Origin of the sequence: Pseudomonas sp. NPDC087626, from assembly GCF_044743405.1 — a bacterium.
Taxonomy (GTDB): domain Bacteria; phylum Pseudomonadota; class Gammaproteobacteria; order Pseudomonadales; family Pseudomonadaceae; genus Aquipseudomonas.
In genome coordinates this window covers 37,937-95,305 of record NZ_JBIUWJ010000009.1, presented here as the reverse complement: position 1 = coordinate 95,305, position 57,369 = coordinate 37,937, and the positions used below count along the sequence as shown (strand labels likewise).

Genomic DNA, 57,369 nt, shown 5'->3' with positions numbered 1-57,369 from the left:
ACAACGACATGACAAACCCCGGCGTGCAGAAGCCGCACTGCGAGCCGTGGCATTCGACCATGGCCTTCTGCACGCTGTGCAGTTGGCCCTGATGCTTGAGGTCTTCGACGCTGATCAACTGTTTGCCATGCAGCGAGGAGACAAACGTCAGGCACGAGTTGAGGCTGCGATAGCGAATATGTTCGCGGCCGGCGTCATCACTTTGCAGTTCACCGACCACCACAGTGCACGCGCCACAGTCACCGCTGGCGCAACCTTCTTTGGTGCCGGACTTGCCCAAGTGCTCGCGCAGGTAGTTGAGCACAGTCAGGTTGGGGTCCAGGGCGTGCTCGCTACGGAGTTCCTGGTTGAGTAAAAACTGGATCACGGAAGGCCTCGCAGACTCATTATTGTTGTTAACCGTTATGACCTGAATTTATCAGGTCTGACTTTTCGGTCAATGGTTTTCTGACTTAAAGGTCAGGAAATTACCTTTTGTCGATCAGCAACCTCATGCTTTGAGTATTGACCCTCTGGGCCCAGCTCGCTTTTTGCTTGAATCGTGCCAATTTCCACTGGCCGGGCCCTGCATCATCCACTACCAAGTGCGCTACACTGCGCCGCTTGTACAGATCGAAGAGTTTGAAGGAAAACCATGACGTTCAAGGCGCCGGACAGCCTCGCCGAGCAAATTGCTCAACACCTCGCCGAACGCATCATTCGCGGCGAAATGAAGCCAGGAGAGCGCATCCAGGAACAGAAGGTCACGCTGGCGCTCAATGTCAGCCGCGGTTCGGTCCGTGAAGCCTTGCTGATCCTCGAACGACGCCACCTGATCGCGATCCTGCCGCGACGCGGCGCCCATGTCACCGAGCTCACCGCGCACAAGGTGCAGAGCCTGTGCACCCTGATGAGCGAGCTGTACATCCTGCTGGGCAACGCCGTGGCCAATGGCTGGCGCGTCCAGGCCGACATGGCGCCCTTCGTGCAGATCCAGCAGCGCCTGAACGCCAGCTACGAACGCCAGGACATCCGCACCTTCGTCGACGACAGCTTCAATGTGATGCGCGCCGCGTACCCGTTCGCCGATAACCCCTACCTGCAGGAGACTGTCGAGAACCTGCAGCCGGCCATGAGTCGCGCGTATTTCCTGGCCCTGGAACAACGCAAGGCGGAAATGAGCGAGTTCCTCGAACTGTTCGAACGCCTGCTCGCCGCCGTGCTCGCCCGTGACCTGCCACAGATCCGCATCGTGCTCTCGGCCTACGCCCAGCGCAGTTGCGACCTGGTGCTGTCTGCCTTGCCGGCGGCCTGAGCGTGCGGCTCAAGTGCATCAAACTGGCGGGGTTCAAATCCTTCGTCGACCCGACCACGGTGAACTTCCCCAGTAACATGGCGGCGGTGGTTGGGCCCAATGGTTGCGGCAAGTCGAACATCATCGACGCCGTACGTTGGGTGATGGGCGAGAGCTCGGCGAAGAACCTGCGTGGCGAGTCGATGACCGACGTCATCTTCAATGGCTCCACCAGCCGCAAGCCGGTGAGCCAGGCCAGTATCGAACTGGTGTTCGACAACTCCGACGGTACCTTGCTCGGTGAATACGCTGCCTATGCGGAGATTTCGATTCGCCGCAAAGTCACCCGCGACAGCCAGACCACCTATTACCTCAACGGCACCAAGTGCCGGCGCCGCGACATCACCGACATTTTCCTCGGCACTGGCCTGGGTCCGCGCAGTTACTCGATCATCGAACAGGGGATGATCTCCAAGCTGATCGAGTCCAAGCCCGAAGACCTGCGCAACTTCATCGAGGAAGCGGCGGGGATCTCCAAATACAAGGAGCGTCGGCGCGAGACGGAAAACCGGATCCGCCGCACCCACGAAAACCTTGAGCGCCTGACCGACCTGCGCGAAGAGCTGACGCGTCAGCTCGAACGCTTGCACCGCCAGGCCGAGTCCGCCAAGAAGTATCAGGAATACAAAGCCGAGGAGCGTCAGCTCAAGGCCCAGCTGTCGGCGCTGCGTTGGCAGGCCTTGAACGAGCAGGTCGGCCAGCGTGAAGCGATCATCGGTAATCAGGAAGTCAGTTTCGAAGCCCTGGTGGCCGAGCAGCGCAATGCCGATGCGAGCATCGAACGCTTGCGTGACGGGCACCACGATCTCTCCGAACGCTTCAATCTGGTGCAGGGGCGCTTTTATTCGGTTGGCGGCGACATCGCCCGGGTCGAGCAGAGTATCCAGCACGGCCAGCAACGCTTGCGCCAACTGCAGGACGATCTCAAGGAAGCCGAGCGCGCGCGCCTGGAAACCGAATCCCACCTGGGCCATGACCGCACGCTGCTGCTGACCCTGGGCGAAGAGCTGGACATGCTGAACCCGGAGCAGGAAATCACCAGCGCCGCGGCCGAGGAAGCCGCGGCCGCGCTGGAAGAATCCGAAACCACCATGCATGGCTGGCAGGAGCAGTGGGACGCTTTCAACCTCAGTTCGGCCGAGCCCCGGCGCCAGGCCGAGGTGCAGCAGTCGCGCATTCAGCAGCTGGAAACCAGCGTCGAGCGCTTGGCCGAGCGCCAACGCCGCCTGGCCGAGGAGCGCGACCTGCTCGCGGCGGACCCGGAAGACGCGGCAATCATGGAGCTGGGCGAGCAACTCGCCGCCAGCGAAGCAACCCTCGAGGACTTGCAGGCCAGCGAGCAGGCCCAGGTCGAGCGCCTTGAACAGTTGCGCCAGGAGCTACAGCAGGCCTTGCACAATCAGCAGCAGGCCCAGGGCGACCTGCAACGACTCAATGGTCGCCTGGCGTCGCTGGAAGCCTTGCAGCAAGCCGCGCTCGACCCGGGTACCGGCACGGCGCAATGGTTGCGTGAGCAAGAACTGGCCGAGCGCCCGCGCCTGGCCGAGGGCCTGAGCGTGCAGGCGGGCTGGGAGCTGGCGGTGGAAACTGTGCTTGGCGCCGACTTGCAGGCAGTGCTGGTGGATGATTTTGCCGGCCTCGACCTGGCTGGGTTTGCCCAGGGCGATTTGCGCCTGCTCAGCCCGGGCATCGACGGTGTGCGGGTGGCAGGCAGCTTGCTGGACAAGGTCGAGGCGCAGATCGACCTGTCGCCGTGGCTGGGCCAGGTCAAGCCGGTGGAAACCCTTGAGCAGGGCTTGGCCTTGCGCGGCCAGTTGGCGGCCGGCGAAAGCCTGATCAGCCGCGACGGCTACTGGATCGGCCGGCACTTTTTGCGCGTGCGTCGCGCCAGCGAAGCCGAAAGCGGGGTGTTGGCCCGTGGCCAGGAAATCCAGGCCCTGGGCCTGGAGCGCGAGGAGCGTGAAGCCACGGTCGAACAGCTTGAAACCACCCTGCAGAACCTGCGCGCCCAGCAGCGGCAACAGGAAAACGGCCGCGAACACCTGCGCCGCCTGCTGCAGGACGAAGCGCGCCAGCAGGGCGAACTGAAGGCGCAATTGTCCGCGGGCAAGGCCAAGGCCGAGCAGTTGACCTTGCGCCGTACCCGGCTCGACGAAGAGTTGGTGGAGCTGGGCGAGCAGCGCGAGCTCGAACATGAGCAGATCGGCGAGTCGCGCCTGCAATTGCAGGGCGCCCTCGACAGCATGGCCCTGGACACCGAGCAGCGCGAGTTGCTGTTGGCCCAGCGCGACAGCCTGCGCGAGCGCCTCGACCGGGTGCGCCAGGAAGCCCGGCAGCACAAGGATCATGCACACCAGTTGGCGGTGCGCCTGGGTTCACTCAAGGCGCAACACGATTCCACCCGCCAGGCCCTGGAACGCCTGGAGCTGCAGTCCGAGCGCCTGACCGAAAAGCGTGAACAGCTGAGCCTCAACCTGGAGGAGGGTGAGGCGCCGCTGGAAGAGTTGCGGCTCAAGCTCGAAGAGCTGCTCGACAAGCGCATGAGTGTCGATGAAGAACTGCGCACCGCCCAGGTCGCGCTGGAGGAGGCCGACCGTGAGCTGCGCGAGGCCGAGAAGCGGCGCACCCAGGCGGAACAGCAGTCGCAGTTGATCCGCAGCCAGCTCGAGCAGCAGCGCATGGAATGGCAGGCCCTGACCGTGCGCCGCAAAACCCTGCAGGAGCAATTGCTCGAAGACGGCTACGACCTGCACGGCGTGCTCGCGACCCTGGTGGCCGAGGCGAACGAGAACGACGCCGAAGAAGAACTTGAGCGCATCGCCGCACGGATTCAGCGCCTGGGGGCGATCAACCTGGCGGCCATCGACGAATATCAGCAACAGTCCGAGCGTAAACATTATCTCGACGCCCAGGACGCCGACCTGGTGGAAGCCCTCGATACCCTGGAAAACGTCATTCGCAAGATCGACAAGGAAACCCGCAACCGCTTCAAGGACACCTTTGATCAGATCAACGGTGGTTTGCAGGCCTTGTTTCCAAAAGTTTTCGGTGGCGGCAGCGCTTATTTGGAACTGACGGGCGAAGATCTACTCGATACAGGGGTGACAATCATGGCGCGTCCACCCGGGAAGAAGAACAGCACCATCCATTTGCTCTCCGGCGGCGAAAAAGCCCTGACTGCATTGGCCCTGGTATTCGCCATCTTCAAACTCAATCCTGCGCCGTTCTGTATGCTCGATGAAGTTGACGCCCCGCTGGATGACGCTAACGTTGGACGCTACGCAAGACTGGTCAAAGAGATGTCGCAGACGGTGCAGTTCATCTATATCACCCACAACAAGATCGCCATGGAAATGGCCGACCAGTTGATGGGGGTGACGATGCACGAGCCCGGTTGTTCGCGTCTGGTGGCTGTGGATGTCGAGGAGGCGATGGCGATGGTGGACGCCTGACGTCCTGGGTTTAAGCCATATGTTTATGGGAAGTAAGGATTTTTACCGGTACGGATTACTGGCCAATCGACATATTCGCTGAAGCCACTGTGACAGACGGTGTAAAGTTACCTTTGGTCGTGCTAGTTTAATGTCAATTTATCGTGTACGTGGGCAAAACGCCTGTCAGAACATAGAGTTGGCGCCACGTTTTAAAGCGGTTTACAGCTTGTAAACCCCTTATTTTTCAGCATTTTTTATAGAGGCACGGGATTACATGGAAATCGGTCTGCGCGAGTGGCTGATCGTCATCGGCATCATAGTCATTGCCGGTATTCTTTTTGATGGCTGGCGGCGCATGCGCGGCGGCAAGGGCAAACTCAAGTTTCGCCTGGACCGCAGCCTGTCCAATCTGCCGGACGAGGACAGCGGTGCCGAACTGCTGGGCCCGCCGCGGGTGCTCGATAACCACAAAGAGCCGCAACTGGACGAGCACGACCTGCCGTCGGTCAGCATGCCTGCCCGTGAGCCCCGCGAGTCGGGCTCCAAGCGTGGCAAGCGTGGCCACGGCGAGCCGGCGCAAGGCGACTTGAACCTCAATCTGGACCTGGACGGCGGCCCGAGCTTCAGCAGCCGTGACGGCGATTTCCCGGATGAAACCAAGGCCTCGAGCGGGGCGGCGAGCAAGGACCAACCGCAAGCCGAAGAAGTGCTGGTGATCAGCGTGATCTGCCGTGATGCCGGTGGCTTCAAGGGCCCGGCGCTGTTGCAGAACATTCTCGAAAGTGGCCTGCGTTTCGGCGAGATGGATATTTTCCACCGCCACGAAAGCATGGCGGGCAACGGCGAAGTCCTGTTCTCCATGGCTAACGCGGTCAAGCCGGGTATTTTTGACCTGGACGACATCGACCACTTCAGCACCCCGGCGGTCAGCTTCTTCCTTGGTCTGCCGGGGCCGCGTCATCCGAAGCAGGCGTTCGATGTGATGGTCGCCGCTGCACGCAAGTTGTCCCAGGAGCTCAATGGCGAGCTCAAGGACGATCAGCGCAGCGTCCTGACGGCACAGACCATCGAACACTACCGTCAGCGCATCGTCGAATTCGAGCGCCGCGCCCTGACCCAGAAGCGCTGAAATTGGCAATGTGTGGGATACCTCCCGCACCTTGCAGGCGCTGAGCCAGCTCAGCGCCTGCAGTGAATTTGTCCGCATCAACAGATTGAGCAGCCTCGGCTGCTCTTTTGCTTTATGAGAGAACACCCATGAACGCCGCCGAAAAACGCATTCTAGAGCTTCGCGCTGAACTGGATCTGCACAACTACCGCTACCACGTGCTGGACGAGCCGAGCATTCCGGACGCCGAGTACGATCGGTTGTTCCATGAGCTCAAGGCGCTGGAGGCGGCCAACCCGCAACTGATCAGCAGCGACTCGCCGACCCAGCGCGTGGGCAGTGCGGCGCTCTCGGCATTTACCCAGGTGCGTCACGAAGTACCGATGCTGAGCCTGGGCAACGCCTTCGAAGAAACCGATATGCGCGAGTTCGATCGCCGGGTCACCGAAGGCCTGGACTTGCCGGTCGGTGAACTGTTTGGCGGCGGCGCCGAAGTGGAGTACAGCTGCGAGCCCAAGCTCGATGGCCTGGCGGTCAGCCTGCTGTATCAGGATGGCCTGCTGGTACGCGGCGCTACCCGCGGCGACGGCACCACGGGGGAAGACATCAGCGTCAATGTGCGCACGGTGCGCAATATTCCCCTCAAGCTGCAGGGCAGCGGCTGGCCGGCGACCCTGGAAGTGCGCGGCGAAGTCTATATGTCCAAGGCCGGTTTCGAGCGCCTGAATGCCACGCAGTTGGAAGCGGGCGGCAAGACCTTCGCCAACCCGCGCAATGCCGCCGCCGGCAGCTTGCGCCAGTTGGATTCGAAAATCACCGCCAGCCGGCCGCTGGAGTTCTGCTGCTACGGCATCGGCCAGGTGTCGGCGGACATTGCCGACACGCACATCGGCAATCTGCAGCAACTCAAGGCCTGGGGCATGCCGGTCAGTCGTGAACTGAAATTGGCCAAGGGCATCGGCGAATGCCTGGACTACTACCGCGATATCGGTGAGCGGCGCAATGCACTGCCTTACGAGATCGATGGCGTGGTGTTCAAGGTCAACAGTATCGCCGCGCAGCGTGAGCTGGGCTTCCGTGCCCGTGAGCCGCGCTGGGCGATTGCCCATAAATTCCCGGCCATGGAAGAACTCACCGAATTGCTCGATGTGGAATTCCAGGTCGGCCGCACTGGAGCGGTGACGCCGGTGGCGCGCCTCAAGCCGGTGAAAGTGGCGGGTGTGACGGTGTCCAATGCGACGCTGCACAACATGGACGAAGTGGCGCGCCTGGGCCTGATGATCGGCGATACGGTGATCATTCGCCGGGCCGGTGATGTGATCCCGCAGGTGGTCCAGGTGGTCGCCGAGCGGCGTCCGGCCGATGCCCGGCCGGTGCAGATTCCCGAGAGTTGCCCGGTCTGTGGCTCCCACGTCGAGCGCACGCAGTTGATCAAGCGCAGCAAGGGGCGCGAAACCGTCAGCGAGGGCGCGGTGTACCGCTGCGTCGGACGCTTGGCCTGTGGGGCGCAGCTCAAGCAGGCGATCATCCATTTCGTTTCGCGACGGGCCATGGACATTGAAGGCCTGGGCGAAAAAAGCGTCGAGCAGTTGGTCGATGAAGGCCTGGTCAGCTCACCGGCGGACCTGTATGGGCTGACGTTCGAGCAGATCGTCGACCTGGAAGGTTTTGCCGAGCTGTCGAGCAAGAACCTGCTGGCGGCCATTGCCGACAGCAAGCGCCAGAGCCTGGCGCGGTTTATCTATGCGCTGGGCATTCCGGATGTCGGTGAGGAGACCGCCAAGGTCCTGGCGCGCTCGCTGGGCTCGCTGGAGCGCGTGCAGCAGGCATTGCCGCAAGTGCTGACGTACTTGCCGGATGTCGGTCTGGAGGTCGCTCACGAGATCCACAGCTTCTTCACCGACAACCACAACCAGCAGGTGATCAAGCAGCTATTGGCGCATGGCCTGGAGATCCAGGACCAGGGCGAGTTAGGCGCCGAGTTTGCGGCGAGCACCACCCTCGGTGGCCTGCTCGACAAGTTGCACATTCCTTCGGTCGGTCCGGGCGGGGCGCAGAAGCTGGCCGACAAGTTCGGTTCGCTGCAGGCGGTGATCGACGCGGACTGGCTGGACATGCGCCAGGCACTGCCGGAGAAGCAGGCCAACGCGGTGCGCGAGTTTTTTGCGATCGAGGACAATCGCCAACAAGCCCTGGCGGCCGAACAGCAGTTGCGTGAATTCGGCATGCATTGGCAGAGCGAGAAGAAGGTCGTCGAAGGCTTGCCGCTGGCCGGGCAGACCTGGGTGCTCACCGGTTCCCTGGAGCTGATGAGCCGCGACGTCGCCAAGGATAAGCTGGAAAGCCTGGGCGCCAAGGTTGCGGGCTCGGTGTCGGCCAAGACGTTCTGTGTGGTGGCGGGGCCGGGCGCCGGCTCGAAACTGGTCAAGGCCAATGAGCTAGGGCTCAAGGTGTTGGATGAAGAGGCATTCGTCGGGTTCTTGGCTGGGCACGGTATTGCTGTGTGATCCCCTTCGCGGGCCAGTTGCTGTGGGAGCGGGCGCCCGCTTGCGGCTTGCCCGCGATGACGTGCTTGGCGACACCCGAATGCTCGGAGGGAACGATAGTCGCTGCGCCAGGATCTAGACTTGGCCAGCCCCCAGGAAGAGATCGCCATGTACCGTTTCTTCGAGCAGCTCAGTGCGCGGATCGCCGCGCCCTTCATCGGCGACAGTTCACGCAACAGCAAGGTCTGGCCGTGTCGGTGCGGGCAGTCGCTGTTTTTTCGCAACAGCCAGTGCCTGGCCTGTTCCGCAGCCCTGGGCTACCAACCTGAGCAAAGCCGCTTGTCGTCGCTGCAGCCCGGCCCGCAGCCGGATACCTGGCAGTTGGACGCCGACCCTGGGGCTGGGCTGTTCCGTCGCTGCGCCAACCTCGATACCCCGGCAGCCTGCAACTGGCTGCTGCCGGCCGATGATCCGCAGTTGCACTGCATTGCCTGCCGCCTGAACCGGACCATTCCCGACCTGTCCATCGCGCAAAATCACGAACACTGGCGCAAGGTGGAGATCGCCAAGCGCCGGCTGGTTGCGCAATTGCTCGACCTCGGGTTACAGGTTGTCGACCGGTCCATCGACGAAGAGCGCGGACTGGCCTTCGACTTTGTCAGCATCGATCTCGAAGGCAAGTCGCCGATGACCGGGCACGCCAGCGGCCTGGTGACCCTGGATATCCGCGAGGCTGACGACGCGCACCGCGAACGGGTGCGGGTGCAGATGGGCGAGCCCTACCGCACCCTGTTGGGGCACTTGCGGCATGAGGTCGGACATTATTACTGGGATCGCCTGATAGCCAACGGTCCGTGGCTCGAGGGCTTTCGTCAGGTATTCGGCGATGAGCGCACCAGTTATGCCGAGGCGCTGGAGCGGCATTATCAGCAGGGCGCCCCGGCGGATTGGCAGCAAAGCCACGTCAGTGCCTATGCCACCATGCACCCCTGGGAAGACTGGGCGGAAACCTGGGCTCATTACCTGCACATGATGGACGCGGTGGACACGGCGCTGGGTTTGGGCATGAGCGCTCGGCAGATGGACTTCGACTACCCGGCATTTCCTTGCAGCGTGCTCTATGACCCGCAGCACCCTGGCGGCGCGGCGTTCCTGTCGTTCGTCAATGCCTGGATCGAACTGGCAGGCATGCTCAACGAACTGTCGCGCAGCATGGGCCAGCCGGACTTCTACCCCTTCGTCCTGCCGCCAGCGGTCATCGGCAAACTGCACTTCATTCACCTGGTGATCCAGCAAGAGGGCGGCCGCGCCGACCGGGCAGTGCAGAGCCTGTAGCCCGCGTTACAGGGGGGCGCGCAATTTCCGTAGCAGCTGCCGAGCCCGCGAGGCTGCGTTCGGCCGCGCAGCGGCCGCCATGCGCTGAATCAGGTCCGTCAAGTGAGCAGGGGCGACGACGGCTAAGCCGCCGAACGCAGGCTGCGCCAGCGGATACACGTCCTGATCTTGCAGGGCTATCGCATGTCATTGAAGCGGCTCATTTTTTTTAATCCGCGGGAACGGTTGTAACTTCGTCTCAGATAGGTACAATGGCGCGGCTCGCCGACTGGTGAGTGTCGTTATGGTGACCCCATCGGTCCCCCCGCAACGATTACCCGTGAACCTGGTCAGATCCGGAAGGAAGCAGCCACAGCGGGAACATTGTGTGCCGGGGTGTGGCTGGTGGGGTTACCACCTTAACGCCTTGCTACAGCCTTGCTGGCAATCGCCAGTCCATCCGCGCTGTCAGCTTCTTCTCCTGAATCCTGCTGTTTGTTGCCCTCCGAGCGTTTCTCGGTCCAGGGTGTTTTCTGCTGTCTGCCCCCAGCGTCGTCGCTAACAGGTGCCGGGCTTTTTTGCGGGCGCGTGAACGACACAGCAGAGGCCGCGATCACCGCTGCCTCTGCTGTTGGTTGTATGTGGCGCTAAGGCTTGGACAAGGCGTGATCAACCGCTGCGATCAGCTTTCCCAGATCCTTTGGGGGGGCTTTGTGTACGACACCAAACAGATAGGCTCGCTGTTCGTCTTCGTCGCCAAAGTCGGCGAAAAACACTTTGAGCTTCACTCCCAGTGCGCTGGCAAGCATGAACAGGGCTTCAACGCTGGGGGTATAGGTGCCGGTTTCGAAGCGGCTGATGGTTTTAGGGTCAAAACCGGTTCTTTCGCCGAGTTCAGCCTGAGTTAGCCCCGCTACCTTGCGATAACGTTTGATGGCTGGACCCAAACTTGAAATGTGCATCGCTCAATTCCCATTTAGAATCAAGAACTTAACGATAGATTTTGACATTGCACAACTGCATGATTCATCACCTTGCTTTCATATATGTGATGTATTTCGTAGAATTGGCGCTTGATACGAGCATTGGGTGGCTAAAGATCCGCAGTTGGGGCGATGTGAAACAGCCATCATTGCGCAGGTTTCCTCTGTACGGGAAGCGGCAAAAATGAACCAGATGGCTGGTTGAGTGTCGACCGTGCGGATTTTTGTCTGACTGGTTAGAAGCCTTTAAGGCTAGTTGGTCTTCGCCCGTTCGGGGGCCATCACCTGCTGTTCATGGAGTGTTAATGTGCATCTGAATATGCCAGCCCGCACGATTAAAAGGACTTTGCCTGCGCTGCCTCCCCGGCGGCGACCTGCCGAGCCATTCTGCTACGCCCCCCATACCTCTTCCAAGCGTTGCGCGCTGGTCGAGCGGTACTACCGCTAGCCACCACAGGCCGAACTCATGGACGAGAAATACCGCAGGGCGGTGGATGCAGCCGCCCTGTTTTCCGAAACCGACCTCAATGGTCGAATCACTTACGTCAACGACCAGTTCTGCGCGGTCTCCGGATACCGCCGGGAAGAGTTGCTGGGCGTTGATCACCGGCTGCTCAATTCCGGCCTGCACCCCGACGAGTTTTTCGCCACGCTGTGGCGCACTATCGCCCTGGGCAACGTCTGGAAGGGTGAGCTGTGCAATCGAGCCCGGGACGGCAGCCTGTATTGGGTCGAAAGTACCCTGCTGCCGGTGCTGGACAAGGCGACCGGGCGGGTGCACCGCTACGTGTCGATTGGCTTTAATACCAGCGAGCAGCGCCAGTTGCTGCATTCGCTGCAATGGCGGGTCGGGCATGACGTGTTGACCGGCTTGCCCAACCGGGCATTCCTCTCCGACTTGCTGGACCAGGCCCTGGACTGTTCGCGCATCGAGGAGGTACCGCTGGCGGTGTGCATGCTCGACCTGGACGGTTTCAAGGCGGTCAACGACGGCTATGGCCACGCCAGTGGCGACCTGCTGCTGGTGGAAGTGGCCAAGCGCCTGCGCAGTATCGTGCGTGGCGAGGATGTAGTGGCACGCCTGGCCGGGGACGAGTTTGTGCTGATCCTGCGCTATGTGCATGACGTCGCGGAGCTGCGTGCGGCGTTGAACCGGGTGTTGGGGGTGATCTCGGCGGCCTATTCAATCCAGGGCAAGGACATTCACGTCTATGCCAGTATCGGCGTGACCCTGTTCCCTCAGGACAACGAAGATGCCGAGACCTTGTTGCGGCATGCCGACCAGGCCATGTACGTGGCCAAGCAGAGCGGGCGCAACCGTTTTCACCTGTTTGATGTGGTACGCGACCGGGAGGTCAGGGCGACGCACCAGACCGTCGCCCGGGTGCGCCAGGCCTTGCTGGACAACGAGCTGTGCCTGCACTTCCAGCCCAAGGTGAATATGCGTGGCGGTGTCGTGGTCGGTTTCGAAGCCTTGTTGCGCTGGGAACACCCGGAGAAGGGTGTGGTGCCGCCCAGGGAGTTTTTGCCGTTGGTGGAAGAAACCGACCTGATCGTCGACATTGGCGAGTGGGTGATTGATCAGGTGCTGGCGCAGTTGTCACGGTGGCAGGCGGTCGGGCAGCAGTGGCCGGTCAGCGTCAACATCGCGGCCCGGCATTTCCAGCGCACGGACTTCTTCGACCGCCTCAAACAGGTGCTGGAGCGTCACGCCCGGGTCGCCCCCCATCTGCTGGACCTGGAGATTGTCGAGTCGATGGCGATCGAAAACATCCAGCATGTCACCACCTGCCTGCAGGCCTGCCAGGCGCTGGGGGTGAGGTTCTCGCTGGGGGATTTCGGTACCGGGTATTCGTCCCTCAGCTACCTCAAGCGCCTCAACACGCAAACCATCAAGATCGATAAATCCTTTGTCCGCGATATCTTGCATGATCGCGACGACCTGGCCCTGACCACCGCAGTGATCGGCCTGGCCAGGGCGTTTGGTCGAGAGGTGATCGCCGAGGGAGTGCAAAGCCTGGAGCATGGCCAACTATTGCTGAGCCTGGGGTGCGAAGTGGCCCAGGGATATTTCATTGCCCGGCCGATGCCGGCCAGCGAAGTGCCGGGCTGGGTCGCCGATTTTGTCGCGCCCAGCCAGTGGCAGGCGCTGGATGAGGCCATCTGAGCCTAGGGTGACGGTTCTTGAGAGCCGGTATACAGGCGGATGATGTCATCGATCTCGCCGGACATCTTCATGCGCAGCAGGGTCCGCAAAATGCGCTGCACCGGCAGGTCCGGATCGTTGCGCACGTAGCAGCCGACGTGCAGCTCCTGCAGGACCGCGACGGCGCGCAATTGCCGCTCCGGCAATAGACGTTGATTGAACCAGTCCAGGGTCCACTGGTTGCTGACCCCATACTCATTGCGCCCGGCCAGCAGCTTTTGCAGGACCTGGTCCTGGTTGCGGGCGTCGTCGCGCTTGAGTTGCCCGCTATCGAACAGCGGCTGCAGGGTAGGGTAGTGGTAGCTCAACACCGTGCCGATGGTTTGTGGTGCGAGGTCGGCCGGGACTACCCCGGCATGGTGGTGCTGGTTGCTGATCAGCAGGTCGCGCTGGAACCACAGGGGAATGCTCCAGATGTAGTCGCCGGACTGGTTGGGTAGCCAGGATTGCGCGGCGTAGCAGCGGACGTCGATTTCCCCGTGCTCCATGGCGTTTTGCACGCGCGCGCGCGCCAGGACATAGAATTCGGCGGGCAAACCGACCTGGGTCGCCAGGCTCAGCATCACGTCATGCAGAATGCCCTGGGTCGGGCGACCGTGCTCGATTTGCACCATGGGCATGGCCCAGCTGTCGGTGATCGCGAAGCGTAAAGGGCTGGGCGCGGCAAGAGTGCTGGCGCTGACCAATAACAATGCCCCCAAGGCTGACCGCATAAACACTCCAGCAAATACCGCCCGACGCCGATTAAAACGTCCCCCGAACACCAGCTTAGCCAGATTAGCCGAGCACACCGGATGCAATTTTGCCCTTGCTCCGCTAGCATTACCCGCTTCCGCTTCCCAGTCGCGACGGTTTTCGATGAGTTATCAGGTTCTTGCACGTAAATGGCGTCCGCGCTCGTTCCGCGAAATGGTCGGCCAGACCCATGTGCTCAAGGCTCTGATCAATGCCTTGGACAGCCAGCGGCTGCACCACGCCTATTTGTTTACCGGCACTCGCGGGGTGGGCAAGACCACCATCGCGCGGATCATCGCCAAATGCCTGAACTGTGAAACAGGTATTACGTCGACGCCGTGTGGCACCTGTTCGGTGTGCCGCGAGATCGACGAAGGGCGCTTTGTCGACCTGATCGAGATCGACGCCGCGAGCCGGACCAAGGTCGAGGACACCCGCGAACTGCTGGACAACGTGCAGTACGCGCCGAGCCGTGGGCGCTTCAAGGTCTACCTGATCGACGAAGTGCACATGCTCTCCAGTCATTCCTTCAATGCGCTGTTGAAAACCCTCGAAGAGCCGCCGCCCTACGTCAAGTTCATCCTGGCGACCACTGACCCGCAGAAACTTCCAGCAACGATTTTGTCTCGATGCCTGCAGTTCTCCCTGAAAAACATGACGCCGGAGCGCGTGGTCGAGCATTTGACCCACGTCCTGGGTGTGGAGAACGTGCCGTTCGAAGACGACGCCCTGTGGTTGCTCGGGCGCGCCGCCGACGGTTCGATGCGCGATGCCATGAGCCTGACCGACCAGGCCATTGCTTTCGGTGAAGGCAAGGTCATGGCGGCGGACGTGCGGGCTATGCTCGGCACGCTCGACCATGGGCAGGTCTACGATGTCCTGCACGCGCTGATCGAAGGCGACGCCAAGGCGTTGCTCGAAGGTGTCCGGCACCTGGCCGAGCAAGGCCCGGACTGGAATGGCGTGCTCTCGGAAATCCTCAATGTGCTGCACCGCGTGGCGATTGCCCAGGCATTGCCGGACGGTGTCGACAACGGACAGGGCGACCGCGACCGGGTGTTGGCGCTGGCCCAGGCCCTGCCGGCCGAGGATGTGCAGTTCTATTACCAGATGGGGCTGATCGGTCGACGCGATTTGCCGCTGGCCCCCGATCCGCGGGGCGGCTTTGAAATGGTCCTGCTGCGGATGCTGGCTTTCCGCCCGGCAGACACCGCCGATGCGCCGAGGCAGCCGCTAAAGCCAGTGGGGATCAGCCAGGCCACAGTTGATTCCGCTCACTCAGTGGCTGGCGCGGTACCTGTTGCGCCGGTCGTGGCCGCTGCGCCGCCGGTTGCCGCGCCTGCACCAACCCCTGCGCCTGTTGCACCTGTTGCGCCGGTGGTCGAGCCGGAGCCTGTGGTGCATGTGGCGCCTGAGCCGGCGGCCGCTGTCGAGGAGGTCGTCGATCTGCCCTGGAACGACCCGGTAGAGCCGGCGGCTGCGCTGCAACCGGCGGTCGAGCCGGTGCTAGAGACCGTCGCCGAACAGCCAGACCTGACACCGATGCCCGGTCCGGTGCCCGATAGCGTGGTGCTGGATGCGCCGGAATGGGCCGCCGCGCCGATTCCCGAGCCTTCAGTGGCCCAGGTGGATGCCGCCACCCCAGGTATGGACCTGGATGACGAGCCGCCGCTGGACGAGGATTACATTGAGCCGGACATGGACTCGGCGTACAGCTACCTCGATGAGCTCGCCAGCGAGCACACCGCCGAGCCTGCGCCGGCACCGGAACCCGAGCCTGCGGCGATGCCAGCCACCGGCCTGGCGCTACAGTGGCTGGAACTGTTCCCGAAACTGCCGATTTCCGGCATGACCGGCAGCATCGCCGCCAACTGCACGCTGATCGCCGTGGAGGGCGACCAGTGGCTGTTGCACCTGGACCCGGCCCACAGCGCGCTGTTCAACGCCACCCAGCAACGGCGGCTCAACGATGCCCTGAACCAGTTGCTGCAGCGCACCCTGACAATCAGCATCGAGCTGATCAAGCCGGAGCAGGAAACCCCGGCCCAGGCGTCGTCCCGGCGACGCGCCAACCGTCAGCGCGAGGCCGAGGATTCGATCCACGGCGATCCGTTCATCCAGCAGATGATGCAACAGTTCGGCGCAGTGATCCGTAACGATACTATTGAACCTGTCGAGGCTCTGGTCAGCCAGGGCTAACAAACTGAAGGTGCTCGGCCCACTGGTCCGGGCGCCGTTTTGATCCACGTACTTTTGAGGTGATTCCCATGATGAAAGGTGGCATGGCCGGCCTGATGAAGCAGGCGCAGCAGATGCAGGAAAAAATGGCCAAGATGCAGGAAGAACTGGCCAACGCCGAAGTCACCGGTAAAGCCGGTGGCGATATGGTCACCGTGGTCATGACCGGTCGTCACGACGTCAAGCGCGTGACCATCGACCCAAGCCTGGTAGAAGGCCTGAGCGAAGATGACAAAGAGATGCTCGAGGCGGTGTTCGCGGCTGCGGTGAACGACGCCGTGCGCAAGATCGAGGCCAACAGCCAGGACAAGATGTCCGGCATGACCGCCGGCATGCAACTGCCACCGGGCATGAAACTGCCATTCTGATTCGCCTTCAGGCGGCAGATGAGTTACAAAAATGCCAGGCATAGCGCTTGGCATTTTTGTTTCTGGCTGACAGATATGTGTGGCTGACATGCCGCCATCGCGGGCAAGCCCGCTCCCACAGGATTCGCGGCGCTCGCAAAACCTGTGGGAGCGAGCTTGCTCGCGATGAAGTCACCCCGATGCAACTGAATAAACATCGAACGCCATACCGCCACAAAGGTCTGCTCCCTATATCACTGAACCTCAACGATCACAGGAGACGCTGCCATGTCCGACGCCATGACCCTCAACCAACGCATTGTCCTGGCTTCTCGCCCGGCGGGTGCGCCAACGCCGGAAAACTTCCGCATGGAACGGGTGGCGCTGCCCGATCTGGCCGAAGGCCAGGTGCTGCTCAAGACGCTGTACCTGTCGCTTGATCCCTACATGCGCGGGCGCATGAGCGACGCACCGTCCTACGCCGCCCCAGTGGCCATCGGCGAGGTCATGACCGGTGGCGCTGTCAGCCGGGTCGAGCGCTCGCTGAACCCGAAATTCCACGAAGGTGACCTGGTCGTCGGTGCCACCGGCTGGCAGAGCCACAGCATCAGCGACGGTCGGGCCCTGATCCCGGTGCCGTCCGGCTTGCCCAGTCCGTCCATGGCCCTGGGCGTGCTCGGCATGCCGGGCATGACCGCCTACATGGGGCTGATGAACATCGGCCAGCCCAAGGAAGGGGAGACCCTGGTCGTGGCGGCTGCGTCCGGGGCCGTGGGCTCGGTGGTGGGCCAGGTGGCGCGGATCAAGGGCCTGAAGGTGGTCGGCGTCGCCGGCGGCGCGGATAAATGCCGCTACGTGGTCGATGAGCTGGGTTTTGACGCGTGCATCGATCACAAGAGCGCGGACTTTGCCGAGCAACTGGCGCAGGCGTGCGGTGCTGGTATCGACATCTACTTCGAAAACGTTGGCGGCAAGGTGTTCGACGCGGTCCTGCCGTTGCTCAATCCCAAGGCGCGGGTCCCGGTGTGCGGCTTGATTGCCCAATACAACGCGCACGAGGCGCCACCGGGCCCGGACCGCATGCCGCTGCTGCAGCGCACGTTGCTGACCAAGCGGGTGCGGATGCAGGGGTTTATCGTGTTCGACGACTATGGTGATCGCCACTCCGAGTTTGCCAAGGCCATGGCGCCCTGGGTACGCGAAGGCAAGGTGAAGTTCCGCGAGGACGTGGTCGAAGGCCTGGAGCAGGCGCCCGAGGCCTTTATTGGCCTGCTGGAGGGGCGCAACTTCGGCAAGCTGGTGGTGCGGGTGGCCAAGGACTGACCGACCGATGAGCATTTGACGCTGGCCAGAGGCGCGGGTATAAACCGCGTCTCGTTGTTTTGTCGGACCTTTGCCCATGAGCTTCAGCCCTTTGATTCGCCAACTGATCGACGCCCTGCGCACCTTGCCTGGGGTCGGCCAGAAAACTGCCCAGCGCATGGCGTTGCAACTGCTCGAACGCGACCGCAGCGGTGGCTCGCGGTTGGCGCTGGCCTTGAGCCAGGCAATGGAAGGGGTCGGTCATTGCCGTCTGTGCCGTACCCTGACCGAAGAAGAACTGTGCCCGCAGTGCTCCGACACCCGCCGCGACGACAGCCTGCTGTGCGTGGTGGAGGGGCCGATGGACGTGTATGCCGTGGAGCAGACCGGCTTTCGCGGTCGCTACTTCGTGCTCAAGGGCCATTTGTCGCCACTCGACGGCCTGGGGCCGGAAGCCATTGGCATTCCGCAATTGCTGGCACGGATCGAAGACGCCGGTACCTTCAGCGAAATCATCCTGGCCACCAACCCGACCGTGGAAGGTGAAGCCACCGCTCACTACATCGCCCAGTTGCTCGCCAACAAGGGCTTGATCACCTCGCGTATCGCCCACGGCGTACCGTTGGGGGGCGAGTTGGAACTGGTGGATGGCGGCACGCTGGCGCATTCGTTTGCCGGGCGTAAGCCGATCGCGTTGTAATCCAGCATCTGGTTTGATGCCTTCGCGGGCAAGCCTTGCTCCTACGGGCATAAATCTGTTGAAAACCAAGCAAGCGCTCGGTTAACTTCGCTGAACCTTCAGTGGAGTTCGCCGATGCCTGCCTTCCAGGAATACTTCGATCCCAGCCATGAATTGGTCCGCGATAGCGTAAGACGTTTCGTCGAACGCGAGATCATCCCGGACATCGACCAGTGGGAGGAGGCCGAGGGCTTTCCTCGCGAGCTCTACCTCAAGGCTGGCGCGGCGGGCATCCTGGGCATCGGTTACCCCGAAGCGCTGGGTGGTAGCCACGAGGGTGACCTGTTCGCCAAGATCGCCGCCAGCGAAGAGCTGATGCGCTGTGGCTCCGGCGGGCTGGTGGCGGGGCTGGGATCGCTGGACATCGGACTGCCGCCGATCGTCAAGTGGGCGCGGCCCGAGGTGCGTGAGCGGGTGGTGCCGCAGGTGCTCAGCGGCGAAAAGATCAGCGCGCTGGCGGTCACCGAGCCTAGCGGCGGCTCCGACGTGGCCAACCTGCAGACCCGTGCTGTGCGCGACGGCGATCACTACCGGGTCAATGGCAGCAAGACCTTCATCACCAGCGGGGTGCGCGCGGACTTTTATACGGTGGCGGTGCGCACCGGCGACACCGGGTTCGGCGGCATCAGCCTGTTGCTGATCGAGCGCGACACCCCAGGGTTCAGCGTTGGGCGTCAATTGAAGAAAATGGGTTGGTGGGCGTCGGACACCGCCGAGTTGTTTTTCGACGATTGCACAGTGCCCGTCGGGAACCTGATCGGCGCCGAGAACATGGGCTTTGCCTGCATCATGGGCAACTTCCAGAGTGAGCGCCTGGCCCTGGCCCTCATGGCCAACATGACCGCGCAACTGGCACTGGAAGAAAGCCTGAAGTGGGCCCGCCAGCGCGAAGCGTTCGGCAAGCCCATTGGCAAGTTCCAGGTGCTCAAGCATCGCCTGGCGGAAATGGCTACGACGCTGGAGGTGTCCCGGGAGTTCACCTATCGCCAGGCGGCAAAAATGGCTGCCGGGCAAAGTGTGATCAAGGAAATCTCCATGGCCAAGAACTTCGCCACCGACACCGCGGATCGCATCACCCACGACGCGGTGCAGATCCTCGGCGGGCTGGGCTACATGCGCGACAGCCTGGTGGAGCGGCTGTACCGCGACAACCGGATCCTGTCCATTGGCGGCGGCACGCGGGAAGTGATGAACGAGATAATCAGCAAGCAGATGGGGCTGTAGATTGCGCTATGGCGGCTTGCCCGCGATGATCTCAGTGCCAACACCGCTTACTGTTCGGACAAGGCAAACTGCGTCAGGCAGAACGTCGGGATGCCCATGTCTTCCAGGCGCTGCGAGCCGCCCAGCTCCGGCAGGTCGATGATCGCTGCCGCTTCGAAAATTTTCGCGCCCATGCGCCGGACCAGATTGGCCGCGGCAATCAGGGTGCCGCCGGTGGCGATCAGGTCATCGAACATCAGTACTGAGTCGCCTTCGCACAGGCTGTCGGCGTGGACTTCGAGGAAGGCTTCGCCGTACTCGGTCTGGTAGCCCTCGGCCAGTACGTCGGCCGGCAGCTTGCCTTGCTTGCGAAACAGCACCAGTGGTTTGTTCAGTTGATAGGCCAGCACCGAGCCGATCAGGAAACCACGGGCATCCATTGCACCGATGTGGGTGAAATCGGCTTCGACATAACGATGGGCAAAGCTGTCCATCACCAGGCGCAGGGCCTTGGGCGACTGGAACAAGGGAGTGATATCGCGAAAGATCACGCCAGGCTTGGGAAAGTCGATCACGGGGCGGATCAGGGATTTGATGTCGAAGGAGTCGATGAGCATCGTCGAGATGTCCTGGCAGGCTGCAAATGCAGCAGTATAACGGCGGCCGAGCAGGTTCGCTCGGCCGCCCGTGCCTCCTCAGCCTTCGACAGAGCCGCCGGCCAGCGCGCACAGTTGGATCGGGTCGAGGATGTGTACTTCCTTGCCCTCGGCGGCGATCAACTGGTTTTGCTGGAAACGGGTGAACACCCGGGACACGGTTTCCACCGCCAGCCCCAGGTAGTTGCCGATTTCGTTGCGCGACATGCTCAGGCGGAACTGGTTGGCCGAGAACCCGCGTGCGCGGAAGCGCGCCGAGAGGTTGACCAGGAAGGTGGCGATTCGCTCGTCAGCGGTCTTCTTCGACAGCAGCAGCATCATTTGCTGGTCGTCGCGAATCTCGCGGCTCATCACCCGCATCAACTGACGGCGCAATTGCGGCAGTTGCAGGGCCAGTTCATCGAGACGCTCGAAAGGGATTTCGCACACTGAAGTGGTTTCCAGCGCCTGGGCGGACACCGGGTGAGACTCGGTGTCCATGCCCGACAGGCCGACCAGTTCGCTCGGCAAGTGGAAGCCGGTGATCTGTTCTTCACCGCCGTCGCTGAGACTGAAAGTCTTCAGGGCGCCGGAGCGCACGGCAAATACCGAATCGAATCGGTCACCCTGACGGAACAGGAACTCGCCCTTTTTCAGCGGACGGCCGCGTTTTACGATGTCGTCCAGCGCATCCATGTCTTCCAGATTCAGCGATAGTGGAAGGCAGAGGGGGGCCAGGCTGCAATCCTTGCAGTGAGCCTGGCTGTGAGCGCGCAGTTTAACTGGCTCGGACATTTCTTAGATCCTTGTGGGAAAAACACACATAAGACGTAAGGGTACCCCACGGGAGGACCCGGAGGCCAGACTGCGGCAACATGGCGCAGTCTATTTGTCCGTAGCCTGGGTCAAATTACTCGCGAAAAACGCTGGCGGTTCTGCTGTTCCAGGTATGCGTCGAACACCATGCACACCGATCGCACCAGCAGGCGCCCGGCCGGCAGGATCAGGATTTTCTCGCTATCGAGTTCAATCAGGCCATCAGTGGCCATGGCCTGCAACTGCGGCCAGAGCTCGCCGAAGTAGCCACGAAAGTCGAGGTTGAACTGCTGTTCGATGGTTGCGAACTGCAGATGGAAATTGCAGATCAACTGCTGGATCACCGCTCGCCGGATCCGGTCGTCCTGGGTGCAGACCAGGCCACGGCTGGTGCCCAGTTGGGAGCTGGCCAGGGCATTCTGGTACTCGTTGAGATCGCTGCTGTTCTGGCAGTACAGGTCGCCGATCTGGCTGATGGCCGAAACCCCCAGGCCAATCAGGTCGCAATGTCCGTGGGTGGTATAGCCCTGGAAGTTGCGCTGCAGGGTGGTCTCTTCCTGGGCAATGGCCAGTTCATCGTCCGGCAGGGCGAAGTGGTCCATGCCGATGTAGCGATAACCGGCGGCGGTCAATTGCTCGATGGTGCGCTGCAGCATCTGCAGTTTTTCCGCCGGAGCGGGCAGGTCGCTGCTGTTGATCCGCCGCTGCGGCATGAAGCGCTCGGGCAAGTGGGCGTAGTTGAACACCGAGAGCCGGTCCGGCTGCAGGCTGATGACTTCCTCGACGGTGCGAGCGAAGTTTTCCGCGGTCTGCTTGGGCAGGCCGTAGATCAGGTCGATATTGATCGAGCGAAATTGCAGAGTGCGCGCCGCATCGATCACCGCACGGGTCTCTTCCAGGCTCTGCAGGCGATTGACCGCCCGCTGCACTGCCGGATCGAGGTCTTGCAGGCCGATGCTGACCCGGTTGAAGCCCAGTTCGCGCAGCAGGCCCATGGTCGACCAGTCGGCCTCGCGAGGGTCGATCTCGATACCGTAGTCGCCGGAGTCATCGTCCAGCAGGTTGAAGTGCTTGCGCAGTTGCGCCATCAGCTGGCGCAACTCGTCGTGGCTGAGGAAGGTCGGGGTGCCGCCACCAAAATGCAATTGCTCGACTTTCTGCTGCGGGTCCAAGTGGCAGGCCACCAGCTGGATTTCCTGCTCCAGGCGTTGCAGGTACGGCAACGCACGGCCACGGTCCTTGGTGATGACCTTGTTGCAGGCGCAGTAGTAGCAAATGTTCGCGCAGAACGGCACATGCACGTACAGCGACAACGGTCGCTGGGCCTTGCGACTCTCGCGCAGGGCATGGAGCAGGTCGAAGGAGCCGACCTGGCTGTGGAATTGCACCGCGGTCGGGTACGAGGTGTAGCGAGGTCCCGCCAGGTCGTAACGGCGGATCAGATCTGTGTCCCAACGAATGGCGTCGAGCATGCGGGCATTCCCCGGATAGGCTGGCAGTGACAGCGAGTCTAGGGGGTTGCCAACGTGGGCATGTTGACTTGTATCAAGGGGCGCGCGGCAGGCGCCGTGCTCAGTGCCCCATCAACCAATGCTGATGCGGCCCCGGCAGGGTCCAGATGCCGAACAGGATCACCAGCAGGCCACCCGCCATGCGCACGCTACGCTTGCGCAGCAGGGCGGTGACTCGTTCGGCGGCCAGCCCGGTGGCCAGCAGCACCGGCCAGGTGCCGAGGCCAAACGCGAGCATCAGCAGCGCACTGTCCAGCGCATTGCCCTGGCTGGCGGACCACAGCAGGGTGCTGTACACCAGCCCGCAAGGCAGCCACCCCCACAGCGCACCCAGCAGCAAGGCGCGCGGCAGGCTCGAGACTGGCAGCAAACGGTTGGCCACTGGCTGGATATAACGCCACAGGCCACGGCCCAGGCCTTCGATGCGGGTCAGGCCGCTCCACCAGCCCGCCAGGTACAGGCCCATGGCGATCAACAGCAGGCCGGCGAGGATGCGCATGAACATCGCCGCCGGGCTGTTGGCCACTGCCCATCCCGCCAGGCCGATCAGCAGGCCGGCGGTGGCGTAGCTGAGAATCCGCCCGAGGTTGTACGCCAGCAGCAGGCGAAAACGCCGACTGCGTTGTTCCTTGGGGATCGCCAGGGTCAGCGCGCCCATCAGCCCGCCACACATGCCCAGGCAGTGGCCGCCACCGAGCAGCCCGAGGATCAGTGCCGAGACCAGCAGGGGTGCCAGTTCAAGCATGGGGTGGGGTCTTGTCGGTCGGCTTGGCCGGATCCGCCGGGTGGCCGTCGGCTTCGTTGATCGCCGCCTGGTGGTTAGGGTCCTGGTCGTCGAACAGGATGCTGTGGGCCGGTCCGTCGAGGTCGTCGTACTGACCGCTGTCGACCGCCCAGAAGAAAATGTAGATAGCGATGGCGACGATCAGCAGTGCCGCCGGGATCATCACGTAGAGAGCTGGCATCGGGACTCCATGCGCGCGCGGCTCAGGCCGGCAGCGCGGGGGTGTGTGGCGGGGTGCTTGCGGGCGCGCTCGGCAGGCGAGTCAGGCGCAGGGCATTGAGCACCACGGTCAACGAACTGATGGACATGCCGACCGCGGCCCACACCGGAGTGATCCAGCCGAGGGCCGCGAAGGGCAACATGAGGCCATTGTACAGCCCGGCCCACAGCAGGTTCTCGATGATTACCCGACGTGTCCGGCGAGCCAGGCTGAAGGCTTGCACCAGGGCGTCCAGGCGGTTGGACAGCAACACCGCATCGGCGCTGGTTTTCGCCAGGTCAGTGGCCGAACCCATGGCCACGCTGATGTCGGCGGCGGCCAGCACCGGCACATCATTGACCCCATCGCCGAGCATCAACACCTTGCGGCCTTGCTGTTGCAGTTGCTTGAGCACTTGCAGCTTGTCGTCCGGGCGCAAACCGCCCCGGGCTTCATCGATGCCCAGCTCGGCGGCCACGCTGGCGACCATTGGCGAACTGTCGCCGGACAGCAGCAGCGTACGCCAGCCCCGGGCCTTGCAGGCGGCGAGCAGGGCGGGGGCGTCACTGCGCAGGCGGTCGTCGAGGACCAGCCAGGCCAGTGCGCCGCTGCTGTCACCCAGCAGCAGCCACTGCCCGGCTTCCTCAGGCATGGCCGGCACCGCACAGCCGCTGAGCGCGCAGACGAAGGCCGGTTGGCCAATGCGCAGGCGCTGCTCGCCGACTCGCCCTTCGAGGCCCAGGCCTGGGCTGCTGAGGACTTCTTCGGCGGCCAGCGGGGCTCGGCCGAATGCGCGGGCAATCGGGTGTTCGGAACGGTTTTCCAGGGCGGCGGCGAGGGCCAGGCACTGGTCGCTGTCGAGGCTGGCCAGGGGCCGGATCGAGCGTAAGGCCAGGCGTCCTTCGGTGAGGGTGCCGGTCTTGTCGAAAATCACCGTGTCGATCTGGTTCAGGCCTTCGAGCACATGCCCACGGGTCAGCAGCAGGCCGAGTTTGTGCAGGGTGCCGGTGGCGGCAGTCAGGGCGGTGGGCGTGGCCAGTGACAAGGCGCACGGGCAGGTAGCCACCAGCATCGCCAGGACGATCCAGAACGCCCGGGACGCATCCAGTTGCCACCACAGCAGGCCGATCACCGCGGCGGCCACCAGTGACAGCAGGAGGAACCATTGCGCGGCTTTGTCGGCGATCTCCGCCAGCCGCGGTTTTTCCGCCTGGGCCCGCTCCAGCAAGCGGACGATGGCCGACAGGCGCGTGTCCTGGCCGAGGGCCTGGACCTCGACGGTCAGCGCGCCTTCGACATTCAGCGTGCCCGCGGTGACCGCATCGCCACGCGTGCGGGCCTGGGGCAGGTATTCGCCGGTCAGCAGCGACTCATCGACGCTCGACTGGCCGTCGAGAATCCGCCCGTCAGCCGGCAGGATCGCGCCGGGGTGCACCAGTACCTGGTCGCCCAGGCGTAACTCGCTGAGCAGGATCCGTTCGCTTTGGCCATCGGTGCTCAGGCGCAGGCAGGAGGCCGGCAGCAGGTTCACCAGCTGCGCGGTGGCCGCGGCCGTGCGCTCCCGGGCCCGGCGCTCCAGGTAACGCCCGGCCAGCAGGAACAGGGCGAACATGCCGACCGCATCGAAATACAGCTCGCCGGTGCCGGTGATCGAGGTCCAGATGCCCGCCAGGTAGGCGCCGCCAATGGCCAGCGAGACCGATACGTCCATGGTCAGGTGGCGGGTGCGCAGGTCGCGCATCGCCCCTTTGAAGAACGGCGCGCAGCTGTAGAACACAATCGGCGTGGTCAGGAACAGCGCGACCCAACGCAAGATGGTGTGCAGTTCGGGGCTGAGGTCGATGTTGAATTCCGGCCATGTCGCCATGGTTGCCATCATCGCCTGGAACCACAGCAGGCCGGCTACACCCAGTTGGCGCAGGGCCAGGCGGTTTTCGCTGGCCAGTTGTTCGCTGGCGCGGTCGGCCTGGTAGGGGTGGGCGGCATAGCCGATGTGGCGCAATTCGCTGAGCACCTGACTCAACGGCAACTGGCTATCGACCCAGCGCACGTGCAGGCGATGGTTCGACAGGTTCAGCCGCGCCTCGGCCACGGCAGGCAGGCCACGCAGGTGTTTTTCGATCAACCAGCCACAGGCGGCGCAACTGATGCCTTCCATCAGCAGTGTGGTTTCGGCCAGGTCGCCGTCGTGACGGACGAAGGGTTGCTGCACATCGGCGCGGTCGTACAGTGCCAGTTCGTCGACCAGTTGCACTGGCAAGGCTTCGGGGTTGGCCGAGGCTTCGCTACGGTGGCTGTAGTAATGCTCCAGGCCACCGGCGACTATCGCTTCGGCCACCGCCTGGCATCCTGGGCAGCAGAGCTCGCGGGTTTCGCCGAGGATCACGGCAGTAAACCGGCTGCCAGACGGGACGGGCAGGGCGCAGTGGTAGCAGGGGATTGGGCTGGTGGTCATGGGGTAATCACTAGTACCGCTGGATCTCTATCGTCGGATAGGGCCGCTTCGCGGGCAAACCCGCTCCCACAGGGATCGTTGGCGAGCTCACGACCGCTGATCAACTGTGGGAGCGGGCTTGCCCGCGAATGCGCGAAGCGCAGTTTTTAGTTCTTCAGGTCTTCGGCGCCTTGCAGTGGTTCGTCACCCAGCAGCAGGTCCTTGTCGTGGCTGACCTGTTCTTCTTCGAACATGCGCCAGATGTGATCGTCCTGGCTGCCGAGCAATTCGACAAAGCGGCGGCCTTCGACCTTGTCGGTCACCTGGCCGATGTAGCGGCCTGGTTCGGTTTCGCTGCGAGTCAGGGTGATCTTGCGGTCTTTCTCAGGCTGGGTCGGCGAGATCAGGTTCAGCTCCAGGGTCTTGGGCTGGCTGTTGCCGGTCAGGTGCAGGTCGACTTCGCCGGTGACCCCATCCAGGTGCACGCTGGCGCGCAGCAGCAGGGTCTGGGCCAGCAGCTCACGGTCCAGGGAGCGGTTGATGCCTTTGCCAGCCTCGTAGTAATTGTCGTTGACCAGGTTGTCCGGGTTGTTCACCGCGATGGTCACCATCGACAGGGTCAGCGTCACCGAACAGGCCAGGATCGCGATGATGATCCAGGGCCAGAGGTGCTTGTACCAAGGGCTGGTGGCATTTGCTGCAGGCATGATGACTTCTCTCAACGAATTTGTGGGCCGATGAATCGGCTCTTGGCTTCAATGTGGACGCTGTCGTCGTCGGCATCCTTGAGGATGAATTTCACCTCGTTGGTGCTCGACGGCAGTTGCTCCGGTGCACTCGACAACTCGACCGGCATGCTGAAAATTTCCCCGGCGGCGACCTTGATCTCACGCTTGCCTTGCAGCTTGAGGTCCGGCAGGCCAGCGGCTTCCAGCAGGTAGGTATGGTCGCGCTGGTCCTTGTTCATGACTTTGAGGCTGTAGACGTTCTCGATCCGCCCTTCGGCGTTCTCGCGGTACAGCACGCGGTCCTTGCTGACGTCGAAGCCCACCAGTGGGCGCATGAAGAAAGCGGTCACCAGGAGGCTGATCATTGCCAGCAACACCAGCGCATAGCCGATCAGGCGCGGTCGCAGTTTATGGGTTTTCTGGCCGGACAGGTTGTGCTCGGTGGTGTAGCTGATCAGGCCGCGGGGGTAGTCCATCTTGTCCATGATGCTGTCGCAGGCGTCGATGCACGCGGCACAGCCGATGCATTCGATCTGCAGGCCGTCGCGGATGTCGATGCCGGTCGGGCACACCTGTACGCACATGGTGCAATCGATGCAGTCACCCAGGCCCTGGGCCTTGTAGTCCACGCCTTTTTTGCGCGGGCCACGGGCTTCGCCACGGCGCGGATCGTAGGAAACGATCAGGGTGTCCTTGTCGAACATCACGCTCTGGAAACGTGCATACGGGCACATGTAGATGCACACCTGCTCGCGCAACCAGCCGGCGTTGCCGTAGGTGGCGAGGGTGAAGAAGCCGACCCAGAAGTACGACCAGCCATCCGCCTGGCCGGTGAAGAAGTCGATGACCAGCTCACGAATCGGCGAGAAATAGCCGACGAAGGTCATGCCGGTGACGAAACCGATCAACAGCCACAGGCTGTGTTTGCTGAACTTGCGCAGGAACTTGTTGGCGCTCATTGGCGCCTTGTCGAGCTTGATGCGCTGGTTGCGGTCGCCTTCGGTGACCTTCTCGCACCACATGTAAATCCATGTCCAGACGCTCTGCGGGCAGGTATAGCCGCACCAGACGCGTCCGGCGTAGACGGTAATGAAGAACAGCCCGAAGGCGGCAATGATCAGCAGGCCCGAGAGCAGGATGAAGTCCTGCGGCCAGAAGGTGGCGCCGAAAATGAAGAATTTGCGTTCAGGCAGGTTCCACCACACGGCCTGGTGGCCGCCCCAGTTGAGCCACACCGTACCGAAATACAGCAGGAACAGCCCGGCACCGCCCATCATCCGCAGATTGCGGAACAGGCCGGTGAAGGCGCGGGTGTAGATTTTTTCTCTTGAGGCGTAAAGGTCGACGCTGTTGTTCGCGTTCTTGGCAGGTGGTGTAACGTCGTGTACCGGAATCTGATTGCTCATCATTGCATCCCACGGCAGTGGAAAAATGCCTCGGTCAGTACGTGCCGACCGCGGTCAAAAAGGCTGTTGCAGTGGCGCAATGATACGCCTGAAGCTCTAGCGCAAGGGTGCGACCTTTGGTCGCGTTGGGAAAAATGGGAGGATGGTGTAGCAAATGTAACAAATCATGATGCAGGTCAATTGACTTGTTCAGTATGGACGATTTTCCCCCCACCATCCTCACGCCTGGCCAGCATCGCCACCACCGGCGCTGAAACATCGGCACTTGATTAAGTGCGGCCAGGGGTTTGTTTCATTTTCGCAAGGGGCAGTAAGTTGGTGGCGAGCCAGGATCGACCTGGCTCATTCACCTTAAACCCTTTATGAAAATGGAATTTTATGAAGCTCATTAATTGTTACAAGTTAGCCGCCGTGCTGGTGCTCTTCTGCGGGGCGCCCGGCGCATTCAGCGCGCAGGAGACTGTATCACCTGTGCACCTGGTCTTTGCCTCCGACCCGCAGTATCCCTGGACTGAAAGCTCCGATGACGGCTCGCCCGAATCAGACTCAGCGCGCGATGCCCGTTCGAAGTGGCTGATCGATACCCAATACGCCGATATTGCCGATTTCCGCCGCAATTTCGGGGGTGTCCAGCGGGTGCCAGTGATGATCAATGGCGACCTCACGGCGTTTGGCCACGGCTGGCAACGCTCGGTGCTGATGCCGATTCTGGAGTCCCGGCTGGAGGGGGTCTATGACTACGGGTTGGGCAATCACGACTATGAAAACAACGTCGACGATTGTTTTCTCAACAGCTGCGCTGCCGACAGTATCGAGGCGCTCAAGCAGCGTTACTGGGGCAAGGTCGACAGCATGGACTTCGGCGTGCGGGTCTCGGGGGGCACCGATATCTATTACGGCAGCCTGGCGTATTCGCGCAACCAGGGTGATGTGCATCTGGTGCAACTGCACAACGAGCCGACCTATTCGGTGAACTTCAGCTCCGGAGTGCCTCTCATCAGTCCCAAGGCGTTCGAAATCAGCGATGCGCTGGAATGGCTCGAAGGCGACCTGAAAAAGGCCCGGGAGCAGGGCCGAATTATTATTCTCAACCTGCACAAGCCGCGAGACTGGGCCGGCAGTCAGGAGCAGATCGCCCGGTTCAGAAACATGATCGAGACCTACAAAGTCACGGCGGTATTTGCCGGGCATTATCACGGCTACACAGGGCAATACTGGTATGCCACCGAGGAATTTGGCCAGGTGCCGGTGTTTCTCAGCGGTTCGGCTTCCCAGCAGAGCTACCTGATCGCAAGCTTTGCCGCAGACCGGCAATCACTGGCGGTCCATCGCGTCAAAGACAATAACTGGCCCAGCCGTCAACTCGAGTCGGTGATTGAAGTGCGGTATTAGGGGGCACAAACCAAACGGCCCCGTCAGGTGACTGACGGGGCCGTTGGTTGTTGCATCAAGCGTTTGCCTTACTCGGCGTCCGCTGCCTTCTCGCCGTGAGACAGGCTGTAGACGTAAGCGGCCAGCAAGTGAACCTTGTCGTTACCCTGCATTTGCTCTTGCGCAGGCATCTGGCCCTGACGGCCGTAACGGATGGTCTGCTGCAGTTGAGCAAAGCTCGAGCCGTAGATGAACGCGCCCGGGTGAGTCAGGTCAGGTGCACCCATTGCTGGCGTGCCTTTGCCCGCTGGGCCGTGGCAGGCCACGCAGTTGGCGGCGAACAGCTTCTGGCCAGCAACCGGGTCGGCTTTGCTGCCTTCTGGCAGTTTGCGGCCATCGAGGTTGGTCAGGACAAATGCCGCAACGTCGCTGACGCCTTGTTCACCGATCACTTCAGCCCAGGCTGGCATCACGGCGTGACGACCGCCGAGGATGGTGGCCTTGATTTCTGCTGGCGAACCGCCCCAGCGCCAGTCGGCGTCGGTCAGGTTCGGGAAGCCATAAGCACCCTTGGCGTCGGAGCCGTGGCAAACCGAGCAGTTGGAGGCGAACAGGCGGCCACCCATCTTCAGGGCTTGTGGGTCCTTGGCGACCTCTTCGATCGGCATGGCAGCGAACTTGGCGAAGATCGGACCGAACTTGGCGTCCGACTTGGCCATTTCCTTTTCCCACTCGTGAACGCCGGTCCAGCCGGACTGGCCGTTGGCGAACGGGGTCTGCTTCTCGTTATCGAGGTAGCTGTAACCCGGCAGCAGGCCTTTCCAGTTGCCCAGGCCCGGGTACAGCACCAGATAACCCAGGGCGAAGACGATGGTGCCGACGAACAGCATGAACCACCATTTCGGCAGCGGGTTGTCGTACTCCTCGATCCCGTCGAAGGAGTGGCCAACCGTCTCATCTGTCTGCTCGCTGCGCTGGCCCTTGCGGGTCGACAGCAGCAGCCAGGTCAGGGCGAAGATGGTACCCAGACTGAGGACTGTGACGTACAGACTCCAGAACGTAGTCATTCTTTGTTACTCCTAGAAGCTTGCTCGACGTGCTTGATGGCTTCGGGATCATCCGCGAAAGGCAGCAAGGTCGCGTCTTCAAACTCGGACTTGCGCTTGGGGCTGAACACCCACAAGGCCAGACCGATAAAGGCAACCATCACGACAACGGTGCCCAGGCCACGAATCATCCCGATATCCATCTAAATCACCGTTTGCTTTTGATGATGGTGCCCAGGCCTTGCAGATAGGCCACCAGCGCGTCCATTTCGGTTTTGCCCTTCACAGCATCCTTGGCGCCGGCGATGTCTTCGTCGGTGTAAGGGACGCCGAGCGTGCGCAAGACTTCCATTTTCTTCGCGGTGTCCTTGCCGTCGAGCTTGTTTTCCACGAGGAACGGGTAGGCCGGCATTTTCGACTCGGGCACCACGTTGCGCGGGTTGTACAAGTGCGCACGCTGCCAGTCATCGGAGTAACGACCGCCGACGCGGGCCAGGTCCGGACCGGTACGCTTGGAACCCCACAGGAAAGGGTGGTCCCAGACGCTTTCACCGGCTACCGAGTAGTGGCCATAACGTTCGGTTTCAGCGCGAAACGGACGGATCATCTGCGAGTGGCAGCCGACACAACCGTTGGCGATGTAGACGTCGCGGCCTTCCAGTTCAAGGGCGGTACGTGGCTTCATGCCTTCGACCGGCTTGTTGGTGACATCCTGGAAAAACAGCGGGACGATCTGGGTCAGGCCGCCGATGCTGACGGCGATGACCATGAAGAAGGCCAGCAGGCCAATATTCTTCTCGACTGCTTCATGCTTCATCAGTGAGCTCCAACTACAGCAATCTGTTCGGCGGCTTTGGCTTCTGCCGGGTTCGAGGCGCGTACGGTACGGAATACGTTGTAGGCCATGAACAGCATGCCGGAGGCGAAGAATGCACCGCCCAGGGCGCGAACGATAAAGCCCGGGTGGCTGGCTTGCAGCGCTTCAACGAACGAGTAGGTCAGGGTGCCGTCGTCGTTGATTGCACGCCACATCAGGCCCTGGGTGATGCCGTTGACCCACATCGAAGCGATGTAGAGCACGGTACCGATGGTCGCGAGCCAGAAGTGGGTGTTGATCAGGCCAGTGCTGTGCATCTGCGCACGACCGAACAGTTTCGGGATCATGTGGTAGATCGCGCCGATCGAGATCATCGCTACCCAGCCCAAGGCACCGGCGTGTACGTGGCCGATGGTCCAGTCGGTGTAGTGCGACAGCGAGTTGACGGTCTTGATGGCCATCATCGGGCCTTCGAAGGTCGACATGCCGTAGAACGCCAGGGAGACCACCAGGAAGCGCAGGATCGGGTCGGTGCGCAGCTTATGCCAGGCGCCCGACAGGGTCATCATGCCGTTGATCATGCCGCCCCAGCTTGGAGCCAGCAGGATGATCGACATCGCCATGCCCAGGGACTGAGCCCAGTCCGGCAGTGCGGTGTAGTGCAGGTGGTGCGGACCGGCCCAGATGTACAGGGTAATCAGGGCCCAGAAGTGCACGATCGACAGGCGATACGAGTAGATCGGACGCTCGGCCTGCTTCGGCACGAAGTAGTACATCATCCCCAGGAAGCCGGTGGTCAGGAAGAAACCTACCGCGTTGTGGCCGTACCACCACTGGATCATGGCGTCGGTCGCACCGGCGTAGGCCGAGTAGGACTTGAAGAAACTGACCGGCAGGGAGGCGTGGTTGACGATGTGCAGCATCGCCGTCACAACGATGAAGGCACCGTAGAACCAGTTACCGACGTAGATGTGCTTGGTCTTGCGCTTGGTGATGGTGCCGAAGAACACCAGACCGTAGGTGACCCAGACGATAGCCAGCAGGATAGCCAGAGGCCATTCCAGTTCCGCGTATTCCTTGGTGGTGGTGTAACCCAGCGGCAAGGTAACAATCGCGCCGACGATCACCGCTTGCCAACCCCAGAAGGTGAAGGCCGCGAGGCTGTCGGAAATCAGTCGCGTTTGGCAGGTTCGCTGCACGACGTAATAAGAAGTGGCAAACAATGCACAACCACCGAAGGCGAAGATCACCAGGTTGGTGTGCAGTGGGCGCAGGCGTCCAAAGCTCGTCCACGGCAGACCGAAGTTCAACTCCGGCCAGACCAGTTGCGAGGCGATGAAGACACCGAGCCCCATGCCAAGGATCCCCCAGACCACCGTCATGATGGCGAACTGGCGGACTACCTTATAGTTATAAGCAGTCGGACTGATTGCTGTGCTCATTCTAAGGTTCCACGGTTTGGGTGTTTTATTAGGGATAAAAATCGGCCGCAAGTATGGAGAAAGCGGGGGGTCATTGCAACGCGCCATGACCTGCGTCAATGCTTTCAAAAGCTGATTCTGCGGCCTTTCCATGCGCCGCGTAGGGACAAATTTGCCCAGGGGGAAAATGTCCCGGCAGGGGAAAAGGGCGAGGGGGTCGGGTCAGTTGTAACGGGGTGTGTTCAAACGAGGCGTGCAGGTGACAGACGGCAACTTGGACGACAGCCGGTGTCTACCGGCCTTTGCGGCCTGTCATCGAACCGAATCGTCGAACCCATCCTTTACGGTTGACCTGTGACCGGCCTTTGCCAGTCCGCTTGGCAGCAAGCTTAGACGTGAATCTGCCGGACGCAAAGGCAGACCTTTTTGGGGTGCGACAATGCGTCGCAAAGAGGTAGGGAACTGCCGCACCAGGAAGGTGCGACAGTAATGCGGTTGCGAGTTATTCGCTTTTACCCTCTGCCTGCAGCGGCTGAGCGCTGGCACCGTGGGAGAGGCTGTAGACGTACGCTGCCAGCAATTGCACTTTGTCATTGCCGAGCAGTTCGTTCTGCGCCGGCATGTGACCCTGGCGACCATGGCGAATGGTCTGCTGCAACTGGGCCAGGCTAGTGCCGTAGATGAACGCCGCCGGGTGCGTCAGGTTTGGCGCGCCCATCAGTTCCATGCCCTGGCCATTGGCGCCGTGACAGGCTACGCAGGTGGTGCTGTACGCTTGCTGTCCGGCGACCAGGTCGGCACCGCTGTCCTCTGGCAACGGCAGGCCGGCGAGTTCGTGGCGCACATAGGCGGCAACGTTTTTCACCCCGGCATCGCCCAGGACTTCACCCCAGGCCGGCATCGCCGCCATCCGCCCACCCATGATGGTGGTCTTGATCGCCTCCGCGCTACCGCCCCAGCGCCAGTCGCTGTCCGCCAGGTTGGGGAAGCCGAAGGCACCCTTGGCATCCGAGCCGTGGCACACCGAGCAGTTGGAGGCGAACAGGCGTCCGCCCATCTTCAGTGCTTGTGGGTCCTTGGCTACTTCTTCCACGGGCATGGCTGCAAATTTGGCGAAGATCGGCCCGAACTTGGCGTCGGCCTTGGCCATTTCCTTGTCCCATTCCTTGGTCTGGGTCCAGCCGTCCTGATAGCCCGGCAGGATGCCTTTCCAGTTACCCAGGCCCGGGTAGAGGATCAGGTAGCCCACGGCAAACACCAGGGTCCCGGCGAACAGCAGGAACCACCACTGGGGCAGCGGGTTGTCATATTCCTCGATGCCGTCGAAGGCATGGCCCATGGTCTGGTCGACACTGCCCTTGGTCTCACCCTTGCGGGTGCCGACCAGCAGCCAGGTCAGGCCGATCAGGCTGCCGATGGTCAGTACGCAGATCCACGTACTCCAGAAGGTGGTCATGGCCGGGTACTCCTTGTTGCGGGTTCTTGAGTGCTGGCGTCTTCGGCCAGGGGTTCATCGGCAAACGGCAGCAGGCGGGCTTCGGCGAATTGCGCGCTGCGCTTGCTGTTGAACACCCACAGGGTCAGGCCGATAAAGGCCACGAACACCACGACGGTGCCCAGGCCGCGGATCATTCCAGTGCTGATTACGCTCAATATTTCATAGGGCATGGCTCACCTCTTGCTCTTGATCGCAGTGCCGAGCACTTGCAGGTAGGAGACCAGGGCGTCCATCTCGGTCTTGCCCTTGAGCGTGGCGACTGACCCGGCGATGTCCTCGTCGGTGTAGGGCACGCCCAGGGTACGCATCACCTTGAGCTTGGTTTCGGTGCTGCTGCTGTCCACGGCCTGGGTAACCAGCCATGGATAGGCCGGCATTTTCGATTCCGGTACCACGTTGCGCGGGTTGTACAGGTGGGCGCGGTGCCAGTCATCGGAGTAGCGACCGCCGACCCGTGCCAGGTCCGGACCGGTACGCTTGGAACCCCACAGGAACGGGTGGTCCCAGACGCTTTCACCGGCTACCGAGTAGTGGCCATAACGTTCGGTCTCGGCGCGGAACGGACGGATCATCTGCGAGTGGCACTGCACGCAGCCTTCGCGGATGTAGATGTCGCGACCTTCCAGTTGCAGCGCGGTGTAGGGCTTCATGCCTTCGACCGGCTTGTTGGTGACGTCCTGGAAGAACAGCGGGACGATCTGCGTCAGACCGCCGATGCTCACCGCAAAGACCATCAGCAACAGCAGCAGGCCGACGTTTTTTTCAATCGTTTCGTGTTTCATGGTGGACTCCTCAGGCCATCTGCGCCGCGGCGGCGACTTCGGCTGGTTGGGCCTCACGCACGGTGCGCCAGGTGTTGTAGGCCATCAGGAACATGCCGCTCAGGAAGATCGCCCCGCCGACCAGGCGTACGACGAAGCCTGGGTGGCTGGCCACCAGGGTTTCCACGAAGGAGTAGGTCAGGGTCCCGTCTTCGTTGACGGCACGCCACATCAGGCCCTGGGCAATGCCGTTGACCCACATCGAGGCGATGTAGAGCACGGTGCCGATGGTGGCGAGCCAGAAGTGCGCGTTGATCAGGCCGACACTGTGCATCTGCGTACGACCGAAGATTTTCGGGATCATGTGGTACAGCGCGCCGATGGAGATCATCGCTACCCAGCCGAGGGCGCCGGCGTGTACGTGGCCGATGGTCCAGTCGGTGTAGTGGGAGAGGGCGTTGACGGTCTTGATCGCCATCATCGGGCCTTCGAAGGTCGACATGCCGTAGAACGCCAGGGACACCACCAGGAAGCGCAGGATCGGGTCGCTGCGCAGCTTATGCCAGGCGCCCGAGAGGGTCATCATGCCGTTGATCATCCCGCCCCAGCTCGGCGCCAGCAGAATCAGCGACATCACCATGCCCAGCGACTGAGCCCAGTCCGGCAGCGCGGTGTAGTGCAGGTGGTGCGGGCCGGCCCAGATGTACAGGGTGATCAGGGCCCAGAAGTGCACGATCGACAGGCGATAGGAGTACACAGGGCGCTCGGCCTGCTTCGGCACGAAGTAGTACATCATCCCCAGGAAACCGGCAGTGAGGAAGAAGCCTACGGCGTTGTGGCCGTACCACCACTGGACCATGGCATCGGTCGCACCGGCATACACCGAGTAGGACTTGGTCAGGCTGACCGGCAGCTCCAGGTTGTTGACGATGTGCAGGATGGCCACGGTGATGATGAACGCGCCGAAGAACCAGTTGCCGACGTAGATGTGCTTGGTCTTGCGCTTCATCAGCGTGCCGAAGAACACGATGGCGTAGGCGACCCAGACGATGGTGATCAGGATGTCGATCGGCCATTCCAGCTCGGCGTATTCCTTGGAGCTGGTGTAGCCCAGCGGCAGGGTGATGGCTGCCAGCAGGATCACCAGTTGCCAGCCCCAGAAGGTGAACGCGGCGATTTTTGGCGCGAACAATTGCGTCTGGCAAGTGCGTTGGACCGAGTAGAACGAGGCGGCAAACAGTGCGCAGCCACCAAAGGCGAAGATCACCGCGTTGGTGTGCAGCGGGCGCAGGCGACCGAAGCTGGTCCACGGCAAATTGAAGTTCAGTTCGGGCCAGACCAATTGAGCCGCGAGAAAAACCCCGAGCCCCATGCCGACGATGCCCCATACCACCGTCATAATGGCGAATTGGCGGACCACCTTGTAGTTATAGGCGGTACTTAAAGAAGTGTTCATGGTTCCCCATCCACGGTTCAGCCGAAGTGAAGGCGTCTGCGCAAGGCACGAACGCTCCCTTCGCCTGGAGTTATAGGCAGATTAAAAGCGAGGCAAGCATGGACAAAGAGCACAAGGCCAGTATTGACGGGGATCAATGGGAGCAGTGTGTGCGTCAGCAGGGCTGGTTGTGGAATGGCGCCTCGACGCCGGCCGTGGCGACCCTGATTCTTGCCCATGGGGCGGGTGCGCCGATGGACAGCGCATGGATGGCCGACATGGCTGGACGCCTTGCGGCCCGTGGGGTCAATGTGCTGCGCTTCGAGTTTCCCTACATGGCCCAGCGACGCCTGGATGGCGGTCGGCGGCCGCCCAATCCGGCGCCGAAGCTGCTTGAGAGCTGGCGAGAGGTGTATGGCCTGGTGCGACGTCATGTCGCTGGGCCCCTGGCCATTGGTGGCAAGTCCATGGGCGGGCGGATGGCCAGTTTGTTGGCGGATGAGTTGGGGGTGGATGCGTTGGTGTGCCTGGGGTATCCGTTTTACCCCGTGGGTAAGCCGCAGAAACCGCGAGTGGAGCATTTGGCCGGATTAAAGACTCGGGCCTTGATTATCCAGGGTGAGCGGGATGGGTTGGGTAATCGGGATACGGTGGAGGGTTATGACTTGGCGCCGAGTATCGAGCTGATGTGGCTGGCGGCGGCGGATCATGACTTGAAGCCGCTGAAGGCTTCAGGGTTTAGTCATGAGCAGCATTTGGCTGCTGCGGCTCAGAGAATTGCGGCATTTTTGTAGTGGTCGATTGGGTGTGATGGCTATAGGGGGGGGCATATCCGTTGCTGCGGTGATGGCTGCTTAGGGTTCCGCCCTTACGGCGGGTCACTTGGAAAAGCCCCAAGTAACCAAGGGCTCTTACCCCTGACGTACGGCCCCTCGCTTAGGCTCGGGGTTCCTTCGCTACGGTATCCATCCGGGGGCATCGCCTCCGGTTTGCTTCGCTGCACCTCCTCTCGATGTATGCGGCTACGCCGCACGGCGCTACGCGCCTCCCCCCAGATGGACACCTTCGCTCAGCCTGCCGATGGGGCGGGTGGATCAAGAGCAAAAGCACGGCGACCTGCCGGTCGGCCTGAGTGGTAAGGGCGGGCGAGGCGGCCTACCGGCCGGCCTGATTTTTTCCTGGTGTAAGAATTTCCCCTGTGGGAGCTAGCCTGCTAGCGATGGGGCCGGCACATCCAACATCGATATTGCCTGACACAACGCCATCCCGGGCAAGCGTAGCGCCGCCCGGCCCGCTCCCACAGGTTGGGTGGCCGTACGCAAGATTTGCGGGCAGCCAGATTTACTGTGGGAGCTAGCCTGCTAGCGATGGGGCCAACACAGCCAACATTGATGGCCCCTGACACACCGCCATCCCGGGCAAGCCCGTTCCCCCAGGGTCATGCGATCAATCGCACTCAGCGGTTGAAGCGCTCCACCAGCGAATACTGGGTATTCGCGGTCCGGGTCAGCTCTTCGCTCAGCAGTGCCGAGTTCTGCGCCTGTTCCGAGGTCTGGTCGGCCAGTTCGGAAATGTTACTGATGTTGCGGCTGATCTCTTCGGCCACCGCGCTCTGCTCCTCGGTGGCGGCGGCGATTTGAGTGGTCATATCGGTGATATTGGCCACCGCTTCGCTGATGCCCACTAGGGCCTGGTCTGCCTCAAGGACCCGCGCCACGCCTTCTTCGGCCTGGCGATGGCCGGCTTCCATGGTTTGCACGGCGGTGCTGGCGGTTTGCTGGAGCTTGGCGATCAGGCTGTGGATCTGCCCGGTCGACTCGCTGGTGCGTTGTGCCAGTTGGCGGACTTCGTCGGCCACCACCGCAAAACCCCGGCCCATTTCGCCGGCGCGGGCGGCTTCGATGGCAGCGTTGAGGGCCAGCAGGTTGGTCTGGTCGGCAATGCCTTTGATCACATCGACCACACCACCGATTTCGTCGCTGTCCTTGGCCAGTTGGGTCACCGTCAGGCCGGTTTCCCCGACTACCACCGACAGGCGCTGGATGGCGTCGCGGGTTTCCCCGGCGATATCGCGACCACGCCCGGTCAGGCGGTTGGCTTCCTGGGTCGCGTCTGCGGTGCGCTGGACGTGGCTGGCCACTTCCTGGGTGGTGGCGGCCATCTGGTTGACGGCGGTGGCCACCTGCTCGGTTTCCACGCGCTGACGTTCCAGGCCCGTGGAGCTGTTATGCGCCAGTTGGTCAGATTGACGTGCCTGCTCCGTCAGGTGCTCGGCGGTGTCCTGCAGGCGGGTCAGGCAGGTTTTCAAGCGGGCTTCCTGGCTGAGGATCGACATCTCCAGGCGCGCCTGGGCGCCACGGCTGTCGGTGTACATCTGGGCGATCAGCGGGTCGGAGGTGGTCTGCTCGGCGAGGCGCAACAGGCGCTTGAGACCGCGTTGTTGCCAGCTCAGCCCCAGCAGGCCCAGCGGCACCGAAAGGCCGGCAGCGAGGGCAAAGCCCCATTGCGAATTGAGGGTGGCGCCGATCATGAAGCTCAACTGGCTGACCAGGATGAATGGCAGCCAGTCCTGCAGCACCGGCAGCCATTTGTCACGCTGGGGAACGGCGGACTTGCCCTGGTTGATGCGCTGGTACAGGGTCTCGGCGCGCCGGATCTGCTCGGCGGTGGGCTTGACCCGAACCGACTCGTAGCCGATCACCTGGTTGCCGTCGAATACCGGGGTCACGTAGGCGTTGACCCAGTAATGGTCACCGTTCTGGCAGCGATTCTTGACAATGCCCATCCATGGCAGGCCTTGTTTTAATGTGCCCCACATATGCGCGAAGACCGCCGACGGGACGTCGGGGTGACGGACCAGATTGTGCGGCGCACGGATCAGTTCTTCACGGGAGAACCCACTGATCTCGACAAAAGCGTCGTTGCAGTAGTTGATCACGCCTTTGGCATCGGTGGTGGAAATCAACCGTTGCTGAGCCGGGAAGGTCCGTTCGCGTTGAGTGATGGGCTGGTTATTACGCATGGCTTTTTCAATCCGCAAGGCTTTGACAGGGTTTCGGCCAGCCCGCTGGATTATTGAAATTTTTTTTCAAGAAATCGGCGCTGCGTCGCAAAACGACCGGCGCGTCATTTGCCGTCAGATAAACCCTTGCGGGTTGAGGCAGGCGTTTGTGGCCCTGCCAATCATGTACTCGCGCTGCTGAAAGGGCAGCGCGAGTACCCACCGAAAAGCGCTCGGGGCTGCCCTTATGAGGCAATCAACTGGCGCAACACGTAATGCAGGATTCCCCCGGCCTTGAAGTACTCCACTTCATTGAGGGTGTCGATCCGACACAGCACCTCGACTTTCTCGCGGCTGCCGTCCTCGCGGGTGATGATCAGGGGCAGGTTCATCCGTGGCGTCAGTTCCACGCTGCTGAGCCCCTGGATGCTCAGGGTTTCCTTGCCGGTCAGGTTCAGGCTCTTGCGGTTCTGGTCGAGCTTGAACTGCAGCGGCAGGACGCCCATGCCCACCAGGTTGGAGCGGTGAATCCGTTCGAAGCTTTCGGCGATCACCGCCTTGACCCCCAGCAGGTTGGTGCCCTTGGCGGCCCAGTCGCGGCTGGAGCCGGTGCCGTATTCCTGCCCTGCGATCACCACTAGCGGAGTGCCGGCGGCCTGGTAGCGCATGGCCGCGTCATAGATCGCCATTTTCTCGCCAGTGGGGATATACAGGGTGTTGCCGCCTTCTTCGCCGCCGAGCATTTCATTGCGGATGCGAATGTTGGCGAAGGTTCCGCGCATCATTACTTCATGGTTGCCGCGCCGTGAGCCGTAGGAGTTGAAGTCCCGTGGCTCGACCCCTTGCTCGCGCAGGTAGCGGCCGGCCGGGCTGTCGGCCTTGATGTTGCCGGCGGGGGAGATGTGGTCGGTGGTCACCGAGTCGCCGAGCAGCGCCAGTACCCGGGCGTGGCTGATGTCCTCGACCACTGGCGGAGGGCCGTCGATGTGGTCGAAGAACGGTGGGTGCTGGATGTAGGTGGAGTCTGGCTGCCAGACGTAGGTAGCCGCTTGCGGCACCTCGATGGCTTGCCACTGCTCGTCGCCGGCGAACACTTCGGCGTACTCCTTGTGGAACATCGCGGTGTTGACCTGGTTGACCGCATCGGCGATCTCCTGGGTGCTAGGCCAGATGTCGCGCAGGTACACCGGGTTGCCGTCCTTGTCGTCGCCCAGTGATTCGCGGCTGATATCGATGCGCACCGTGCCGGCCAGTGCATAGGCCACCACCAGCGGTGGCGAGGCGAGCCAGTTGGTTTTCACCAGGGGGTGGACCCGGCCTTCGAAGTTGCGGTTGCCCGACAGCACCGAAGCGACGGTGAGGTCGGAGCCCTGGATGGCTTTTTCGATCGGCTCCGGCAAGGGGCCGGAGTTGCCGATGCAGGTGGTGCAGCCGTAACCCACCAGGGCAAAGCCCAGTTGATCGAGGTATTGGGTCAGGCCGGCGGCCTTGTAGTAGTCGGTCACCACCTTGGAGCCGGGCGCCAGGGAACTCTTGACCCAGGGTTTGCGCTGCAGGCCTTTTTCCACGGCTTTTTTTGCCACCAGCCCGGCGGCCATCATCACGCTGGGATTTGAGGTGTTGGTGCAGGAGGTGATGGCGGCTATCACTACCGCGCCGTTTTTCAGGCGATAGGTCTGACCCTCGTATTGGTAGTCCGCCTCGCCGACCAGGTCGGCATTGCCTACGGCCACACCGCCACCGCCTTCACTTTCCAGGCGGCCTTCTTCCTTGCTGGTGGGTTTGACCTGCAGGCCGAGGAAATCGCTGAAGGCTTGGGCCACATTGGGCAACGAGACCCGGTCTTGCGGGCGTTTTGGTCCGGCGAGACTGGCTTCGACGCTGCCCATGTCCAGCGCCAGGCTGTCACTGAACAGCGGTTCCTGGCCGGGCAGGCGCCACAGGCCCTGGGCTTTGCTGTAGGCCTCCACCAGTTTGACCACCGCAGTCGGACGGCCGGACAGGCTCAGGTAGTCCAGCGTTACCTGGTCCACCGGGAAGAAGCCGCAGGTCGCGCCGTATTCCGGCGCCATGTTGGCGATGGTGGCTCGGTCGGCCAGGGGCAGTTCGGCCAGGCCGTCGCCGTAGAACTCGACGAATTTGCCCACCACGCCTTTTTTGCGCAGCATCTGGGTCACGGTCAGCACCAGGTCGGTGGCGGTGATGCCCTCCTTGAGTTTGCCCGTGAGCTTGAAGCCAATCACCTCAGGAATCAGCATCGACACCGGTTGGCCGAGCATCGCCGCTTCGGCCTCGATCCCGCCGACACCCCAGCCCAGTACTCCGAGGCCGTTGATCATGGTGGTGTGGGAGTCGGTGCCCACCAGGGTGTCGGGGAAGGCATAGGTACGGCCGTCCTCGTCCTTGGTCCACACCGTGCGTGCGAGGTATTCGAGGTTCACCTGGTGGCAGATGCCGGTGCCCGGCGGTACCACGCTGAAGTTGTCGAAGGCGCTCTGGCCCCAGCGCAAGAAGGCATAACGTTCGCCATTGCGCTGCATTTCGATGTCGACGTTCTCTTCGAATGCGCTGCTGCTGGCAAATTTGTCGACCATCACTGAGTGGTCGATCACCAGGTCCACCGGCGACAGCGGATTGATCCGCTGTGGGTCGCCGCCGGCCTTGGCCATGGCGGCGCGCATGGCGGCCAGGTCGACCACCGCCGGTACTCCGGTAAAGTCTTGCATCAACACGCGCGCCGGACGGTACTGGATTTCCCGGTCGCTGCGCCGCTCCTTGAGCCAGGCCGCGAGGGCCTTGAGATCAGCGCCGGTGACGGTTTTCCCGTCCTCCCAGCGCAACAGGTTTTCCAGCAGGACTTTGAGCGACATCGGCAGCTGGTCAAGGTTGCCCAGGGCTTTGGCAGCCGCTGGCAAGCTGAAGTAGTGATAGGTCTTGTCGTCGACTTGCAGGGTGCCAAGGGTTTTCAGGCTATCGAGGGACGGCATTGAAATGACTCCTTTGAGTCCGCACGGCTACGGACTGACGGGATGGACAGAGCATTAAACCTAGCCCTGTTTTAAGTAGCTGGCTAATTACTGGACTCTATGGGCAGGTCCAGGGTTGCGAAGTCAGCTATCATGCGCCGGTTTTCGTGACAGGCTTTGCTACAGGGCAAGTTTGCGCGCACTTGCCCAGGAGATTTAATGAACATCCTCTTTATGCATTGCCGGCCGGGCTTCGAAGGTGAAGTCTGCTCGGAGATCGCCGAACATGCCGCGCGTTTGAACGTGGCCGGCTACGCCAAGGCGAAAACCGCCAGCGCCTGCGCCGAGTTCGTCTGCACCGAGGAAGACGGCGCCGAGCGCTTGATGCGCGGCCAGCGTTTTGCCCACTTGATCTTCCCGCGGCAATGGGCACGCGGGATCTTCATCGACCTGCCGGAAACCGATCGCATCAGTGTGATCCTCGCCCACCTGGCGCAGTTCCCGGTGTGCGGCAGCCTGTGGCTGGAAATGGTCGATACCAATGACGGCAAGGAGCTGTCGAACTTCTGCAAGAAATTCGAAGGCCATTTGCGCAAGGCCCTCATCGCGGCTGGCAAGTTGGTGGAAGACCCGCTCAAGCCACGTTTGCTGCTGACCTTCAAAAGTGGGCGCGAAGTGTTCATGGGGCTGGCTGAAGCCAACAACTCGGCGATGTGGCCGATGGGTATTCCCCGCCTGAAGTTTCCCCGCGAAGCGCCAAGCCGCTCGACCCTGAAACTGGAAGAGGCCTGGCACCACTTCATCCCGCGCGATCAGTGGGATGAGCGCTTGCACAGCGACATGACCGGTGTCGACCTGGGTGCCGCACCGGGTGGCTGGACCTGGCAACTGGTCAATCGGGGCATGCTGGTGACGGCCATCGACAACGGGCCGATGGCGCAAAGCCTGATGGATACCGGGCTGGTACAGCATTTGATGGCCGACGGCTTCACCTTCAAGCCCAAGCAGCCGGTGGACTGGATGGTCTGCGACATCGTCGAGAAACCGGCGCGCAACGCGGCGATGCTGGAAGAGTGGATCGGTGACGGGCATTGCCGCGAAGCGGTGGTCAACCTCAAGCTGCCGATGAAGCAGCGTTATGCCGAAGTGAAGCGCCTGCTCGAGCGCATCGCGGAAGGTTTCAAGGCCCGCGGGATCCGGGTCGACATCGGCTGCAAGCAGCTGTATCACGACCGCGAGGAAGTGACCTGCCATTTGCGTCGCCATGATGTGAAGAAAACCAGGTCCCGTTGAGCTGGCCCCAGCGCGAGCGGGGGCGCTGCCACAGTAATGGTGTTATGCCATAGCTGACGGGGCCCCCGGCTTTGCGCGACAATGCCGGCACGTTTCAGGAGTCAGACATGAGTGAATTGATCCATACGCCGGTTGACGGCACCCTTGACGCCACCGGCCTGAACTGTCCGGAACCGGTGATGATGCTGCACCAACACATTCGCGACCTGGTCCCGGGCGGCCTGCTCAAGGTGATCGCCACGGACCCCTCAACCCGTCGCGACATTCCCAAGTTCTGCGTGTTTCTCGACCATGAGCTGGTCGGTCAGCAGGAAGAGGGTGGGACCTACCTTTACTGGATTCGCAAGAAGTCCGGTTGATCGGCGTTAGGGGCAGCCACAAGTACGCGATTGCGTTGACGTCCATCGCGAGCAAGCCGCAAGCGGGCACCCGCTCCTACACGGCCGGGGTGCGCTGGTGAATACGAATCCGCTTGCGGGCACTGCGCACCAGGCGGATCGACAGCATCAGCGCTGCGCAGCTCAGGCCGGCAATCAGCCCTTCCCACAACCCGCTCGGGCCGCTGGCGGGGCCGAACCAGTCGGTCAGTCCCAGTACGTAACCCACCGGCAGGCCGATGCCCCAATAGGCGAACAGGGTCAGGATCATCGTCACCCGGGTGTCCTGATAGCCTCGTAGCGCACCGGCGCAGATCACCTGGATCGCATCGGAGAACTGGTACAGCGCGGCATACACGATCAGCATCGAGGCGATCTGGATCACGCTCTGGTCAGGGGTGTAGATCGAGGCGATGGGTTCGCGCAGCAGCAGGATCAGGCTCGCCGAGAATGCCGCGAACACCAGGGCTGCACCCAGCCCGACCTTCGCCGCGAAACGCGCCTGGTAGGGATTGCCGGCACCCAGTGCCTGGCCGACCCGAACCGTGACCGCCATGCCCAGCGAGTAGGGAATCATGAACAGCAGCGAGCTGATGTTCAGCGCGATCTGGTGCCCGGCCACCACGGTCGAGCCGAGGCTGCCGATCAGCAGGGCGATGACCGCGAAGATGCTCGATTCGGCGAATACCGCGATGCCGATCGGCAGGCCGATGCCGATCAGGCGCTTGATCACTGCCCACTGCGGCCAATCGATCCGCACCAGCACCCGGGTGCGGGCATAGAAGGGCGCCCAGCGGGTCCAGCCGGCCATGCTCAAGGCCATGAACCACATCACGATGCCACTGGCCCAGCCGCAGCCAACGCCGCCCATGGCCGGCAGGCCGAAGTGGCCGTAGATCAGCGCATAGTTGAGCGGGATGTTGAGCAGCAGACCGCTCAAGCCGATGGCCATGCTCGGGCGGGTACGACCCATGCCGTCGCTGTAGCAGCGCAGTACGTAGTAGAAGGCGATGCCCGGAAAACCGAAGGCGATGCCCTGCAGGTAGCCCATGCTCGGGTCGATCAGCAGCGGGTCGACTTTCATCCAGTGCAGGATCGGCTCGGCGCTGAGCAACAGGCCGCTGCCCAGCAGGCCGACGACCAGCGCCAGCCACAGGGCCTGGCGGGTCAGTGGGCCGATCTGCTCGAATTGTCCGGCGCCAAAACGCTGGGCGACCTTGGGCGTGGTGGCCAGCAGGACGCCGGTCATCAACAGGTACACCGGAATCCAGATCGAGTTGCCCAGGGCCACTGCCGCCAGGTCCCGTGGGCTGACCCGGCCGGCCATCACTGCATCGACAAACCCCATGGCGGTAGTGGCCAGTTGCGCGACCATGATCGGCAGGGCCAGGCCCAGCAGGCCTTTGAGCTCCAGGCGAACCGGGGTTGTGCGGGGCGGGGCAGTAGCGGCGGTGCTGTCAGTCACGGAGTTCACAGGCGAAGCGTCCAAAGGGTTTTGATGCGCAAGGCGGCGCATTCTACGCCCTGACGCAGCAGTCAGGAAAACTCCAGTGTTGCGGATTTGTAATCGCCGCCTCTGGCGGGAGCTGAGCTACACTGCCGGTCCGCCAAAGGAGCCTGCCATGCTGATTGTTGCTGACGAAAATATTCCGCTGCTCGATGCCTTCTTCGAAGGTTTCGGCGAAATCCGCCGCGTGCCGGGCCGCTCCATTGATCGCGCCACTGTCGAGCAGGCCGATGTGCTGCTGGTGCGCTCGGTGACCAACGTCAGTCGCGACCTGCTGCAAGGCAGTAAGGTGCGGTTTGTCGGCACCTGCACCATTGGCACCGATCACTTGGACCTCGAGTACTTTGCCGAGGCCAATATCGGTTGGTCCAGCGCCCCGGGCTGCAATGCCCGTGGGGTGGTCGACTATGTGCTGGGTAGCTTGCTGACCCTCGCCGAGATCGAAGGCGTAGCACTGGCCGAGCGCACCTATGGGGTGGTCGGGGCTGGCGAAGTGGGTGGGCGGCTGGTCAAGGTGCTGCAAGGCCTGGGCTGGAAGGTGCTGGTCTGCGACCCGCCGCGCCAGGCAAGCGAAGGAGGCGATTACGCCAGCCTTGAGCAAATCATCGCGCAATGCGACGTGATCAGCCTGCACACTCCTTTGACCTCGTCCGGCGAGCAATCGACCCGGCACCTGTTTGATCGCCAGCGCCTGGAGCAACTCAAGCCAGGTGCCTGGCTGATCAATGCCAGTCGCGGCCCGGTGGTGGACAACCAGGCACTGCGTGAAGTGCTGCTGGAGCGCGAAGACCTGCAAGCGGTACTGGACGTCTGGGAAGGCGAGCCGAGTGTCGATATCGCCCTCGCCGAACTGTGCGTGATTGCCACCCCGCATATCGCCGGCTACAGCCTCGATGGCAAACAGCGTGGCACTGCGCAGATCTATCAGGCGTTGTGCCAGTTCCTTGGCCAGCCTGCGACTGTGTCGCTGGACCAGCTGCTACCTGCCCCCTGGCTGGCGCAGGTCAGCCTGAGCGCCAGCAGTGATCCGGCTTGGGCCTTGGCGATGCTCTGCCGTGGAGTGTACGACCCGCGTCGCGACGATGCGGATTTTCGTCGCAGCCTGGTGGTCAGCGGCGCTGAGCAGCGCACGGCATTTGACCTGTTGCGCAAGCACTACCCGCAGCGCCGTGAGATTGACGGGCTGCGCGTGCAGATCGAGGGTCAGGCGCCTGAGTTGCGACAGATCGTGGCAGCCTTGGGTGCGCAGGCGGTATAGCGTAATCGCGGCGATAAAAAACCCGGCCTAGGCGGGCCGGGTTCGAAGACATCAGGCTATATGTCACTTTTGTTCGGCAGGCTTGACCAATCGCTGTTCCAGCTCGCGGCATGCGCTCTGGATCATGTCTTCAGTGATCGGTACTTCGCGGCCTTGGGCGTCAATAATGGCGCACCCTAGAGACTGGTGCGGCTGCGTGCGGATCACTTGAATCTTGTCATCGCTGCTGTGTTGCAAGGACATGGCCTGTCTCCTCATCAGGTTGTGCGCTTACTCTAGATCCGCCAGGTGACCACGCTGTGACAGCTCTACACAGGCCGATCAGGCGGTATCTCCACTCCACCAGAAATACTCTTCAACTTCCAGCCGGACTTTAGACCGATAGCATCTAGGCTCTATTGTTACAGGTCATATTCAATCCGACTGATTACGATTTACCCAAGTTCCCTTGAATTGACCGGTGTACGCTGGCCCGCGTTAATTCTTTCAGTTGGCCCTTTTGGATGATCCTGATGCTGTCAGCCCGCCACCGTCGCGCGATTCGTTTGTCCCTGCGTTTTATTGCGCCCTATCGCTGGCAGGCGTTAGGTGCCTTGCTGGCGCTGATCGTCACTGCCGGCATTACCCTGTCCATGGGGCAGGGCATTCGGTTGTTGGTGGACCAGGGCTTCATGACCCAGTCACCGCACCTGCTCAACCAGAGCATCGGCCTGTTCCTGCTGCTGGTAGTGGGTCTGGCGATCGGCACCTTCACCCGCTTTTACCTGGTGTCGTGGATTGGCGAGCGCTGCGTGGCGGACATCCGTCGGCAGGTGTTCAACCACCTGATCTACCTGCATCCCGGGTTTTACGAGGACAACCGCAGTTCCGAGATCCAGTCGCGCCTGACCGCCGATACCACCTTGCTGCAATCGGTGATCGGTTCGTCGCTGTCGCTGTTCTTGCGCAATGCCTTGATGGTGATCGGCGGCATCGTGCTGCTGTTCATCACCAACCCCAAGTTGACCAGCATTGTGGTGGTGGCGCTGCCGCTGGTGCTGGCGCCGATCCTGATTTTCGGCCGGCGCGTACGCAGCCTGTCGCGCCTGAGCCAGGACCGGATAGCGGATGTCGGCAGCTATGTCGCTGAGACCCTGGGCCAGATCAAGACCGTCCAGGCCTACAACCACCAGGCCCAGGACGAGCAGCGTTTCGCGGCCACGGTGGAGCAGGCGTTCGACACCGCGCGCAAACGCATTCTGCAGCGTGCCTGGCTGATCACGTTGGTGATCATCCTGGTGCTCGGCGCAGTCGGGGTCATGCTCTGGGTCGGTGGCATGGACGTGATCGCCGGTCGCATCAGCGCTGGGGAACTGGCGGCGTTCGTGTTCTACAGCCTGATCGTCGGCGGTGCCTTTGGCACCCTGAGCGAGGTAATTGGCGAATTGCAGCGGGCTGCCGGTGCGGCCGAGCGGATTGCCGAGTTGCTGCGTTCGGAAAACATCATCCAGCCGCCACCCAGTGGCCAGGTGACCTTGCCCGAGCGGGTTCGCGGTGAGTTGCAACTGCAGGAGGTGCGCTTTAGCTACCCGTCGCGCCCGCAAAGCTTTGCCGTCGACGGTTTGAGCCTGCGGATCAACGCCGGCGAAACCCTGGCGCTGGTCGGGCCTTCGGGGGCGGGCAAGTCGACGGTGTATGACCTGCTGCTGCGCTTCTACGATCCGCTGCAGGGGCAGATCCTGCTGGATGGCGTCGACCTGACCCGGCTCGACCCGCAGGATCTGCGGCGCTGCTTCGCCCTGGTCTCACAAACCCCGGCGCTGTTTTTTGGCAGCATTGAAGAGAACATTCGTTATGGCAAGCCCGAGGCGACCCTGGCGCAGGTCCAGGAGGCCGCGCGGATTGCCTACGCCCACGAGTTTATCGAGCAGATGCCCGCCGGCTACCAGACCCACCTGGGTGATGGCGGGTTGGGGCTTTCCGGTGGTCAGCGGCAACGCCTGGCCATCGCCCGCGCCTTGCTGGTGGACGCACCGATCCTGCTGCTGGACGAGGCCACCAGCGCCCTCGATGCGCAGAGCGAACACTTGATCCAGCAAGCCCTGCCCAGTCTGATGAAAAACCGCACCACGCTGGTCATCGCCCATCGGCTGGCCACGGTGAAAAACGCCGACCGGATCGCCGTGATGGACCAAGGCAAGCTGGTGGCGGTGGGCACCCATCAGCAACTGATCGGCAGTAACGCGTTGTACGCGCGGCTGGCGGCGTTGCAGTTCAATGATGGGCATGAGGTGTCATGAATGAAGGCTGCTGAATGCATCCGCCTTCGGGCATTATGTCGGGCTCAAGGAAATACCTGGATCCGCCAATGAGCCGCTATCAACCCCCGTTGACCCTGAACACCAGAATTCTGACGCTGATCGCTGAAATCAGCGAGCAGATCGGTCAGCTTTCGGCAGTGGACGAAGCTCGGCAAGCACCTCAACTGCGTCGCGGGAACCGGATCCGCACTATTCAGGCTTCGTTGGCCATCGAAAACAATTCCCTCAGCGTCGCGCAGGTGACGGCGGTACTGGCGGGGCAGCGAGTGCTGGGATTGCCTAGAGAGATTCAGGAGGTGCGCAACGCATTTGCGACCTATGAGTCCATGCCGCAGTGGCGTGCCAGCAGTCGGACCGATCTGCTGTCGGCGCACCAGTTGTTGATGCAGGGCTTGATCGACGACTGTGGTCGGTTCCGCCGCGAGGGAGTCGGTATTTACCGAGGCGAGCAACTGGTTCATATGGCTCCACCACCAAGTCGTGTGGCAACCCTGATCGATAACTTGCTGGCCTGGCTGGATGCCAGCGATTGGCATCCGCTGATCCTCAGCTGTGTCTTTCACTACGAATTCGAATTCATTCATCCCTTCGCTGACGGCAATGGACGCATGGGGCGGCTGTGGCAGACCCTGATTCTCAGTCAGTGGCGGCCGGTGCTGGCCTATCTGCCGGTCGAGGCGGTCATTCGCGAGCAACAGGATGCTTATTACGCGGCCTTGTCCGCCGCCGATCGGATGGCCGAATCGACACCTTTTGTCGAGTTCATGTTGCAGTCTTTGAGCCTGGCTTTGGCCGAGGCCGTCCTGAGCGACCCAGTAACCGACCCAGTAACCGACCTAGTCACCGACCCAGTAACCGAGCAAGTGGCCAGGCTGTTGGGCGTGCTGGCGGGGGCAGGAGCGCTGAAGATCAGTGAATTGATGGCAAAGGTTGGATTGACGCATAAAGCGACATTCCGGGCTAACTACCTCAAACCCGCATTAACGGCAGGTTTGATCGAGATGACTCAGCCGGACTCGCCCAACAACCCTGCTCAAGGGTATCGCCTGACTGAGCTTGGCGAGAGGGTCGCGGCACGCTCTGGTCCTGTTGCGCGAGGTAGGTGAGGCGCGTTTATCGAAGTACAAAAAAATGCCCGCATCCAATGATGCGGGCATTTTTTGTTTCAGCCGGGAAGGTTACTGATCGTCAAAATAGCGCTCATGCCAATCCACCAGCGGCTGGGGAGAGTTGAGCTTCTGCCCGTAGATCACCGAATAAGACAGCACGTTTTGCACATACTGGCGGGTTTCGTCGAACGGGATGCTTTCTACCCAGACGTCGAAGCTCAGGTGGTCGGCGCCACGCAGCCATTGGCGCACGCGGCCGGGGCCGGCGTTGTAGGCGGCAGAAGCGAGTACCCGGTTGCCGTTGAACTGGCTGTGGACCTGGCTCAGGTACGCGGCGCCGAGCTGGATGTTGGTGTCCGGATTCAGCACTTGCTGGGGCGAGGCCAGGGGGATGTTGAACTTGCGCGCGGTTTCCTTGGCGGTACCGGGCATCAACTGCATCAGGCCGCTGGCGCCGACGCCGGAGCGGGCGTCATCCATGAAGGCGCTTTCCTGGCGGGTAATGGCGAACACCCAGCTGGAGTGCAGGCCACGCACCTTGGCTTCGCGGACCAGGGTGTTGCGGTGGGCCATCGGGAAACGGATGTCCAGGTCGTCCCAGTACTGCGCCTGGCTGATGGTGCGGATGGCCGGGAAGTACCATTTCAAGTCGTAGGCCAGCTTGGCCTGGGCGACCATTTCGTCGCGGTTGAAGTGGCGACTGACGTGGTACCACTCGCGGCGGCCGTCGACGATCTGCCCGCGGGCATGGAATTCCAGGGCGCGGCGCACGCCGGGGGTGTTGCGCACTTTATTGATCAAAGCCTGGCTCATCACCAGGGGCTTGTTGTTCAGCGAGTACGCAGACTGCGAGCGGTCGGCGGCGAGGAAGCCGTAGAAGTCCCGCTCACGGGCGAGGTTGCGGTACAGGGTCTGCGCTTCCGGGTTCTGCGGTTGTGCCAGTTCCAGGCTGCGGGCCTGCCAGTAGCGCCAGCGATTGGTGGTGGCCAGGTCTTGCGGCAGGCGCCGGGTCAGCTGATAGGCGTCGTCCCAGCGGGCCAGGCGCAACAGCAGGCGCAGGCGCCATTCGGACACGGTGTTGTCGCGCAGTTCCGGGTCGTATTTGGTCATCACGTCCAGGGCGCGGCTGTCGAAGCGGCGGGCCAGGGTCAGGCCGATCTCGCGGGCAATCGCGACTTTTTCATCGCGGGAAAAATGCATGCTGGCGGCATAACCATCGAGCAGGGCCATGGCCTTTTCCGGGTCCTGGCGGGCCAGGCGACGCAGGCCCAGGCTGACCACATCGGCCATGGGCTCATCCGCCGGGGTGAAGCGCGATGGCTGGTTCAGCAGTTCGGGTTTCTGCGCCACGTCCACCAGTAGGCGGCCGCGGGGTGCCAAGGTGGTCATGCTGCTGACCAGGCTGTTGGCCAGCGCGTAGTTGCGCGCCTGGGCGGCCAGCTTGGCGCGTTCCCAGCGTTTCTGTTCGGTGAGTTGGCCTTGGGCCGCCCACATGCCGAACAGGGCGTCGCATGCGGCCGGCTGGGATTTGCCGGTCAACCAGAGTTTTTCGGTGTTGGCGTAGCCTTCAGCCTTGAGGTTGTGGCTGATCTGGTACTGCGCGTTGAGACAGTCCAGCTCGGTGAAGTTGAGCTTGGGGTCGTAGTATTTCTGGAAGGTCGCCCAGTCCCCGCGATCGGCCAGCCAGCGCAACCAGCGCAGCTTCATCCAGTTGGCCTGGGGCAGGTCGCCGTGTTCGGCGAGGAATTTCTCGATTTCGGCGTTGCTCGCGCTTTTCAGGCGGGCGGTCAGCTCGTCATACGCCAGGTAGGGCTCCAGCGGGTAGTCGGCGAGGGCCTGGCTGTAGCGAAAGTACGGGCCAGTGTCACCCTTGGCCAGGGCGCGCTTGGCTTCATCGTAATACTGGCGTTGGGTGGACAGGTCCACTGCCTGGGCGGATTGAACGGCTGTGGCAGAAAGAAGCAGACAGGATAAAAAGCTGAAGAGGCGACTGCGCATGAGACATCCGGGCAGAGAAATCATGACAAGTGCCAGCAGGTGCCAGCACTGATTATCTGTAGCTTAGCCTTTTGCCAGCAACGGGTGAAAGCTTTGCCGGCCCGCCGGCACAAGTTCGCAACAATTAATGTGCAGAGTGCTCCTTCAGTGAAAATGCCAGCCTTCTGACGCCTCAAGTCAGGTAGAATGCGCGCCCAGTTTTTGGAGAAGCTCATGACCCTGCTCAAATTCAGCGATGTGTCCCTTGCTTTCGGCTCTATGCCGTTGTTGGACAAGGTGTCCTGGCAGATCGCCCGTGGTGAGCGGGTGTGCATCATCGGCCGCAACGGCACAGGCAAGTCCAGCATGATGAAGCTGGTCAAGGGCGATCAGAAGCCCGATGACGGCTCCGTCTGGCGCGCACCTGGCCTCAAGATCGGCGAATTGCCGCAAGAATTGCCGGTGGCCGACGAGCGGACCGTGTTCGACGTGGTCGCCGAAGGCCTGGACGGTGTTGGCGAACTGCTCGCGCAGTACCATCACCTGAGCCAGAACATCGTTACCGATGCCGACCTGGACAAGCTGATGCACGTCCAGCACGACCTCGAAGCCCGTGACGGCTGGCGCTTGCAGCAATTGGTCGACAGCACCCTGAGCCGTCTGCAATTGCCTGCCGACAAGACCCTCGCCGAATTGTCCGGCGGCTGGCGTCGTCGCGTCCTGCTGGCGCAGGCCCTGGTTTCCGAGCCGGACCTGCTGCTGCTCGACGAACCAACCAACCACCTGGACATCGGTGCGATTGCCTGGCTTGAAGAAGCCCTGAAGGATTTCCAGGGCGCCGTGCTGTTCATCACGCACGACCGTTCATTCCTGCAGAACCTTGCCACCCGCATCCTCGAACTGGATCGCGGCGGGCTGATCGACTGGAACGGCGACTACGCCAGCTTCCTGGTGCACAAGGAAGCCACGCTGGCGGCCGAAGAGACCGCCAACGCTCTGTTCGACAAAAAGCTGGCTCAGGAAGAAGTCTGGATCCGCCAGGGCATCAAGGCCCGTCGCACCCGTAACGAAGGCCGCGTGCGTGCCCTCAAGGCCCTGCGTGTTGAGCGCAGCGAGCGTCGTGAGCGTACCGGCAAGGCGAACATCCAGCTGGACACCGCTGACAAATCCGGCAAGCAGGTGATGGTCCTCGAGAACGTGAGTTTTGCTCACCCGGGTGGCCCGTTCCTGATCAAGGATTTCTCGATGGTCCTGACGCGCGGCGACCGTATCGGCCTGCTCGGCGCCAACGGTACCGGCAAGACCACCTTGCTCAAGCTGATGCTCAACGGTCTGCAACCGACCAGCGGCAAAGTGGAAGAGGGTACGCGCATCGACGTGGCTTACTTCGACCAGTTGCGCCACCAGTTGGACCTGGAAAAGACGGTGATCGACAACGTCGCCGAAGGTCGCGATTTCATCGATATCGACGGTCAGAGCCGCCACGTGCTGAGCTACCTCGGCGACTTCCTGTTCAGCCCGCAGCGTGCCCGCACGCCGGTCAAGGCGCTGTCCGGGGGCGAGCGTGCCCGTCTGTTGCTGGCCAAGTTGTTCAGCAAACCAGCCAACCTGCTGGTGCTCGACGAACCGACCAACGACCTGGACGTGGAAACCCTCGAACTGCTGGAAGAGGTCCTGCTGACCTTCAATGGCACCGTGCTGATGGTCAGTCACGACCGGGCATTCCTCGACAACGTGGTGACCAGCACCCTGGTCTTCGAAGGCGAAGGCAAGGTGCGTGAATATGTTGGCGGATACCAGGACTGGCTGCGCCAGGGTGGCTCGCCACGTCTGCTGGGCGTGACCGAGAGCAAATCCGGCAAGGCTGACCTGAACTCGGCCGTGGTCGCTGCGGCGCCTGCGCCAGCGGCAGCGGTGGAAGCTCCAGCGGCCAAGAAGAAGCTCAGCTACAAGTTGCAGCGTGAGCTCGAAGCCCTGCCGGGGCAGATCGAAGCCATGGAACAGCAGATTGCGGCAGTTGAAGCGCAAATGGCCGACGCCAGTTTCTATCAGCGTCCCGCTGCCGAGACGGCGGCCGTGATTGCCCAGCTGGAGCAGTTGCAGGCTGAGCTGGAAGTCATGGTCGAGCGTTGGGCCGAGCTGGATGCCTGAGTGATCCTGCGATAAAAAAGCCCGGCGCTCAGTGATGAGTGCCGGGCTTTTTGTATGCGGCAGGATCGAAGCGATCCTCTGTAGGGGCGGGCGCCCGCTTGCGGCTTGCTCGCGATGGTCGTCAACGATGACGCGGGGAGCCTGACACCCCGTGGCGTTCTCGGGTTCATCGCGAGCAAGCTCGCTCCTACAGGGGGGCGTGTCAGCTTTTGACCAGGCGTACCGCCAGCACATCGCACGGCGCGCCGTGTAGTACGTCGTTGGCGGTGGAACCCAGTAGCAATGCCAGGCCGTGGCGACCATGGCTGCCAACCACGATCAGGTCGCACGCCTGTTCCTTGGCGAAATGGTGGATTTCCTGGCGCGGCTGGCCGTAGGTCAGGTGGCTGCAGTCCTTGGTCAGTTCCGGATACTTGAGGATCAGGCGCTCGAGGCGTTCCTTGGCCTGGTCGAACTGCTGTTGTTGCAGTTGCGACAGGTCCATCGGCACGTCACCACCAAAGGCCATGGCCATTGGTTCGACGATGTGCACCAGGGACAGTTTGGCGCTGTTGCCCACTGCCAGCTCGCGAGCGCGGTGAATCACCGGATCGCACTCTTCGGTTAGATCGACGGCGACCAGAATATGGTGGTAGGGCATGGGGTGCACCTCCTGAGGATTGCGATAAGGGTAAGTATGGCTGGTTTCAAGCGTATTGGTTTCGACAGAGATCAATGCGCCCATCAAGAATCGGGAGTACAGATATGACGGTCTGGATAGTGGTGTCAATCCTTGCGGTAATGCTCAGCCCCCTGGCATGGCTCGCGCCGTCGCGTCGCCAGGGCGGCAGGATGGCTTTGCGCATGGAGGCGCGACGCATCGGCCTGGCCATGCAACTGGCGCCGCAGGAGTGGCCGCACTGGCTGCAACCGGAGCCCCCTAGCCCGTGCGCGCAGTACCATCGGCCACGCCGGGGCAATCGGCCGGCGTGCTGGAGCTACTGGCAGAAAACTCCTGGGCAGTGGGTCAATCAGTGGCAGGAGCCCTGCGAGGATCCGGCCTTGCTGATTCATTTCGAAAAGTTGCCAGGCAACGTGTACAAGGTCGAGGCGGACAAGCAGATGATCACTTTGTATTGGGGTGAGAAGGGCGAATCCCAGGTACTGCAGCAGATCGATGCCACCCTCAAGGCGCTCGCCTGAGCACGGCGCGTTTAATGATCGGCAATAAAAAGCCCGACAATCAGCATCGGGCTGGAGTTGGCCAGGCAGGCCGGAAATTTTCTGTCGTACTGATCCTGCGCTCGGTTTCCCTCCCGGCGCGCTGATTTTTCCTCTATCGCCCCTGCCAGCGTAGCTGCTAAAGCAACGCCTGCCGCAGATTAGGGCGACGATTCTAAATATTGATTCTATGAATGACAGTACATGCAGTCGCGTGTTGCTGGTCTTCGTGGTACGGAAATGACCGCAAAGTCGCGTTTAAACCAACGTTTTGGGCGATTGACAATTGTTGGAAATTCCGTGAAGGTGGCGTACCCAAATCAAACGGGCGTATGAATTGAGCGTTTGTATGTCAGAACGCTCCTACAGAATCCCGACTATCGCGTTGGCGGGTGTGCCTGGTGGAATGGCGTTAGCATCGACAGTAGCGTCTATGCCCAGCCAGGACATCAGCGTCCGACGTGTACTGTTCAGCTTCCATATCGTGGAGATCAGTTGATGATTTACGAAGGTAAAGCCATCACGGTTAAGGCTCTTGAAAGTGGCATCGTCGAACTGAAGTTCGACCTCAAGGGTGAGTCCGTCAACAAGTTCAACCGTCTAACCCTGAACGAACTGCGTCAGGCCGTGGACACCATCAAGGCAGATGCGTCGGTCAAGGGCGTGATCGTCAGCAGCGGTAAAGACGTGTTCATCGTCGGCGCCGACATCACCGAATTTGTCGACAACTTCAAGCTGCCGGATGCCGAGCTTGTTGCTGGCAACCTCGAAGCCAACAAGATTTTCAGCGATTTCGAAGACCTCAACGTTCCGACCGTTGCTGCCATCAATGGCATCGCGCTGGGTGGCGGCCTGGAAATGTGCCTGGCGGCGGATTACCGCGTCATGTCCACCAAGGCCAAGATCGGTCTGCCGGAAGTCAAGCTGGGCATCTACCCGGGCTTCGGCGGTACCGTGCGCCTGCCGCGCATCATCGGTGCCGACAACGCCATCGAGTGGATTGCCGCCGGCAAGGAAAACCGTCCTGAAGACGCACTGAAAGTCGGTGCGGTGGATGCGGTGGTTGAAGCCGACAAACTGCAGGAAGCTGCGCTGGAACTGATCAAGCGCGCCATTTCCGGCGAGTTCGACTACAAGGCCAAGCGTCAGCCGAAGCTGGAAAAGCTCAAGCTCAACGCCATTGAGCAAATGATGGCGTTCGAAACCGCCAAGGGTTTTGTCGCCGGTCAAGCGGGCCCGAACTACCCGGCGCCGGTTGAAGCGATCAAGACCATCCAGAAGGCCGCGAACTTCGGTCGCGACAAGGCCCTGGAAATCGAAGCTGCCGGTTTCGTCAAACTGGCCAAGACCTCTGCTGCGCAGAGCTTGATCGGTCTGTTCCTGAACGATCAGGAGCTGAAGAAAAAGGCCAAGGCCTACGACGAAATCGCCAAGGACGTGAAGCAGGCTGCCGTATTGGGCGCCGGTATCATGGGCGGCGGTATCGCGTATCAGTCGGCGTCCAAAGGCACGCCGATCCTGATGAAAGACATCAACGAGCACGGTATCGAGCAGGGCCTGGCAGAAGCCGCCAAGCTGCTGGTGGGCCGCGTTGATAAAGGTCGCATGACCGCCGCGAAAATGGCTGAAGTGCTCAACGGTATTCGTCCTACCTTGTCCTACGGCGACTTCGGTCACGTCGACCTGGTGGTTGAAGCCGTGGTCGAGAACCCGAAGGTCAAGCAAGCCGTGCTGGCTGAAGTCGAAGACCAGGTCAAAGAGGACACCATCCTCGCGTCCAACACCTCGACCATTTCCATCAGCTTGCTGGCCAAGGCCCTCAAGCGTCCGGAAAACTTCGTCGGCATGCACTTCTTCAACCCGGTGCACATGATGCCGCTGGTGGAAGTGATCCGTGGCGAGAAGTCCAGCGAGCTGGCGGTGGCCACCACCGTTGCCTA

The 57,369-nt window shown here is 61.9% G+C and carries 46 protein-coding genes and 1 other RNA gene (1 of these 47 running past the window's edge); 22 read left to right on the top strand and 25 right to left on the bottom strand.

Annotated elements, in window-relative coordinates:
* A protein-coding gene (xdhA, locus tag ACIOVD_RS10005; RefSeq protein ID WP_401127384.1) for a xanthine dehydrogenase small subunit crosses the window boundary here: on the bottom strand, window positions 1-367 show its 5' portion. The gene continues 1,088 nt to the left of window position 1, outside the view; the window shows 367 of its 1,455 coding nt (coding positions 1-367); the start codon lies at window positions 365-367; the stop codon falls past the left edge of the window.
* Window positions 368-634: 267 nt separating this feature from the next.
* On the opposite strand from xdhA, the gene ACIOVD_RS10000 reads away from it, so the two are divergent.
* From ACIOVD_RS10000 to ffs, 6 genes are all read left to right on the top strand, one after another.
* Entirely contained in the window at window positions 635-1,294 is a 660-nt protein-coding gene (locus ACIOVD_RS10000) for a GntR family transcriptional regulator (protein ID WP_095165429.1), read from the top strand.
* A gap of 2 nt (window positions 1,295-1,296) precedes the next feature.
* Window positions 1,297-4,785 carry a chromosome segregation protein SMC gene (gene smc, locus ACIOVD_RS09995; RefSeq protein WP_401127382.1) on the top strand — a complete coding sequence of 1,163 codons (3,489 nt, stop codon included), beginning with the start codon at window positions 1,297-1,299 and terminating at the stop codon, window positions 4,783-4,785.
* A gap of 256 nt (window positions 4,786-5,041) precedes the next feature.
* Window positions 5,042-5,896 (top strand): cell division protein ZipA, encoded by an 855-nt coding sequence (gene zipA / locus ACIOVD_RS09990; protein WP_095165425.1) that lies wholly within the window; start codon window positions 5,042-5,044, stop codon window positions 5,894-5,896.
* A 128-nt stretch (window positions 5,897-6,024) separates the two neighbouring features.
* Window positions 6,025-8,382, top strand: a complete 2,358-nt coding sequence (gene ligA / locus ACIOVD_RS09985) for an NAD-dependent DNA ligase LigA (protein WP_401127379.1) — start codon at window positions 6,025-6,027, stop codon at window positions 8,380-8,382.
* Between the two features lie 147 nt (window positions 8,383-8,529).
* A complete protein-coding gene (locus tag ACIOVD_RS09980) occupies window positions 8,530-9,696 on the top strand; it encodes a putative zinc-binding metallopeptidase (protein WP_401127459.1) in 1,167 nt (388 codons plus the stop codon).
* A gap of 293 nt (window positions 9,697-9,989) precedes the next feature.
* Window positions 9,990-10,086: signal recognition particle sRNA small type (gene ffs / locus ACIOVD_RS09975), an RNA gene on the top strand.
* Window positions 10,087-10,322: 236 nt separating this feature from the next.
* On the opposite strand, the gene ACIOVD_RS09970 is transcribed toward ffs, so the two are convergent.
* Complete coding sequence (locus ACIOVD_RS09970; RefSeq protein ID WP_095165396.1) at window positions 10,323-10,637, bottom strand: helix-turn-helix domain-containing protein; 315 nt, start codon at window positions 10,635-10,637, stop codon at window positions 10,323-10,325.
* A 487-nt stretch (window positions 10,638-11,124) separates the two neighbouring features.
* Between ACIOVD_RS09970 and ACIOVD_RS09965 the strand changes: the two genes are divergently transcribed.
* Entirely contained in the window at window positions 11,125-12,825 is a 1,701-nt protein-coding gene (locus ACIOVD_RS09965; protein WP_401127377.1) for a putative bifunctional diguanylate cyclase/phosphodiesterase, read from the top strand.
* Between the two features lie 2 nt (window positions 12,826-12,827).
* Here the strand turns inward: ACIOVD_RS09965 and ACIOVD_RS09960 are convergent, their stop codons facing one another.
* Window positions 12,828-13,577: a substrate-binding periplasmic protein gene (locus ACIOVD_RS09960; protein WP_401127375.1), complete on the bottom strand. Its 750-nt coding sequence runs from the start codon at window positions 13,575-13,577 to the stop codon at window positions 12,828-12,830.
* Window positions 13,578-13,722: 145 nt separating this feature from the next.
* On the opposite strand from ACIOVD_RS09960, the gene dnaX reads away from it, so the two are divergent.
* The 5 genes from dnaX (at window position 13,723) to ACIOVD_RS09935 (ending at window position 19,449) form a co-directional block, all read left to right on the top strand.
* Window positions 13,723-15,798 (top strand): DNA polymerase III subunit gamma/tau, encoded by a 2,076-nt coding sequence (dnaX, locus tag ACIOVD_RS09955; protein WP_401127373.1) that lies wholly within the window; start codon window positions 13,723-13,725, stop codon window positions 15,796-15,798.
* 68 nt (window positions 15,799-15,866) lie between these two features.
* The gene (locus tag ACIOVD_RS09950) at window positions 15,867-16,205 is read left to right on the top strand and encodes a YbaB/EbfC family nucleoid-associated protein (protein WP_008028561.1); all 339 of its coding nucleotides are present in this window, start codon (window positions 15,867-15,869) and stop codon (window positions 16,203-16,205) included.
* Window positions 16,206-16,472: 267 nt separating this feature from the next.
* Window positions 16,473-17,507 carry an NADP-dependent oxidoreductase gene (locus tag ACIOVD_RS09945; RefSeq protein WP_401127371.1) on the top strand — a complete coding sequence of 345 codons (1,035 nt, stop codon included), beginning with the start codon at window positions 16,473-16,475 and terminating at the stop codon, window positions 17,505-17,507.
* 76 nt (window positions 17,508-17,583) lie between these two features.
* Complete coding sequence (gene recR / locus ACIOVD_RS09940) at window positions 17,584-18,186, top strand: recombination mediator RecR (RefSeq protein ID WP_095165387.1); 603 nt, start codon at window positions 17,584-17,586, stop codon at window positions 18,184-18,186.
* A gap of 114 nt (window positions 18,187-18,300) precedes the next feature.
* On the top strand, window positions 18,301-19,449 hold the full coding sequence (locus ACIOVD_RS09935) for an acyl-CoA dehydrogenase family protein (protein ID WP_401127369.1): 1,149 nt from the start codon (window positions 18,301-18,303) through the stop codon (window positions 19,447-19,449).
* 47 nt (window positions 19,450-19,496) lie between these two features.
* Here the strand turns inward: ACIOVD_RS09935 and ACIOVD_RS09930 are convergent, their stop codons facing one another.
* The 8 genes from ACIOVD_RS09930 to ccoG all read right to left on the bottom strand — a co-directional run bounded on the left by ACIOVD_RS09930 (window position 19,497) and on the right by ccoG (window position 27,941).
* Window positions 19,497-20,045, bottom strand: coding sequence for an adenine phosphoribosyltransferase (locus ACIOVD_RS09930; RefSeq protein ID WP_095165383.1), 549 nt, complete (start codon window positions 20,043-20,045; stop codon window positions 19,497-19,499).
* Between the two features lie 78 nt (window positions 20,046-20,123).
* Window positions 20,124-20,858 (bottom strand): fumarate/nitrate reduction transcriptional regulator Fnr, encoded by a 735-nt coding sequence (gene fnr / locus ACIOVD_RS09925; protein WP_095165381.1) that lies wholly within the window; start codon window positions 20,856-20,858, stop codon window positions 20,124-20,126.
* 110 nt (window positions 20,859-20,968) lie between these two features.
* Window positions 20,969-22,351 carry an oxygen-independent coproporphyrinogen III oxidase gene (gene hemN / locus ACIOVD_RS09920; RefSeq protein WP_401127366.1) on the bottom strand — a complete coding sequence of 461 codons (1,383 nt, stop codon included), beginning with the start codon at window positions 22,349-22,351 and terminating at the stop codon, window positions 20,969-20,971.
* Between the two features lie 100 nt (window positions 22,352-22,451).
* A complete protein-coding gene (locus ACIOVD_RS09915) occupies window positions 22,452-23,135 on the bottom strand; it encodes a sulfite exporter TauE/SafE family protein (RefSeq protein WP_159997070.1) in 684 nt (227 codons plus the stop codon).
* Complete coding sequence (gene ccoS / locus ACIOVD_RS09910) at window positions 23,128-23,355, bottom strand: cbb3-type cytochrome oxidase assembly protein CcoS (RefSeq protein WP_401127364.1); 228 nt, start codon at window positions 23,353-23,355, stop codon at window positions 23,128-23,130. The genes ACIOVD_RS09915 and ccoS overlap by 8 nt, the downstream gene beginning before the upstream one ends.
* A gap of 22 nt (window positions 23,356-23,377) precedes the next feature.
* Window positions 23,378-25,828 carry a heavy metal translocating P-type ATPase gene (locus ACIOVD_RS09905; RefSeq protein WP_401127362.1) on the bottom strand — a complete coding sequence of 817 codons (2,451 nt, stop codon included), beginning with the start codon at window positions 25,826-25,828 and terminating at the stop codon, window positions 23,378-23,380.
* Between the two features lie 146 nt (window positions 25,829-25,974).
* Window positions 25,975-26,514: a FixH family protein gene (locus ACIOVD_RS09900; protein WP_159997066.1), complete on the bottom strand. Its 540-nt coding sequence runs from the start codon at window positions 26,512-26,514 to the stop codon at window positions 25,975-25,977.
* Between the two features lie 11 nt (window positions 26,515-26,525).
* On the bottom strand, window positions 26,526-27,941 hold the full coding sequence (gene ccoG, locus ACIOVD_RS09895) for a cytochrome c oxidase accessory protein CcoG (RefSeq protein ID WP_095165370.1): 1,416 nt from the start codon (window positions 27,939-27,941) through the stop codon (window positions 26,526-26,528).
* Window positions 27,942-28,319: 378 nt separating this feature from the next.
* Here ccoG and ACIOVD_RS09890 point away from each other — a divergent pair, with 378 nt between their 5' ends.
* Complete coding sequence (locus tag ACIOVD_RS09890; protein ID WP_401127359.1) at window positions 28,320-29,333, top strand: metallophosphoesterase family protein; 1,014 nt, start codon at window positions 28,320-28,322, stop codon at window positions 29,331-29,333.
* Window positions 29,334-29,401: 68 nt separating this feature from the next.
* Here ACIOVD_RS09890 and ccoP (ACIOVD_RS09885) read toward each other — a convergent pair whose 3' ends face one another.
* The 8 genes from ccoP (ACIOVD_RS09885) to ccoN (ACIOVD_RS09850) form a co-directional block, all read right to left on the bottom strand.
* The gene (gene ccoP, locus ACIOVD_RS09885) at window positions 29,402-30,379 is read right to left on the bottom strand and encodes a cytochrome-c oxidase, cbb3-type subunit III (RefSeq protein ID WP_095165367.1); all 978 of its coding nucleotides are present in this window, start codon (window positions 30,377-30,379) and stop codon (window positions 29,402-29,404) included.
* Entirely contained in the window at window positions 30,376-30,561 is a 186-nt protein-coding gene (locus tag ACIOVD_RS09880; RefSeq protein WP_003175465.1) for a CcoQ/FixQ family Cbb3-type cytochrome c oxidase assembly chaperone, read from the bottom strand. Before ACIOVD_RS09880 ends, ccoP (ACIOVD_RS09885) begins: the two co-directional genes overlap by 4 nt.
* 5 nt (window positions 30,562-30,566) lie before the next feature.
* Window positions 30,567-31,175, bottom strand: a complete 609-nt coding sequence (ccoO, locus tag ACIOVD_RS09875) for a cytochrome-c oxidase, cbb3-type subunit II (protein WP_009042961.1) — start codon at window positions 31,173-31,175, stop codon at window positions 30,567-30,569.
* Complete coding sequence (gene ccoN, locus ACIOVD_RS09870) at window positions 31,175-32,617, bottom strand: cytochrome-c oxidase, cbb3-type subunit I (RefSeq protein ID WP_095165365.1); 1,443 nt, start codon at window positions 32,615-32,617, stop codon at window positions 31,175-31,177. Before ccoN (ACIOVD_RS09870) ends, ccoO (ACIOVD_RS09875) begins: the two co-directional genes overlap by 1 nt.
* Before the next feature lie 481 nt (window positions 32,618-33,098).
* Entirely contained in the window at window positions 33,099-34,052 is a 954-nt protein-coding gene (ccoP, locus tag ACIOVD_RS09865) for a cytochrome-c oxidase, cbb3-type subunit III (protein WP_095165363.1), read from the bottom strand.
* Complete coding sequence (locus ACIOVD_RS09860) at window positions 34,049-34,264, bottom strand: cbb3-type cytochrome c oxidase subunit 3 (protein ID WP_095165361.1); 216 nt, start codon at window positions 34,262-34,264, stop codon at window positions 34,049-34,051. The genes ccoP (ACIOVD_RS09865) and ACIOVD_RS09860 overlap by 4 nt, the downstream gene beginning before the upstream one ends.
* Window positions 34,265-34,267: 3 nt before the next feature.
* The gene (ccoO, locus tag ACIOVD_RS09855; RefSeq protein WP_401127355.1) at window positions 34,268-34,876 is read right to left on the bottom strand and encodes a cytochrome-c oxidase, cbb3-type subunit II; all 609 of its coding nucleotides are present in this window, start codon (window positions 34,874-34,876) and stop codon (window positions 34,268-34,270) included.
* A gap of 10 nt (window positions 34,877-34,886) precedes the next feature.
* On the bottom strand, window positions 34,887-36,311 hold the full coding sequence (gene ccoN / locus ACIOVD_RS09850; protein WP_095165357.1) for a cytochrome-c oxidase, cbb3-type subunit I: 1,425 nt from the start codon (window positions 36,309-36,311) through the stop codon (window positions 34,887-34,889).
* 98 nt (window positions 36,312-36,409) lie between these two features.
* On the opposite strand from ccoN (ACIOVD_RS09850), the gene ACIOVD_RS09845 reads away from it, so the two are divergent.
* Window positions 36,410-37,084: an alpha/beta family hydrolase gene (locus tag ACIOVD_RS09845; RefSeq protein ID WP_401127353.1), complete on the top strand. Its 675-nt coding sequence runs from the start codon at window positions 36,410-36,412 to the stop codon at window positions 37,082-37,084.
* Window positions 37,085-37,746: 662 nt separating this feature from the next.
* On the opposite strand, the gene ACIOVD_RS09840 is transcribed toward ACIOVD_RS09845, so the two are convergent.
* Both ACIOVD_RS09840 and acnA read right to left on the bottom strand, forming a co-directional pair.
* Window positions 37,747-39,312 carry a PAS domain-containing methyl-accepting chemotaxis protein gene (locus tag ACIOVD_RS09840; RefSeq protein ID WP_159997057.1) on the bottom strand — a complete coding sequence of 522 codons (1,566 nt, stop codon included), beginning with the start codon at window positions 39,310-39,312 and terminating at the stop codon, window positions 37,747-37,749.
* 224 nt (window positions 39,313-39,536) lie between these two features.
* Window positions 39,537-42,278, bottom strand: coding sequence for an aconitate hydratase AcnA (gene acnA / locus ACIOVD_RS09835; protein ID WP_401127351.1), 2,742 nt, complete (start codon window positions 42,276-42,278; stop codon window positions 39,537-39,539).
* 198 nt (window positions 42,279-42,476) lie between these two features.
* Between acnA and rlmM the strand changes: the two genes are divergently transcribed.
* On the top strand, window positions 42,477-43,550 hold the full coding sequence (gene rlmM, locus ACIOVD_RS09830; protein WP_095165350.1) for a 23S rRNA (cytidine(2498)-2'-O)-methyltransferase RlmM: 1,074 nt from the start codon (window positions 42,477-42,479) through the stop codon (window positions 43,548-43,550).
* A gap of 116 nt (window positions 43,551-43,666) precedes the next feature.
* Entirely contained in the window at window positions 43,667-43,909 is a 243-nt protein-coding gene (tusA, locus tag ACIOVD_RS09825; RefSeq protein WP_401127457.1) for a sulfurtransferase TusA, read from the top strand.
* A gap of 76 nt (window positions 43,910-43,985) precedes the next feature.
* Here tusA and ACIOVD_RS09820 read toward each other — a convergent pair whose 3' ends face one another.
* On the bottom strand, window positions 43,986-45,401 hold the full coding sequence (locus ACIOVD_RS09820; RefSeq protein ID WP_159997051.1) for an MATE family efflux transporter: 1,416 nt from the start codon (window positions 45,399-45,401) through the stop codon (window positions 43,986-43,988).
* Between the two features lie 148 nt (window positions 45,402-45,549).
* Here ACIOVD_RS09820 and pdxB point away from each other — a divergent pair, with 148 nt between their 5' ends.
* Window positions 45,550-46,692 carry a 4-phosphoerythronate dehydrogenase PdxB gene (gene pdxB / locus ACIOVD_RS09815; protein ID WP_401127349.1) on the top strand — a complete coding sequence of 381 codons (1,143 nt, stop codon included), beginning with the start codon at window positions 45,550-45,552 and terminating at the stop codon, window positions 46,690-46,692.
* Window positions 46,693-46,755: 63 nt separating this feature from the next.
* Here pdxB and ACIOVD_RS09810 read toward each other — a convergent pair whose 3' ends face one another.
* Window positions 46,756-46,935, bottom strand: coding sequence for a PA1571 family protein (locus tag ACIOVD_RS09810; protein ID WP_095165344.1), 180 nt, complete (start codon window positions 46,933-46,935; stop codon window positions 46,756-46,758).
* 260 nt (window positions 46,936-47,195) lie between these two features.
* Between ACIOVD_RS09810 and ACIOVD_RS09805 the strand changes: the two genes are divergently transcribed.
* Window positions 47,196-48,971: an ABC transporter transmembrane domain-containing protein gene (locus ACIOVD_RS09805; RefSeq protein ID WP_401127347.1), complete on the top strand. Its 1,776-nt coding sequence runs from the start codon at window positions 47,196-47,198 to the stop codon at window positions 48,969-48,971.
* 68 nt (window positions 48,972-49,039) lie between these two features.
* Window positions 49,040-50,098: a Fic family protein gene (locus ACIOVD_RS09800; protein WP_401127345.1), complete on the top strand. Its 1,059-nt coding sequence runs from the start codon at window positions 49,040-49,042 to the stop codon at window positions 50,096-50,098.
* Window positions 50,099-50,170: 72 nt separating this feature from the next.
* On the opposite strand, the gene ACIOVD_RS09795 is transcribed toward ACIOVD_RS09800, so the two are convergent.
* Window positions 50,171-52,099 (bottom strand): transglycosylase SLT domain-containing protein, encoded by a 1,929-nt coding sequence (locus ACIOVD_RS09795; protein ID WP_095165339.1) that lies wholly within the window; start codon window positions 52,097-52,099, stop codon window positions 50,171-50,173.
* A gap of 213 nt (window positions 52,100-52,312) precedes the next feature.
* Between ACIOVD_RS09795 and ACIOVD_RS09790 the strand changes: the two genes are divergently transcribed.
* Window positions 52,313-54,229: an ATP-binding cassette domain-containing protein gene (locus ACIOVD_RS09790; RefSeq protein WP_095165638.1), complete on the top strand. Its 1,917-nt coding sequence runs from the start codon at window positions 52,313-52,315 to the stop codon at window positions 54,227-54,229.
* 202 nt (window positions 54,230-54,431) lie between these two features.
* On the opposite strand, the gene ACIOVD_RS09785 is transcribed toward ACIOVD_RS09790, so the two are convergent.
* On the bottom strand, window positions 54,432-54,869 hold the full coding sequence (locus ACIOVD_RS09785; protein ID WP_095165337.1) for a universal stress protein: 438 nt from the start codon (window positions 54,867-54,869) through the stop codon (window positions 54,432-54,434).
* Between the two features lie 104 nt (window positions 54,870-54,973).
* Here ACIOVD_RS09785 and ACIOVD_RS09780 point away from each other — a divergent pair, with 104 nt between their 5' ends.
* Together ACIOVD_RS09780 and ACIOVD_RS09775 are read left to right on the top strand one after the other, a co-directional pair.
* Window positions 54,974-55,411: a hypothetical protein gene (locus tag ACIOVD_RS09780; protein ID WP_401127342.1), complete on the top strand. Its 438-nt coding sequence runs from the start codon at window positions 54,974-54,976 to the stop codon at window positions 55,409-55,411.
* Window positions 55,412-55,927: 516 nt separating this feature from the next.
* A partial coding sequence (locus ACIOVD_RS09775; RefSeq protein ID WP_401127340.1) for a 3-hydroxyacyl-CoA dehydrogenase NAD-binding domain-containing protein occupies window positions 55,928-57,369 on the top strand: 1,442 nt, incomplete at its 3' end.

Excerpts from the sequence above, each read along its gene's own strand:
- ACIOVD_RS10000 (WP_095165429.1), top strand. The coding sequence starts at position 635 with ATGACGTTCAAGGCGCCGGACAGCCTCGCCGAGCAAATTGCTCAACAC.
- zipA (WP_095165425.1), top strand. The coding sequence starts at position 5,042 with ATGGAAATCGGTCTGCGCGAGTGGCTGATCGTCATCGGCATCATAGTC.
- ligA (WP_401127379.1), top strand. The coding sequence starts at position 6,025 with ATGAACGCCGCCGAAAAACGCATTCTAGAGCTTCGCGCTGAACTGGAT.
- ACIOVD_RS09980 (WP_401127459.1), top strand. The coding sequence starts at position 8,530 with ATGTACCGTTTCTTCGAGCAGCTCAGTGCGCGGATCGCCGCGCCCTTC.
- ACIOVD_RS09970 (WP_095165396.1), bottom strand. The coding sequence starts at position 10,637 with ATGCACATTTCAAGTTTGGGTCCAGCCATCAAACGTTATCGCAAGGTA.
- ACIOVD_RS09965 (WP_401127377.1), top strand. The coding sequence starts at position 11,125 with ATGGACGAGAAATACCGCAGGGCGGTGGATGCAGCCGCCCTGTTTTCC.
- ACIOVD_RS09960 (WP_401127375.1), bottom strand. The coding sequence starts at position 13,577 with ATGCGGTCAGCCTTGGGGGCATTGTTATTGGTCAGCGCCAGCACTCTT.
- dnaX (WP_401127373.1), top strand. The coding sequence starts at position 13,723 with ATGAGTTATCAGGTTCTTGCACGTAAATGGCGTCCGCGCTCGTTCCGC.
- ACIOVD_RS09950 (WP_008028561.1), top strand. The coding sequence starts at position 15,867 with ATGATGAAAGGTGGCATGGCCGGCCTGATGAAGCAGGCGCAGCAGATG.
- ACIOVD_RS09945 (WP_401127371.1), top strand. The coding sequence starts at position 16,473 with ATGTCCGACGCCATGACCCTCAACCAACGCATTGTCCTGGCTTCTCGC.
- recR (WP_095165387.1), top strand. The coding sequence starts at position 17,584 with ATGAGCTTCAGCCCTTTGATTCGCCAACTGATCGACGCCCTGCGCACC.
- ACIOVD_RS09935 (WP_401127369.1), top strand. The coding sequence starts at position 18,301 with ATGCCTGCCTTCCAGGAATACTTCGATCCCAGCCATGAATTGGTCCGC.
- ACIOVD_RS09930 (WP_095165383.1), bottom strand. The coding sequence starts at position 20,045 with ATGCTCATCGACTCCTTCGACATCAAATCCCTGATCCGCCCCGTGATC.
- fnr (WP_095165381.1), bottom strand. The coding sequence starts at position 20,858 with ATGTCCGAGCCAGTTAAACTGCGCGCTCACAGCCAGGCTCACTGCAAG.
- hemN (WP_401127366.1), bottom strand. The coding sequence starts at position 22,351 with ATGCTCGACGCCATTCGTTGGGACACAGATCTGATCCGCCGTTACGAC.
- ACIOVD_RS09915 (WP_159997070.1), bottom strand. The coding sequence starts at position 23,135 with ATGCTTGAACTGGCACCCCTGCTGGTCTCGGCACTGATCCTCGGGCTG.
- ccoS (WP_401127364.1), bottom strand. The coding sequence starts at position 23,355 with ATGCCAGCTCTCTACGTGATGATCCCGGCGGCACTGCTGATCGTCGCC.
- ACIOVD_RS09905 (WP_401127362.1), bottom strand. The coding sequence starts at position 25,828 with ATGACCACCAGCCCAATCCCCTGCTACCACTGCGCCCTGCCCGTCCCG.
- ACIOVD_RS09900 (WP_159997066.1), bottom strand. The coding sequence starts at position 26,514 with ATGCCTGCAGCAAATGCCACCAGCCCTTGGTACAAGCACCTCTGGCCC.
- ccoG (WP_095165370.1), bottom strand. The coding sequence starts at position 27,941 with ATGAGCAATCAGATTCCGGTACACGACGTTACACCACCTGCCAAGAAC.
- ACIOVD_RS09890 (WP_401127359.1), top strand. The coding sequence starts at position 28,320 with ATGAAGCTCATTAATTGTTACAAGTTAGCCGCCGTGCTGGTGCTCTTC.
- ccoP (WP_095165367.1), bottom strand. The coding sequence starts at position 30,379 with ATGACTACGTTCTGGAGTCTGTACGTCACAGTCCTCAGTCTGGGTACC.
- ACIOVD_RS09880 (WP_003175465.1), bottom strand. The coding sequence starts at position 30,561 with ATGGATATCGGGATGATTCGTGGCCTGGGCACCGTTGTCGTGATGGTT.
- ccoO (WP_009042961.1), bottom strand. The coding sequence starts at position 31,175 with ATGAAGCATGAAGCAGTCGAGAAGAATATTGGCCTGCTGGCCTTCTTC.
- ccoN (WP_095165365.1), bottom strand. The coding sequence starts at position 32,617 with ATGAGCACAGCAATCAGTCCGACTGCTTATAACTATAAGGTAGTCCGC.
- ccoP (WP_095165363.1), bottom strand. The coding sequence starts at position 34,052 with ATGACCACCTTCTGGAGTACGTGGATCTGCGTACTGACCATCGGCAGC.
- ACIOVD_RS09860 (WP_095165361.1), bottom strand. The coding sequence starts at position 34,264 with ATGCCCTATGAAATATTGAGCGTAATCAGCACTGGAATGATCCGCGGC.
- ccoO (WP_401127355.1), bottom strand. The coding sequence starts at position 34,876 with ATGAAACACGAAACGATTGAAAAAAACGTCGGCCTGCTGCTGTTGCTG.
- ccoN (WP_095165357.1), bottom strand. The coding sequence starts at position 36,311 with ATGAACACTTCTTTAAGTACCGCCTATAACTACAAGGTGGTCCGCCAA.
- ACIOVD_RS09845 (WP_401127353.1), top strand. The coding sequence starts at position 36,410 with ATGGACAAAGAGCACAAGGCCAGTATTGACGGGGATCAATGGGAGCAG.
- ACIOVD_RS09840 (WP_159997057.1), bottom strand. The coding sequence starts at position 39,312 with ATGCGTAATAACCAGCCCATCACTCAACGCGAACGGACCTTCCCGGCT.
- acnA (WP_401127351.1), bottom strand. The coding sequence starts at position 42,278 with ATGCCGTCCCTCGATAGCCTGAAAACCCTTGGCACCCTGCAAGTCGAC.
- rlmM (WP_095165350.1), top strand. The coding sequence starts at position 42,477 with ATGAACATCCTCTTTATGCATTGCCGGCCGGGCTTCGAAGGTGAAGTC.
- pdxB (WP_401127349.1), top strand. The coding sequence starts at position 45,550 with ATGCTGATTGTTGCTGACGAAAATATTCCGCTGCTCGATGCCTTCTTC.
- ACIOVD_RS09810 (WP_095165344.1), bottom strand. The coding sequence starts at position 46,935 with ATGTCCTTGCAACACAGCAGCGATGACAAGATTCAAGTGATCCGCACG.
- ACIOVD_RS09805 (WP_401127347.1), top strand. The coding sequence starts at position 47,196 with ATGATCCTGATGCTGTCAGCCCGCCACCGTCGCGCGATTCGTTTGTCC.
- ACIOVD_RS09800 (WP_401127345.1), top strand. The coding sequence starts at position 49,040 with ATGAGCCGCTATCAACCCCCGTTGACCCTGAACACCAGAATTCTGACG.
- ACIOVD_RS09795 (WP_095165339.1), bottom strand. The coding sequence starts at position 52,099 with ATGCGCAGTCGCCTCTTCAGCTTTTTATCCTGTCTGCTTCTTTCTGCC.
- ACIOVD_RS09790 (WP_095165638.1), top strand. The coding sequence starts at position 52,313 with ATGACCCTGCTCAAATTCAGCGATGTGTCCCTTGCTTTCGGCTCTATG.
- ACIOVD_RS09785 (WP_095165337.1), bottom strand. The coding sequence starts at position 54,869 with ATGCCCTACCACCATATTCTGGTCGCCGTCGATCTAACCGAAGAGTGC.
- ACIOVD_RS09780 (WP_401127342.1), top strand. The coding sequence starts at position 54,974 with ATGACGGTCTGGATAGTGGTGTCAATCCTTGCGGTAATGCTCAGCCCC.